This window comes from Promicromonospora sukumoe 327MFSha3.1, from assembly GCF_000385135.1.
GTDB classification, from domain to species: domain Bacteria; phylum Actinomycetota; class Actinomycetes; order Actinomycetales; family Cellulomonadaceae; genus Promicromonospora; species Promicromonospora sukumoe_B.
The window spans coordinates 1-56,584 of sequence record NZ_ARQM01000018.1 but is presented as its reverse complement, the minus strand read 5'-3'; the positions used below and the strand labels follow the sequence as shown (position 1 = coordinate 56,584).

52 protein-coding genes and 1 tRNA gene (1 of these 53 cut by a window edge) are annotated in these 56,584 nt (G+C 73.2%); 26 read left to right on the top strand and 27 right to left on the bottom strand.

The window, feature by feature from the left end; all coding sequences use genetic code 11:
- Nucleotides 1-522, top strand: the 3' portion of a protein-coding gene (locus H291_RS0127370) for a glycerophosphodiester phosphodiesterase family protein (protein ID WP_198012603.1). The gene continues 957 nt to the left of window position 1, outside the view; the window shows 522 of its 1,479 coding nt (coding positions 958-1,479); its start codon lies beyond the left edge, outside the window; its stop codon occupies nt 520-522.
- 152 nt (nt 523-674) lie between these two features.
- A complete protein-coding gene (locus H291_RS0127365) occupies nt 675-1,622 on the top strand; it encodes a DUF808 domain-containing protein (RefSeq protein WP_020018224.1) in 948 nt (315 codons plus the stop codon).
- A 65-nt stretch (nt 1,623-1,687) separates the two neighbouring features.
- Here the strand turns inward: H291_RS0127365 and H291_RS0127360 are convergent, their stop codons facing one another.
- The gene (locus tag H291_RS0127360) at nt 1,688-2,428 is read right to left on the bottom strand and encodes a GNAT family N-acetyltransferase (RefSeq protein WP_020018223.1); all 741 of its coding nucleotides are present in this window, start codon (nt 2,426-2,428) and stop codon (nt 1,688-1,690) included.
- Between the two features lie 476 nt (nt 2,429-2,904).
- Between H291_RS0127360 and H291_RS0127355 the strand changes: the two genes are divergently transcribed.
- Nucleotides 2,905-3,441 (top strand): MarR family winged helix-turn-helix transcriptional regulator, encoded by a 537-nt coding sequence (locus H291_RS0127355; RefSeq protein WP_026366188.1) that lies wholly within the window; start codon nt 2,905-2,907, stop codon nt 3,439-3,441.
- Nucleotides 3,442-3,491: 50 nt separating this feature from the next.
- Nucleotides 3,492-4,361 (top strand): EamA family transporter, encoded by an 870-nt coding sequence (locus tag H291_RS0127350; RefSeq protein WP_020018221.1) that lies wholly within the window; start codon nt 3,492-3,494, stop codon nt 4,359-4,361.
- 236 nt (nt 4,362-4,597) lie between these two features.
- Here H291_RS0127350 and H291_RS33070 read toward each other — a convergent pair whose 3' ends face one another.
- On the bottom strand, nt 4,598-5,194 hold the full coding sequence (locus H291_RS33070; protein WP_020018220.1) for a DoxX family protein: 597 nt from the start codon (nt 5,192-5,194) through the stop codon (nt 4,598-4,600).
- A gap of 122 nt (nt 5,195-5,316) precedes the next feature.
- Complete coding sequence (locus H291_RS0127340; RefSeq protein WP_020018219.1) at nt 5,317-5,613, bottom strand: hypothetical protein; 297 nt, start codon at nt 5,611-5,613, stop codon at nt 5,317-5,319.
- On the opposite strand from H291_RS0127340, the gene H291_RS31875 reads away from it, so the two are divergent.
- Nucleotides 5,602-6,555, top strand: a complete 954-nt coding sequence (locus tag H291_RS31875; protein ID WP_020018218.1) for a sigma-70 family RNA polymerase sigma factor — start codon at nt 5,602-5,604, stop codon at nt 6,553-6,555. The genes H291_RS0127340 and H291_RS31875 overlap by 12 nt on opposite strands.
- A 395-nt stretch (nt 6,556-6,950) precedes the next feature.
- Here the strand turns inward: H291_RS31875 and H291_RS0127330 are convergent, their stop codons facing one another.
- The gene (locus H291_RS0127330) at nt 6,951-7,997 is read right to left on the bottom strand and encodes a LacI family DNA-binding transcriptional regulator (RefSeq protein ID WP_020018217.1); all 1,047 of its coding nucleotides are present in this window, start codon (nt 7,995-7,997) and stop codon (nt 6,951-6,953) included.
- Between the two features lie 143 nt (nt 7,998-8,140).
- Between H291_RS0127330 and H291_RS0127325 the strand changes: the two genes are divergently transcribed.
- The 4 genes from H291_RS0127325 to H291_RS0127310 are packed head-to-tail and all read left to right on the top strand — an operon-like array spanning nt 8,141 to nt 14,053.
- On the top strand, nt 8,141-9,457 hold the full coding sequence (locus tag H291_RS0127325; protein WP_020018216.1) for an ABC transporter substrate-binding protein: 1,317 nt from the start codon (nt 8,141-8,143) through the stop codon (nt 9,455-9,457).
- Nucleotides 9,458-9,476: 19 nt separating this feature from the next.
- Nucleotides 9,477-10,388: a carbohydrate ABC transporter permease gene (locus tag H291_RS0127320; RefSeq protein ID WP_051109654.1), complete on the top strand. Its 912-nt coding sequence runs from the start codon at nt 9,477-9,479 to the stop codon at nt 10,386-10,388.
- A complete protein-coding gene (locus tag H291_RS0127315; protein WP_020018214.1) occupies nt 10,385-11,212 on the top strand; it encodes a carbohydrate ABC transporter permease in 828 nt (275 codons plus the stop codon). The genes H291_RS0127320 and H291_RS0127315 overlap by 4 nt, the downstream gene beginning before the upstream one ends.
- A 12-nt stretch (nt 11,213-11,224) precedes the next feature.
- Entirely contained in the window at nt 11,225-14,053 is a 2,829-nt protein-coding gene (locus H291_RS0127310) for an alpha-L-rhamnosidase (protein WP_020018213.1), read from the top strand.
- 137 nt (nt 14,054-14,190) lie between these two features.
- Here the strand turns inward: H291_RS0127310 and H291_RS0127305 are convergent, their stop codons facing one another.
- From H291_RS0127305 to H291_RS0127295, 3 genes are read right to left on the bottom strand one after another with little or no spacing between them, the layout of a single operon-like run.
- Nucleotides 14,191-14,628 (bottom strand): VOC family protein, encoded by a 438-nt coding sequence (locus H291_RS0127305; protein ID WP_026366187.1) that lies wholly within the window; start codon nt 14,626-14,628, stop codon nt 14,191-14,193.
- 32 nt (nt 14,629-14,660) lie between these two features.
- A complete protein-coding gene (locus H291_RS0127300) occupies nt 14,661-15,422 on the bottom strand; it encodes an SDR family NAD(P)-dependent oxidoreductase (RefSeq protein ID WP_020018211.1) in 762 nt (253 codons plus the stop codon).
- A 43-nt stretch (nt 15,423-15,465) separates the two neighbouring features.
- Complete coding sequence (locus H291_RS0127295) at nt 15,466-16,941, bottom strand: aldehyde dehydrogenase family protein (protein ID WP_020018210.1); 1,476 nt, start codon at nt 16,939-16,941, stop codon at nt 15,466-15,468.
- A 209-nt stretch (nt 16,942-17,150) separates the two neighbouring features.
- On the opposite strand from H291_RS0127295, the gene H291_RS0127290 reads away from it, so the two are divergent.
- From H291_RS0127290 to H291_RS0127265, 6 genes are all read left to right on the top strand, one after another.
- The gene (locus H291_RS0127290; RefSeq protein ID WP_020018209.1) at nt 17,151-18,506 is read left to right on the top strand and encodes a glycoside hydrolase family 125 protein; all 1,356 of its coding nucleotides are present in this window, start codon (nt 17,151-17,153) and stop codon (nt 18,504-18,506) included.
- On the top strand, nt 18,503-19,390 hold the full coding sequence (locus H291_RS0127285) for a carbohydrate ABC transporter permease (RefSeq protein ID WP_020018208.1): 888 nt from the start codon (nt 18,503-18,505) through the stop codon (nt 19,388-19,390). Before H291_RS0127290 ends, H291_RS0127285 begins: the two co-directional genes overlap by 4 nt.
- Nucleotides 19,387-20,334 (top strand): carbohydrate ABC transporter permease, encoded by a 948-nt coding sequence (locus H291_RS0127280; RefSeq protein WP_020018207.1) that lies wholly within the window; start codon nt 19,387-19,389, stop codon nt 20,332-20,334. The genes H291_RS0127285 and H291_RS0127280 overlap by 4 nt, the downstream gene beginning before the upstream one ends.
- A 23-nt stretch (nt 20,335-20,357) precedes the next feature.
- Entirely contained in the window at nt 20,358-21,608 is a 1,251-nt protein-coding gene (locus H291_RS0127275; protein ID WP_026366185.1) for an ABC transporter substrate-binding protein, read from the top strand.
- An 86-nt stretch (nt 21,609-21,694) separates the two neighbouring features.
- Nucleotides 21,695-22,741, top strand: a complete 1,047-nt coding sequence (locus tag H291_RS0127270) for a glycoside hydrolase family 76 protein (RefSeq protein WP_020018205.1) — start codon at nt 21,695-21,697, stop codon at nt 22,739-22,741.
- Nucleotides 22,742-22,793: 52 nt separating this feature from the next.
- Nucleotides 22,794-23,888, top strand: coding sequence for a GntR family transcriptional regulator (locus H291_RS0127265; RefSeq protein ID WP_020018204.1), 1,095 nt, complete (start codon nt 22,794-22,796; stop codon nt 23,886-23,888).
- Nucleotides 23,889-23,923: 35 nt separating this feature from the next.
- Here the strand turns inward: H291_RS0127265 and H291_RS0127260 are convergent, their stop codons facing one another.
- Nucleotides 23,924-24,862: a VOC family protein gene (locus H291_RS0127260; RefSeq protein ID WP_020018203.1), complete on the bottom strand. Its 939-nt coding sequence runs from the start codon at nt 24,860-24,862 to the stop codon at nt 23,924-23,926.
- 100 nt (nt 24,863-24,962) lie between these two features.
- On the bottom strand, nt 24,963-25,541 hold the full coding sequence (locus H291_RS0127255) for an NADPH-dependent F420 reductase (protein ID WP_020018202.1): 579 nt from the start codon (nt 25,539-25,541) through the stop codon (nt 24,963-24,965).
- Nucleotides 25,542-25,652: 111 nt separating this feature from the next.
- Between H291_RS0127255 and H291_RS31870 the strand changes: the two genes are divergently transcribed.
- The 3 genes from H291_RS31870 to H291_RS0127240 all read left to right on the top strand — a co-directional run bounded on the left by H291_RS31870 (nt 25,653) and on the right by H291_RS0127240 (nt 29,412).
- Entirely contained in the window at nt 25,653-26,408 is a 756-nt protein-coding gene (locus H291_RS31870; RefSeq protein WP_020018201.1) for a MarR family winged helix-turn-helix transcriptional regulator, read from the top strand.
- A gap of 268 nt (nt 26,409-26,676) precedes the next feature.
- On the top strand, nt 26,677-28,611 hold the full coding sequence (locus H291_RS0127245; protein ID WP_020018200.1) for a glycoside hydrolase family 76 protein: 1,935 nt from the start codon (nt 26,677-26,679) through the stop codon (nt 28,609-28,611).
- 312 nt (nt 28,612-28,923) lie between these two features.
- Entirely contained in the window at nt 28,924-29,412 is a 489-nt protein-coding gene (locus H291_RS0127240) for a heme-degrading domain-containing protein (RefSeq protein WP_020018199.1), read from the top strand.
- Here the strand turns inward: H291_RS0127240 and H291_RS0127235 are convergent.
- Both H291_RS0127235 and H291_RS0127230 read right to left on the bottom strand, forming a co-directional pair.
- Nucleotides 29,397-29,837: a nuclear transport factor 2 family protein gene (locus H291_RS0127235; protein WP_020018198.1), complete on the bottom strand. Its 441-nt coding sequence runs from the start codon at nt 29,835-29,837 to the stop codon at nt 29,397-29,399. The two genes, H291_RS0127240 and H291_RS0127235, sit on opposite strands and share 16 nt — an antisense overlap.
- An 81-nt stretch (nt 29,838-29,918) precedes the next feature.
- Complete coding sequence (locus H291_RS0127230) at nt 29,919-30,563, bottom strand: RICIN domain-containing protein (protein WP_020018197.1); 645 nt, start codon at nt 30,561-30,563, stop codon at nt 29,919-29,921.
- A gap of 170 nt (nt 30,564-30,733) precedes the next feature.
- Between H291_RS0127230 and H291_RS0127225 the strand changes: the two genes are divergently transcribed.
- The gene (locus H291_RS0127225) at nt 30,734-31,540 is read left to right on the top strand and encodes an SDR family NAD(P)-dependent oxidoreductase (protein WP_020018196.1); all 807 of its coding nucleotides are present in this window, start codon (nt 30,734-30,736) and stop codon (nt 31,538-31,540) included.
- Between the two features lie 17 nt (nt 31,541-31,557).
- Here the strand turns inward: H291_RS0127225 and H291_RS33065 are convergent, their stop codons facing one another.
- Nucleotides 31,558-35,229, bottom strand: coding sequence for a glycoside hydrolase family 97 catalytic domain-containing protein (locus H291_RS33065; RefSeq protein ID WP_084468485.1), 3,672 nt, complete (start codon nt 35,227-35,229; stop codon nt 31,558-31,560).
- A gap of 214 nt (nt 35,230-35,443) precedes the next feature.
- On the opposite strand from H291_RS33065, the gene H291_RS31860 reads away from it, so the two are divergent.
- Nucleotides 35,444-36,427: a bacteriocin fulvocin C-related protein gene (locus H291_RS31860; protein WP_020018194.1), complete on the top strand. Its 984-nt coding sequence runs from the start codon at nt 35,444-35,446 to the stop codon at nt 36,425-36,427.
- A gap of 4 nt (nt 36,428-36,431) precedes the next feature.
- Here the strand turns inward: H291_RS31860 and H291_RS0127210 are convergent, their stop codons facing one another.
- The 3 genes from H291_RS0127210 to H291_RS0127200 all read right to left on the bottom strand — a co-directional run bounded on the left by H291_RS0127210 (nt 36,432) and on the right by H291_RS0127200 (nt 38,579).
- Entirely contained in the window at nt 36,432-37,061 is a 630-nt protein-coding gene (locus tag H291_RS0127210; RefSeq protein WP_020018193.1) for a hypothetical protein, read from the bottom strand.
- A 141-nt stretch (nt 37,062-37,202) separates the two neighbouring features.
- Entirely contained in the window at nt 37,203-37,505 is a 303-nt protein-coding gene (locus H291_RS0127205; protein WP_020018192.1) for a hypothetical protein, read from the bottom strand.
- A 126-nt stretch (nt 37,506-37,631) separates the two neighbouring features.
- Nucleotides 37,632-38,579, bottom strand: coding sequence for a hypothetical protein (locus tag H291_RS0127200; RefSeq protein WP_157237392.1), 948 nt, complete (start codon nt 38,577-38,579; stop codon nt 37,632-37,634).
- On the opposite strand from H291_RS0127200, the gene H291_RS34720 reads away from it, so the two are divergent.
- Nucleotides 38,563-39,009, top strand: a complete 447-nt coding sequence (locus H291_RS34720; protein ID WP_020018190.1) for a hypothetical protein — start codon at nt 38,563-38,565, stop codon at nt 39,007-39,009. The two genes, H291_RS0127200 and H291_RS34720, sit on opposite strands and share 17 nt — an antisense overlap.
- Nucleotides 39,010-39,515: 506 nt before the next feature.
- On the opposite strand, the gene H291_RS0127190 is transcribed toward H291_RS34720, so the two are convergent.
- From H291_RS0127190 to H291_RS0127170, 5 genes are all read right to left on the bottom strand, one after another.
- Nucleotides 39,516-41,042 carry an aldehyde dehydrogenase family protein gene (locus tag H291_RS0127190; protein ID WP_033328218.1) on the bottom strand — a complete coding sequence of 509 codons (1,527 nt, stop codon included), beginning with the start codon at nt 41,040-41,042 and terminating at the stop codon, nt 39,516-39,518.
- Nucleotides 41,033-42,181: a mandelate racemase/muconate lactonizing enzyme family protein gene (locus H291_RS0127185; RefSeq protein WP_020018188.1), complete on the bottom strand. Its 1,149-nt coding sequence runs from the start codon at nt 42,179-42,181 to the stop codon at nt 41,033-41,035. The genes H291_RS0127190 and H291_RS0127185 overlap by 10 nt, the downstream gene beginning before the upstream one ends.
- A complete protein-coding gene (locus H291_RS0127180) occupies nt 42,178-43,086 on the bottom strand; it encodes a dihydrodipicolinate synthase family protein (protein ID WP_020018187.1) in 909 nt (302 codons plus the stop codon). Before H291_RS0127180 ends, H291_RS0127185 begins: the two co-directional genes overlap by 4 nt.
- Nucleotides 43,083-44,462 (bottom strand): MFS transporter, encoded by a 1,380-nt coding sequence (locus H291_RS31855; RefSeq protein WP_084468483.1) that lies wholly within the window; start codon nt 44,460-44,462, stop codon nt 43,083-43,085. The genes H291_RS0127180 and H291_RS31855 overlap by 4 nt, the downstream gene beginning before the upstream one ends.
- 147 nt (nt 44,463-44,609) lie before the next feature.
- Nucleotides 44,610-45,272 carry a GntR family transcriptional regulator gene (locus H291_RS0127170; RefSeq protein WP_026366184.1) on the bottom strand — a complete coding sequence of 221 codons (663 nt, stop codon included), beginning with the start codon at nt 45,270-45,272 and terminating at the stop codon, nt 44,610-44,612.
- 69 nt (nt 45,273-45,341) lie between these two features.
- Here H291_RS0127170 and H291_RS0127165 point away from each other — a divergent pair, with 69 nt between their 5' ends.
- Nucleotides 45,342-46,169, top strand: a complete 828-nt coding sequence (locus tag H291_RS0127165) for a GNAT family N-acetyltransferase (protein WP_020018184.1) — start codon at nt 45,342-45,344, stop codon at nt 46,167-46,169.
- Between the two features lie 79 nt (nt 46,170-46,248).
- On the top strand, nt 46,249-47,499 hold the full coding sequence (gene dinB, locus H291_RS0127160; RefSeq protein ID WP_020018183.1) for a DNA polymerase IV: 1,251 nt from the start codon (nt 46,249-46,251) through the stop codon (nt 47,497-47,499).
- Between the two features lie 22 nt (nt 47,500-47,521).
- Here dinB and recQ read toward each other — a convergent pair whose 3' ends face one another.
- From recQ to H291_RS0127140, 4 genes are all read right to left on the bottom strand, one after another.
- Nucleotides 47,522-49,405, bottom strand: coding sequence for a DNA helicase RecQ (recQ, locus tag H291_RS0127155; protein WP_020018182.1), 1,884 nt, complete (start codon nt 49,403-49,405; stop codon nt 47,522-47,524).
- Between the two features lie 64 nt (nt 49,406-49,469).
- Nucleotides 49,470-50,633: an aminotransferase class I/II-fold pyridoxal phosphate-dependent enzyme gene (locus H291_RS0127150; protein WP_020018181.1), complete on the bottom strand. Its 1,164-nt coding sequence runs from the start codon at nt 50,631-50,633 to the stop codon at nt 49,470-49,472.
- An 89-nt stretch (nt 50,634-50,722) separates the two neighbouring features.
- On the bottom strand, nt 50,723-51,169 hold the full coding sequence (locus H291_RS0127145; protein ID WP_020018180.1) for a hypothetical protein: 447 nt from the start codon (nt 51,167-51,169) through the stop codon (nt 50,723-50,725).
- Between the two features lie 44 nt (nt 51,170-51,213).
- Nucleotides 51,214-51,678 carry a hypothetical protein gene (locus tag H291_RS0127140; protein WP_020018179.1) on the bottom strand — a complete coding sequence of 155 codons (465 nt, stop codon included), beginning with the start codon at nt 51,676-51,678 and terminating at the stop codon, nt 51,214-51,216.
- A 99-nt stretch (nt 51,679-51,777) separates the two neighbouring features.
- On the opposite strand from H291_RS0127140, the gene H291_RS0127135 reads away from it, so the two are divergent.
- Nucleotides 51,778-52,572 carry a DUF427 domain-containing protein gene (locus H291_RS0127135; protein ID WP_020018178.1) on the top strand — a complete coding sequence of 265 codons (795 nt, stop codon included), beginning with the start codon at nt 51,778-51,780 and terminating at the stop codon, nt 52,570-52,572.
- A gap of 19 nt (nt 52,573-52,591) precedes the next feature.
- On the opposite strand, the gene H291_RS0127130 is transcribed toward H291_RS0127135, so the two are convergent.
- Complete coding sequence (locus tag H291_RS0127130; RefSeq protein ID WP_020018177.1) at nt 52,592-53,449, bottom strand: helix-turn-helix transcriptional regulator; 858 nt, start codon at nt 53,447-53,449, stop codon at nt 52,592-52,594.
- 103 nt (nt 53,450-53,552) lie between these two features.
- Here H291_RS0127130 and H291_RS0127125 point away from each other — a divergent pair, with 103 nt between their 5' ends.
- Complete coding sequence (locus H291_RS0127125; protein ID WP_020018176.1) at nt 53,553-54,479, top strand: SDR family NAD(P)-dependent oxidoreductase; 927 nt, start codon at nt 53,553-53,555, stop codon at nt 54,477-54,479.
- A gap of 189 nt (nt 54,480-54,668) precedes the next feature.
- Nucleotides 54,669-54,753, top strand: a tRNA-Leu gene (locus H291_RS0127120).
- Between the two features lie 236 nt (nt 54,754-54,989).
- Here the strand turns inward: H291_RS0127120 and H291_RS0127115 are convergent.
- A complete protein-coding gene (locus H291_RS0127115) occupies nt 54,990-55,478 on the bottom strand; it encodes a hypothetical protein (protein ID WP_020018175.1) in 489 nt (162 codons plus the stop codon).
- Between the two features lie 126 nt (nt 55,479-55,604).
- Nucleotides 55,605-56,584: ABC transporter ATP-binding protein (locus H291_RS0127110; RefSeq protein ID WP_020018174.1), on the bottom strand; the 980-nt coding region annotated here is incomplete at its 5' end.

Genomic DNA, 56,584 nt, shown 5'->3' with positions numbered 1-56,584 from the left:
CAGACCGACGACGTCGAGAAGATCGAGCGCTGGCTGCGCACCGGCGAGGGCGACCCGCTGCCGCGCGGCGCCGTCCGGGTCCAGGCCGAGGACTTCCTGCCCGGCGAGGGCGTGGGCTACCACGACCTGGAGCCGGCCAACCGCAGCAACCTGCAGATGCGCCCGGGGGAGGGCGTGGACATCCAGGACCTGGACGGCGCCGTCAGCCTCGGCTGGATGCGCGGCGGTGAGTGGCTGACCTACGAGGTGGAGGTGCCGCGGACCGGCACGTACGAGGTCGCGGTGCGCGCCTCCTCGCCGTACTCGCTCGCCGGCGCGTACACGGTCTCGTTCGACGACGGCGCGCCGAGCGGCCGGGTCGACGTCCGGAACACGACCAGCCACGCCAAGCAGGTGCTGCAGCCGAGCGGCGTCACGCAGCGCCTGACCAAGGGCACGCACACGCTCCGGATCAGCCTGCCCGAGGACGCGTACCAGAACTGGAACCTGGACCGCATCGAGCTCACCCCGGTCCCGCGCTGACACCAAGCCCCCGCACGTGTCAGACGTACAGGTCACTCCGGTGATCTGTACGTCTGACACGTGGGGCTGATGCCCGGGCGGGCGGGCGGATTGAATAGGCTGCGGGACATGACGACACATCGACCGGAGCGGGGTGCGCCGTGGGTGGCCTGATGGGACTGCTGGACGACATCGCCGCGCTGGCCAAGCTCGCGGCCGCGTCCATCGACGACGTCGGCGCCGCGACGGGCCGGGCGACCGCCAAGGCGGCAGGTGTCGTCGTGGACGACACCGCCGTGACGCCCCAGTACCTGCGCAGCGTCGCCGCGCAGCGCGAGCTGCCCATCGTGAAGAAGATCGCGATCGGGTCGATCCGCAACAAGCTGGTCTTCATCCTCCCGGCCGCGCTGCTGCTCAGCCAGTTCCTGCCGTGGCTGCTGCCGATCGTCCTGATGATCGGCGGCACCTACCTCGCCTACGAGGGCGCCGAGAAGATCTGGCACAAGATCTCGGGCCACGGCGAGCAGACGCTGGTGGCCGCCGAGGTCAGCCCCGAGGCCGAGAAGAAGCTGGTCGCCGGCGCCATCCGCACCGACCTGATCCTGTCCGCCGAGATCATGGTGATCGCCCTGGACGAGGTGGCCGACGAGACGTTCTGGTCGCGGCTCGCGATCCTCGTCGTGGTGGCGTTCGTCATCACGATCATCGTCTACGGCATCGTCGCCGCCATCGTGAAGATGGACGACGTCGGGCTGCGGCTCGCCGAGCGCGACTCCGGCTTCTCCAAGACCCTGGGCCGCGGCCTGGTCAAGGCGATGCCGCGCGTGCTCGCCGTCATCTCCGTGGTCGGCACCGTCGCGATGCTCTGGGTGGGCGGGCACATCCTGCTCGTCAACCTCGGCGCCGACGGCACGGGCTGGATCCCCGCGCCCTACGAGTGGGTGCACCACCTCGAGGTGGTCATCCACGACGGCGCCGGCGCGCTCGGCGGCACCCTCGGCTGGCTGTTCAACACGCTGTGCTCCGCCGTCGTCGGCCTCGTGGTCGGCGCGATCGTGGTGGCCGTGCTGCACCTGCTGCCGTCCCGGAAGAAGAAGTCCGCGGAGGCGGCCGCGCACTGACCCGCTCACGCGAACGGCCCCCGGCGCACAGCGCGCCGGGGGCCGTTCTGTGTCCGCGCCCGTGGTCAGGCGCCGGCCGGCGTGTGCACCATCCCGAACGCGTTGCGGCGGCGGATCTCGAACCCGAGGCTCTCGTAGAGCCGGATGGCGTTCGTGTTGCTCGCCGCGGCGTGCATCATGGCCCGGGCGCCGCGCTCGCGGACGTGGTGCACGACGTCGAGCACGAGGCGCGAGGCCAGCCCCTGGCCGCGGAAGCGCTCGTCGGTGGCGACGGCGCTGATCTCGGTCCAGCCGGCCGGCCGCAGCCGCTCGCCCGCCATGGCCGCGAGCACGCCGTCGCGCCGGATGCCCACGTACCGGCCCATCTCGTAGGTCCGGGGCAGGAACGGGCCGGGCTTGGCGCGGGCCACGAGGTCCATCATCTCGGGCACGTCGGCGGCACCCAGCACGACCGCCTCGTCGTCGGGCCGGCCGACCAGCCGCTCGGTCTCGACGAGCTGCACGCCGCCGAACACCTCGCCGCGGGTCCAGCCGGCCGGCAGCGCGACGGACTCGGGCGGGGCGGGGAAGTCGGCGTCGTACCCGACCAGGTCGATGATCGCGGCCCAGACGCGGGGGTCGTCCCACGTGCGGACGGCGGCGAACGGCGAGACGTCCACGGGGTAGCGGCGCACGAGGTCGCCGCCCTCGGCGAAGTGGGCGTGCTCCCCGCTGAGCGACGACCAGGCGGCGTCGTCGAGCACGGTGTGGTCGGGGGCTGTGGTGCGTGCCGCGTCGTCGGGCGTCGCGTCGGTCAGGAGGCTCACGTCATCACCAACTTTCCGGGGGCGACGGGCATTCCGTCGGTGCTGCCCAAGTCGGCAGTTTGCCCGGCAGGTTCGGCAGTTTGCCTGGCGGACTCGGCAGTTTGCCCGGTCGACTCGGCAGTTTGCCTGGCGGACTCAGCAGTCTGCCCGGAGCTTCGGCAGTTTGCCCGGCGGACTCGGCAGTTGGCATCGAGGTCGGCTCAGCCCTGTGCCGACCTCGATGCCAACTGCCGAAGCTCCGGGCGAACTGCCGAAGGTCCAGGCCAACTGCCGAACCTCAGAGCGGCCCCCTCGTCACCTTCGAGGCCTAAGTTTCTTCGCTTTCCGCCGACCCAAAGCGAAGAAACTTAGGCCTCGAAGGGGGCGGCGGCCCCGGCCCCTCCCGCATGCGGACGCCGTCGGTGGTCTGTCGGCCGGTTCGGCGTCCGCCGCGAGGTGCCGTTGTGGTGACGTGGATCACGTGATATGCATGAGTCATGCATGATAGGACGGCAAACCTGTTGGGTGCGGCGTCCCTGGCGGTGACCGACCTGCTGCTGGGGGCGACCACCGCCGCGGCCGCCACCGGGCCGAGCGGGATGGCGGCGCTGATCGCGCTGTCGCGAGCCCCGGGTCTCTCGGCGACGGAGCTCGGGCGGCGCATCGGCCTGACCCAGTCGGCCTCGACCCGCATGGTCGACTCCCTGGAGACCCGCGGGCTGGTCGAGCGGCGCGAGTCGATCGGCAAGTGGGTCGCCGTCCATCCGACCGAGGAGGGGCGACGGGTGGCCTGGGCCGTCCTGACGACCCGGGACGACCGGGTGGCCGGCCTGCTCTCGTCGCTCGACGACGACGAGCGGGACACGCTCGCCGGACTCCTGGAGAAGCTGCTGGTCGCGGCCTACGACGAGAAGCCGGACACGTTCTACCTCTGCCGGCTCTGCGACCGCGACTCGTGCGGCGACGGCAAGGCCACGCACTGCCCGGTCGGCGCGGCAGACCTGGAGGCACGGGCGAACGCGGACGACGTCTAGGCCGACCCGACGACGCGTCATGAGCGGCGCGCAGACGGAGGTGTGACCCGATGGCCGAGACCCTCGCACTGCTGTCCGCGCTGTGCTTCGGCCTGACGCACTTCGTCAGCGGCGTCCTCTCCCGGAGCTGGAACGGGGTGACCGTGGCGGGCGTGGCGCAGGTCGGCGGTACGGCGCTGAGCGTGGTCATCGCCGTCTGCGTGCCGGCGGGCCAACCGGCGCTGGCTCCGCTGCTCTGGGGAGTGCTGTCGGGCGTGGGGACCGGCGTCGGCGTCGCGTACCTGTACCGGGCGATGAGCCGCGGGCCGATGAGCGTCGTCGCGCCCGTCAGCGACGTCGCGGGACTCGCCCTGCCGGTCCTGGTGGGCGTGCTGCTGCTCGGCGAGCGGCCGTCGGCGGCTGCGTACGCCGGCTCCGCCGTCGCCGTGGTGGCGATCTGGCTGGTCTCCCGGGGGCAGCCGGCCGACGGCGTCGGCGCGGGCCCTGCGGGGGGCGGCCGGCGCGGGCGGCGCATGGTCGCGGGGGTGCCCGACGCGCTCGTCGCGGGCCTGGGGATCGCGGCCCACTTCGTGGCCGTCGCGCGGATCCCGCCCGAGGCCGGCATGTGGCCGATCGTGCTGAGCCGCGGGGTCTCCGTCGTCGTGATCGTCGCTCTGGCGGCCGCCCTGGGCGCACCCCTCCGGCTGCCCCGGAAGGCGACCTGGGCGGCACTGGCCGCGGGCGGTGTCGGCACGGTGGCGACGATCCTGTACTGGGTCGCCGTCAACCAGGGCCTCCTGGCGACGACGACGGTCCTGGCCGCGATGTACCCGGCCATCCCCGTGGTGCTGGCGATCGCCTTCCTCCGCGAGCGGCTGGTGCGCAGCCAGGTCCTAGGCCTGCTCGGTGCGGGCGTGGCGATCGCGCTGGTCTCGGCGTAGTCCCTTTCGAGGCCTAAGTTTCTTCGCTTTCAGGCGCCCCAAAGCGAAGAAACTTAGGCCTCGAAGGTGACGACGGATCGGGGCTGGTCGCGGACGCGGACGCCGTCGTCGGCAACCGGCTGAGGCGGTCGGTCGGACCGCCGCCGTTGCGGTTCTGACCATCCCTTTCGAGGCCTAAGTTTCTTCGCTTTGGACGGCGTCAAAGAGGAGAAACTTAGGCTTCGAAGGGGATGGGTTCAGCGCGGTCCAGATTCCACGGGCTGCGCCGGCTGGGCCGACGTCGGCTGCGCCGGTTGCGTCGGCTGCGCCGACGTCGGCCGAGCCGGAGACGCGGGGGTCGGGGCCGGCCTATGTGCGGCCGCTGCGCGGGACGGCGCCGGGGCCCGGAAGATCAGGAAGAGGTTGACCGCCAGCGCGGCCGTGACCAGGCCGATCACGGGAACCAGCAGGTCGGCGCCCAGGTGCGGCCCGGTCGCCAGCAGGTCCCAGCGCCCGACGGCGACGGACCCGGCGAGCGCGGCCCACAGCGCCGTCTCCAGGGCGGGCAGCCACTCGCCGGCCCGCACGTGGAACCCGCTGGCCATCAGGGTCACGACGGCGAGTCCGGCGGCGGCGAGCGGCGTCGTCCACTCGAGGGTGCCGAGCAGCATCGGCAGGACGAGCGCGAACGGGGCCACGAGCTCCGCGACGCCGGTCACGACGACGATCGAGCGGGGCAGGTCGTCGAACCCCGCCCAGCGGTCGATGCCGCGGCCGGCGATCTTGGGCAGGGCCGCGAACAGGAAGAACAGGGCGAGGACGGCCTGCGCCGCCCACAGCGTGGTGGTGAGCATGATGCTCCTTCGGGTCCGTCGGACGGCGGGCTGCCGGCCGGTGCGGACAGGACGAACGGTCGCCCGCGAGTGTGACGCCGTCACATCGCGGGGCGGCCGATCGTCGTGCAGGCATGAGCGAACTAGGACGTGACCCCGGGCAGGGCGCCGACGAGTGCGCGGGGAAGACGGCGGGAGCCGACGACGCCCGCCTCGCGGCGGCCGAGCGCGCCGGCGCCGAGCGAGTCGCCGCCGAACATGCCGACGTCGAGCACGCGGACGCCGGGCAGGCTGAGGCCGGAGATGCCGACGTCGAGCAGGCTGAGGCCGGAGATGCCGACGTCGAGCAGGCTGAGGCCGGAGATGCCGACGTCGAGCAGGCTGAGGCCGGAGACGCCGCCGTCGAGCACGCCGACGTCGAGCGGAACGTGGGCGAACACGCCGCCGCCGCCGAACCTGCCGACGCCGACGCCGACGCCGCCGCCGAACCTGCCGACGCCGCCCGAGTCACCGCCGCGTCTCGCGCCGACCGCGCCTACCTGCTGGCCGTCGCGCGCCGCATCCTGGCCGACCCGGCCGAGGCCGAGGACGTCGTGCAGGACGCCTTCGCCCGCCTCGCGACCCAGGACGTCGCCGCGATCCGGGACCTGCGCGGCTGGCTCGTCGTGGCCGTGCGGCGGCTCGCGTTGGACCGGATCGGCTCGGCGCACCGCCGCCTGTCCGCGCCGCAGGACCCGACGGCGTGGGACTTCGGTGTCGCGGGCAGCCCCGGCCCGGGTCCGGCGTCGTCCCCGGACCCGGCGGACCGCGTGACCCTGGACGACGAGATCCGGGGCGCGCTGTCCGTCGTGCTCGACCGGCTGACGGCGGGGGAGCGCGCCGCGTTCCTGCTGCACGACGTCTTCGGGATCCCCTTCGAGAGCGTCGCGGAGACGGTCGGCCGCACCCCGGCCGCGTGCCGCCAGCTCGCCAGCCGGGCCCGGCGGGCGATCCGCGCATCGGGGCCGACGACGGCGTCCGCTCCCTCACCGACCGCACCGCCCGGACCACGCGCCGACCCCCAGCTGCAGCGCGTCACGGACGCCTTCATCGCGGCGTGCGCCGGGGGAGACCTCGGGGCCCTGGTGCGGATCCTGCACCCCGAGGTCTCGGGCTGGGCGACGCTCCGCGGCGTGCGCGTCGGGTTCGACGTCGGCGCCGAGCGGGTCGCTGCCGGATCCCTGCGCTACCTGGGTCCGACGTCGGGCTGGACCCTCGCCCCGCTGCTCCTGGACGACGGGATGGCGCTCGTCGCCACGCACGACGGCGCGCCTGTCGCACTGATCCGGGTGCTCGTCGCGGACGGCCTGATCACCGCGATCCGCACGGTCCTGCTGCCCTGACGACAACCAGCCGCGGGGACGAGACGTCGCGCTCGGCCAGGATCCGGGGCGTCGTCGTCCCACCCCCTTGAGGCCTAAGTTTCTTCGCTTTGCGATCCCTCAAAGCGAAGAAACTTAGGCCTCAAAGGAGCGATGGGCTAAGCGCTACTGCCCTGACCCGAGGCCGGTCGGCAGTCTGCCTCGCGGACTCGGCAGTTTGCCCCACAGACTCGGCAGTTGGCATTGAGATCGGCACAGGCCTGGACCGATCTCAGTGCCAACTGCCGAAGCTCCGGGCAACGTGCCGAATGCCGCGCGGCGGCCTGCCGAAACCAGCGCTACCCGCCCCCGCCCCCGCTCCTGGCCCCGCACCCGCCCCCGCCCCCGGCTCCACCCCAGCACTCAGCACTCAGCCCTCACCCCTCCCGCCCCACCCCGCTCGACCTTCGCACCCGCAGCACCGCCTCCGCCTCGTACCGCAATGCCTCCGTGCGCCCCTCCAGGCGTTCCAGCAGCAGTCGCACCGCCTCGCGCCCCAGCGTGATGCCGCTCTGGTCCACGCTGCTGAGCCCGACGAGCGGGTGCCGGGCGATCGGCACGTCGTCGTACCCGACCACCGACACGTCGCGCGCGTCCAGCCCGGCCTCGGCGACGGCGCTGAGCACACCGATCGCCAGGGTGTCGTTGCCCGCGAAGATCGCCGTCGGGCGGTCGGGGGAGGCCAGCAGACCAAGCGTGGCCGCGTGCGCCTCGGAGCCGTCGAACAGCGTGTGCACCACCTGCGGCGACAGCCCGGCCGCCGTCATGCGCTCGCGGTAGACGGCGGTGCGCAGCACGTGCGGCTCGGCGCCCGCCTGCCCCGCCCACGGCGGCTCCGGCCGCGACGGGTGGATCGTCAGGTGCGTGATGCGGCGGTGGCCGAGGCCGAGCAGGTGCGACATGACCTGCTCGGCGCCGGAGCGGTCGTCGCCGGTGATCGTGTCGTAGCGGTCGGAGCGGTCGTGCCGTCCGATCATCACCAGCGGCGTGCGCTCGGCGACGCGTTCGAGCCAGGCTGGGTCCACGCGCGGCGAGATGGCGACGATGCCGTCGACCTGGCGGTCGGCGAGGCTGTTGATCGCGACGTCGCCCTTCTGGTCCCGCCCGAGCGGCGCGATGATCATCTGGTACGGCGTGCTCATGAGCGCCTCCGTGGCGCCGTCGACGATCATCGTCAGGAAGTCGTTGCCCACCTGCGGGATCTCGAACCCGAGCGTGAAGCTCGCCCCGCGCATGGCGCGGGCGGCCACGCGCGGCCGGTACTCCAGGCGCTCGATCGCGGCGGTGACCTGGGCCCGCATGTGGTCGCTGACGCCGTAGGCGTTGCGGATCACCTTGGACACCGCGGCCCGGGAGACGCCGGCCTCACGGGCCACGTCCTGGATGGTCGAGGGCCGCGGGCGGCGCGTCGGTTCGGTGCTCATCGTGGTGCCATCCTGCCCGTGTAGATCGGTTGACACCAGAAATGGCGCCCCGCTAGCGTGCTCCCACTGAAAGGATTCATCGGTGCGAGTGTAGATCGCTCTACACGCCATCGTCCCATCCGTCTCTACAAGGAGGTAGAGAGATGTCCCGTGCATTTTCGACCCACCGCAAGGTCCTCGCGGCCGCAGCCGTCCTCACCGTGACCGGCGGAGCCCTGACCGGCTGCGCCGCGTCCGGCGGAGGTGACGGCACCACCGAGATCACCTTCCTCACCTCGAACGACGCCCCCAACCCGGAGACCGCGGAGGCCCTGGCCGCCGCCTTCGAGGAAGAGCACCCCGACGTCAAGGTCAGCGTCGAGATCCGCCCCGGCGGCACCGAGGGCGACAACCTGGTCAAGACCCGGCTGTCCACCGGCGAGATGGCCGACGTCTTCTACTACAACTCGGGCTCGCTGCTCCAGGCCCTCAACCCGGACTCGACCCTCGTGGATCTGAGCGACCAGGAGTGGGTCGGCTCCCTCACCGAGGAGTTCACCCCCGTCGTCAGCACCGACAACGGGCTGTACGGCGCGCCGCTGGGCGCCTCGTTCGCGGGCGGCATCGTCTACAACAAGCCGCTCTACGAGGAGCTCGGCCTGGAGATCCCGCAGACCTGGGACGAGTTCATGGCGAACAACGCGACGATCGCCGCCGAGGCCGACGGCGTCGCCCCGGTCATCCAGACCTACGGCGAGACGTGGACCAGCCAGCTCTTCGTCCTGGGCGACTTCGCCAACGTCGCGGCCGTCGACCCCGAGTGGGCCGACCAGTACACGGCGCACCAGCGCTCGTACGCCGAGGAGCCGGCCCTGCTGGGCTTCCAGCACCAGCAGGAGGTCGCCGAGGCCGGCTACTTCAACGAGGACTTCCCGTCCGCAGCGTTCCAGGACGGCGCCCGCATGGTCGCCGAGGGCGAGGGCGCGCACTACCCGATGCTCTCCAACGTCATCCAGACGATCCTGCAGAACACCCCGGACGCCGTCGACGACATCGGCTTCTTCGCGCTGCCCGCCGAGGATGCCGCCAACACCCAGGCGACGATCTGGCAGCCCAACGCGCTCTACGTGCCGAGGTCGACCGAGGGCGCCGAGCTGGAGGCCGCCAAGGAGCTCGTCGCGTTCGCGAACAGCGAGGCCGGCTGCGAGATCCAGAACGAGCTGCTGCCGCCCGCCGGCCCCTACGCGGGCACGTGCGAGGCGCTGGACACCGCCCCGCCGCTCCTGGACGACATCCAGGCGTACTTCGACGAGGGCAAGGCCGCGAACGCCCTGGAGTTCAGCTCCCCGGTCAAGGGCCCGAACCTGGAGAAGGTCACCGTCGAGGTCGGCTCCGGCATCAAGACCGCCGAGGAGGCGGCCGAGTTCTACGACCAGGACGTCGAGAACCAGGCCCGCCAGCTCGGCCTCGAGGGCTGGTAGGTCGCCGATGGTGGCGACCATGACCGAGGTGCGGCCCGCCCGCCGCCGTCGGACGGCGGGCTCCACCTCGGCCACCCAGCGCAGCGTCTACCCCTCGTGGTTCTACCTGCCGGCCGGAGTGCTCTACCTGGTCTTCTTCGCGGTGCCCACGTTCGCGTCGTTCTGGTTCAGCCTCACGCGCTGGACCCTGTTCGACACCGAGTTCATCGGCCTGGACAACTTCGTCCAGTTCTTCTCCGAGCCCCAGCTCTCGCAGGGATTCGTGAACACGCTGATCTACGGGTTCGTGACCTCGGCCGCCAAGGTGGTGCTCGGGCTGGCGCTCGCGGTGCTGCTCACCTCACAGCTCGTGGGCCGCGGGTACCTGCGGTCGGTGGTGTTCTTCCCGGTGCTCGTCTCGACCATCGGCGTCGGCATCACGTTCAAGGCGCTGCTCGACCCGTTCGACGGCGTGGTCAACACGATGCTCGCCACGTTCGGGATCGAGGGGCCGGGCTGGTTCACCGATCCGAACCAGGCGCTCCTGACCATCGCGGCCGTCGACGTCTGGAAGGGGCTCGGCATCGCGACACTCATCTACATCGCGGGCATCGTCGCGATCCCGCAGGAGTACTACGAGGCGGCGAGGGTCGACGGCGCGGGCCGGTGGCAGCAGTTCCGCTCCATCACGCTGCCGCTGGTCCAGCCCGCGACGGCCACCGTGGTCATCCTGTCCCTGATCGGCGGCCTGCGGTCGTTCGACCTCATCTGGGCCACCACGGGCGGCGGCCCCGGGTTCACCAGCGACGTCATCGGGTCCGTCATCTACAAGCAGTACCAGGCCGGGTTCTACGGGCTGTCCACCGCGGGCAACGTGATCCTGTTCCTCGTGGTCACGGCGATCATGGTGCCGGTCTCCCTGCTGCTGAACCGCAAGGAGGTCGACCGATGAGGCGCGCCGGTTCCTGGGCCACGGGCATCGTGGCCATCGCCGTGTCGGTGGTGGTGTTCCTGGTGCCGTTCGGGTTCATCTTCGTGACGGCGTCCAAGGACGCGTCGGAGGCGTCGCGGCTGGAGTTCTCCTGGCCCACCCAGTGGGCCTTCGTCGAGAACCTGACGGAGGTGCTCACCACCCGCGACGGCATCGTGGTGCGGGCCTTCCTCAACTCGACCGTGCTCACGGTCGTGAGCGTGACCGTGATGGTCGTGCTCGCGGCCATGGTCGGGTACCTGCTCCAGCGGCGGCGCTCGCGGTTCAACCCGGTGGTGAACTTCTTCGTGCTGGCGGGGCTCATCGTGCCGCCCGCCGTCGTGCCGACCATCTGGGTGCTGCAGCAGACCGGGCTGTTCAAGACCATGCCCGGCCTGATCCTCATCGAGGCGACGTTCGGGCTCTCGTTCTGCGTCCTGCTGTTCCGGGCGTTCGTGGCGACCATCCCGCGCGAGCTCGACGAGGCCGCGATCATCGACGGCGCCGGGCCCCTGCGGCTGTTCTTCGCCGTCATCCTGCCGCTGCTGCGGCCGGTGATCATCACGATCGTCGTGGTGCAGGCCGTCAACGTGTTCAACGACTTCACCAACCCGCTGTACTTCCTGCCCGGCGACGAGAACGCGACCGTGCAGCTCACGCTCTACAACTTCCAGAGCCAGATGGTCAGCCAGTTCAACCTGCTGTTCATGGACATCCTCCTGATCACGGTGCCGCCGCTGGTCATGTACATCTTCTTCAACCGCCAGATCGTGGCCGGCATGACGTCCGGCGCGGTCAAGGGCTGAAAGGGGCCACCGATGGAGAACAACCCCACCCGCGTCCGCGAGGTGCGCGTGGAGCGCCGCACCGACGGCGCCTTCGCCGACGTCCCCGACCCCCGCCTGAGCTGGACCGTCGAGTCCGACGCGCCCGGCTGGTGGCAGGCCGCCGCCGAGCTGCGGCTCGACGGCGGGCCCGCGCTCCGCCTGGACACCGACGAGTCCCGGTTCGTGCCCTGGCCGTTCGAACCGCTCACGCCGCACGCCCGGCACACGCTGGAGGTGCGGGTCACGGGCACCGACGGCGGCACCTCGCCCTGGAGCGAGCCCGTCACCGTGCGCAGCACCTTCCTGGCCGACGGCGAGTGGGCGGCCGCCTTCGTGGGCCTCTCCGACCCCGCCGAGCCCGCGACGCCGGGCCTGCTGCGCGCCGAGGTCGACCTGCCCGGCGACGTCGTCCACGCCACCCTCTACGCCTCCGCGCACGGCGTCTACCAGGTCGAGATCAACGGGCAGGACGTCGACGACGCCGTGCTCAAGCCCGGCTGGACCGCCTACCAGCACCGGCTCGTGCACGAGGCCACCGACGTGACCGCGCTGCTGCGCACAGGTGCCAACGCCGTGGGTGTGCGACTGGCCGGCGGGTGGTGGACCGAGAGGTACGGGTTCCACGGCGCCGCCCGGCCCTTCTACGGCGAGCAGCCCGCCGCGGCCGTGCAGCTCCACGTCGAGCTCGCCGACGGCAGCACCCGGGTGCTCACCACCGGGCCGGACTGGCGCGGGGCTGCCACCGGCGTCGTCGTCGCCAGCGGCATCTACGCGGGCGAGCGGGTCGACGCCGGTCGGGCCGCGCCGGGCTGGAGCCTGCCCGGCTTCGACGACTCGGCGTGGGCGCCCGTGCGGGTCGACGCCGCCGACGTCGTCCCGGAACCCGCGATCGCCGAGCCCGTGCGCCGGGTCGACGAGGTCGCGGTGCGCGAGGTGCTCACCACGCCGTCGGGCCGCACGGTGCTCGACTTCGGGCAGAACCTCGTGGGCCGGCTGCGGCTGCGGGTGACGGGGGAGCGCGGGCACGTGATCACGCTGCGGCACGCCGAGGTGCTGGAGCACGGGGAGCTCGGCGTGCGGCCGCTGCGCCACGCGGCGGCGACCGACCACCTGGTTCTCTCGGGCGGCGACGACACGTTCGAGCCCGAGTTCACGTTCCACGGGTTCCGGTACGCCGAGGTGGACGGCTGGCCCGGCGAGCTCGACCTGGAGGCGGCCCGCGCGGCCGTGACCGCCGTCGTCATCAGCAGCGACATGCGGCGCACCGGGTGGTTCGAGAGCTCGGACGAGCTGGTCAACCGTCTGCACGAGAACGTCGTGTGGGGCATGCGCGGCAACTTCGTCTCCCTGCCGACCGACTGCCCGCAGCGCGACGAGCGCCTCGGCTGGACCGGCGACATCCAGGTCTTCGGCCCCACCGCGAGCTACCTCTACGACAGCGACGCCTTCCTCGCGTCCTGGCTGCGCGACGTCGCCGCCGAGCAGGCCGACCGGGGCGGCGTCTGCCCCGTGGTGGTGCCGTTCGTGCTGCCCTTCGGGGCCAAACCGGCGGCCGCGTGGGGCGACGCCGCCACCGTGGTGCCGACCACGCTGCTCGAACGGTTCGCCGACCGGCGGGCGCTCGCGGAGCAGTACCCGAGCATGCGCTCCTGGGCCGACGCCCTGCTGGACCTCGCGGGGGACCGGCTGCTGTGGGAGGGCATGTTCCAGTTCGGCGACTGGCTCGACCCCGACGCGCCGCCGGACGACCCCGCCGGCGCCAAGGCGGACCCCGACATCGTGGCCAGCGCCTACCTGGTGCGCTCGCTGCAGCTCGTCACGCGGGCGGCCCGCGAGGTGGGCGACGCCGAGGGCGTGGAGCGGTACGGCGACCTCGCCGAACGCGCCCGGCGGGCGTGGGTGGCGGAGTACACGACGCCGGCGGGGCGCATCGTCTCCGACGCGCAGACCGCGTACGCGCTGGCCATCACGTTCGACCTGGTGGACGACGCGACCCGCGCCGTGATGGGGGACCGGCTGGCCTGGCTCGTGCGCCGCGCCGGGTACCGCATCGGCACCGGGTTCGTGGGCACGCCGATCATCCAGGACGCGCTCACGAGCACGGGCCACGCCGACGTCGCCGCGCGGCTGCTGCTCCAGACAGGCGTGCCGTCCTGGCTGTACGCCGTGACGATGGGCGCGACCACGGTCTGGGAGCGGTGGGACAGCATGCTGCCGGACGGCAGCATCAACCCCGGGGAGATGACGTCGTTCAACCACTACGCCTTCGGGGCCGTCGCCGACTGGCTGCACCGCACCGTGGCCGGGCTCGCCCCTGGAACACACGGGTACCGGCGGCTGCGGGTCGCGCCCGTGCCGATCGCGGGGCTGGACCACGCGACGGCCAAGTTCGAGACGCCGTACGGGTCGGCGGAGGCGGGCTGGGCGGCGCGGGACGGGCAGATCGTGGTGCACGCGGTGGTGCCGCCCAACGCGACGGCCGTGGTGGTGCTGCCGGGAGATGCCCGTGAGACGGAGGTGGGCGCCGGCCGGCACGAGTGGACCGTGCCCGACCCGCGCGACGGGTCCGTCCCGCCGCCGGTCACGCTTGACAGCACGCTGGGCGCCGTCGCCGACGACCCGGAGGCGTTCGCGACGGTGCTGGCCGCCGTCGAGGCCGCGGACACGGGGGAGACCGGCGCCCTGCGCTCGCTGAAGGAGTGGACCGACCAGCGCACCCTGGCCGAGGAGCTGGTGCGGCTCCCGGCGGGCGCCCCGGACCAGGTGCGGGCGGCGCTGGACGCCCTCAACGCCCGCCGCGGGGCGGTGGTGGCGGGGTAGGGGGGGCGCGGCCGGCTCGTCCCCTTTGAGGCCTAAGTTTCTTCGCTTTGCGGCGCCGCAAAGCGAAGAAACTTAGGCCTCAAAGGAGGGGGTTCAGCGGTGGTCGGCAGTTTGCGCCGGCCAGGGAGCCTCGGGCGTCAGTCCAGGCAGAACTCGTTGCCCTCGACGTCCTGCATGTTCTGGCAGGACTCGTTCTCGCCGTCGGCCAGCAGCAGCACCCCGCGCGTCGCGCCGATCGCCTCCAGGCGGACGGCGTGGGACTCCAGGGCGGCCAGGCGCTCGTCGCCCACCAGGCCCCGGCCGACCTTGACGTCGAGGTGCACCCGGTTCTTGACGACCTTGCCCTCGGGCACGCGCTGGAAGAACAGCCGCGGGCCCACCCCGTTCGGGTCGCTCGCGCCGAACCACGAGTCCCGCTTCTCCTCGGGCAGCGAGAGGGTGTACTCCTCCCACGTGGCGAAGCCGTCCTCCGTCGGGTCCGGCGGGACGTACCCCAGCGCCTCGCACCAGAACCGGCCCACGCGCTCGGGGCTGGCACAGTCGAAGGTGATCTGGACCGGCTGCACTGTCGTCATCGGCACACCATAGGACGCCGACAGCTCCGGGATCACACTGATTCCTTGGTGACGCTCCAGCCGCCGTCGACGTTGAGCTCCACGCCCGTGATGAACGACGCGCGGTCGGAACAGAGGTAGACGATCGCGTCGGCCACCTCCGACGACTCACCCAGCCGTCCCAGCGCCGTCGCCGCGGCCGCGCCGGCCCGCTCGGCCTCGCCGACGCCGTCCCAGTGCGGCGTGAGCACCGGCCCCGGCAGCACGCTGTTCACGCGCACCGCCGGGCCGTACTCGGCCGCGAGCTGGCGGGCCAGGCCCGTCATCCCCGCCTTGGCCGACGCGTACGCGGCCCGGCCCGGCAGCCCGAAGTGCGCGTGCACCGAGGACACCATCACCACCGCACCGTTGCCCGACGCCGACAGGTCGGGCAGCAGCGCGCGCGTCGCCAGGTAGGCGCCCGTGAGCGTCACCCGGATCTGGCGGTCCCAGCTCTCCGGCGGGGTGTCCTCCAGCGTGGCGATGCGGCCCGCATAGGCGTTGTTCACCAGGATCTGCGGCCGGCCCAGCTCCGCGCGGCAGGCAGCGACGGCATCGGCCCAGGCAGCCTCGTCGGCAACGTCCATCACCGAGGCGGACGCCCGGAACCCGGCGGCGCGCAGCTCGTCCCGCAGGTCCAGCACGGTGGGGGAGACGTCCACGAGGAAGACGCCGGCGCCGTCCTCGGCGAGCCGCCGGGCCGTGGCCTCGCCGATGCCCCGGGCGGCGCCGGTGACGACGGCGGTCCGGCCGTCCAGGGGAAGCTCACGCGTCATGACCAGGGCCTTTCGTCGGGGACGTACCGCCGCAGGCTACCCGTCAGATCGGGTATGCCCGCGACCCCGCCTGGACCGTGATCCAGCGCAGCTCCGTGAACTCCTCGACCGCGGCCCGTGAGCCGAACCGCCCCCACCCGCTGGCACCCACGCCGCCGAACGGCATCTGCGGCTCGTCGTGCACCGTCGCGCCGTTGACGTGACAGATCCCGGAGCGGATGCGGCGCGCGACGTCGAGCGCGGCGGTCACGTCCCGACCGAACACCGCCGCCGAGAGCCCGTACTCGGTGTCGTTGGCGATCCGGACGGCGTCGTCGGCGCCGTCGGCCTCGGTGATCGACACGACCGGCCCGAACGACTCCTCGGAGTAGAGCCGCATGCCGGGGCGCACCCCGCGGACCACGGTGGGCCGCAGGTAGAGCTCGTCGGCCGTGCCGCCGGCGATCACCTCGGCGCCCTGCTGCTGGGCGTCGGCGACCAGGTCGAGCACGTGGTCGCGCGCCGCGGCGTGCACCATCGGCCCCACCTGCGACTCGGGGTCGTCCGGCGCGCCCACGGCCAGGCCGGCGGCGCGGGCCGCGAGCCGCGCGGAGAGGTCGTCGGCCACGGACCGGTCCACGATCACGCGCTCGGTCGACATACAGATCTGCCCCTGGTTCATGAAGGCGCCGAAGCTCGCGGCGGCGGCCGCCTCGGCCAGGTCGGCGTCGGGCAGCACCACGAACGGGGCCTTGCCGCCCAGCTCCAGCAGCACCCGGGTCAGGTGCCGGCCGCCGAGCTCGCCGATCACCCGGCCCACCCGCGTGGACCCGGTGAAGTTGACCCGCCGCACCGCGCGGTGCGCCACGAGCGCCTCGACCACGGCGGGTGCGTCCTGGGGCGCGTTGCTGATCAGGTTGACCACCCCGGCGGGCGCCCCCGCCTCGCGCAGGACGTCGACGATCGCGGCCTGCGTGCGCGGCGTCTGCTCGGAGGCCTTGAGCACCACGGTGTTGCCCAGCGCGAGCGGCATCGCCACGGCGCGCACGCCCAGGATCAGCGGGGCGTTCCAGGGCGCGATGCCCACCACCACGCCGGCGGGCTGCCGCACGCCGTACGCGGTCAGGCCCGGCACGTCGGACGGGATGATCTCGCCGACGGCGGAGTAGGCCTGGGCCGCCGCCTCGGCCAGCATGCCCGTGGCCACGTGCACGTTGAACTCGCACCACGGCCGCGTCGCGCCCATCTCCTGGCCCATCACCGCGGCGACCTCGGCGGCGCGCTGCCCGAGCAGGTCGGCGGCGCGCTGCAGCACCTCGCGCCGCGCGGCCGGGGGCAGGCCCGACCACGCGGGCAGGGCGGCGGCCGCGGCGTCGGCGGCGCGGTTGGCGTCCGCGACCGACGCGGCGGCCACCCGGGCGACGGTCCTGCCGGTCAGGGCCTGCACGAAGTCGGTGTAGCGCCCGCCCTCCGCGGGGACGTACCGCCCGTCGACGAACAGGTCGGCGGTGGGGACGGGGGAGGTCTCGCGTTCTGACATGGATGCTCCTCGTCGAGGCGGCCGCCCTCGTCGTCGAGGGGGCACCACCGAGTATTCCGCGAGCGCCCCACCGACGTCTTCTCCTATTACCCCTATTGCCAACGTTGACATAGGAGTTATTCGCTCCTACTGTTCACACAGGCCGGACCAGCGTGGGTCCGGCCGGCAGCACTCGTGAAGCAGGAGCAGGAACGAACGATGGGGTTCGAATGAGCTACGTGACAGGCAGCGCGGCACCGGCCTCCGGTACGGCCGCGCTCTACGACCCGGACGTCCTGGCGGACCTGGTCGCGCGGGTGGGCGAACGGCTGGGCGGCGAGGTGGCGGACGCCGTCGAGCGCTGCATGGCCGACACGCTCGCGCGGACGATCACGCCGCACCCGGACGGCACCGCCTTCGTGATCACCGGCGACATCCCGGCCATGTGGCTGCGAGACTCGACGACGCAGCTCGCGCCGTTCCTGCACCTCGTCGCCGACGACGAGCGCCTGGCGGACACGATCGCGGCCGTCTCGCGGCGGCAGCAGGCCTCGATCCTGCGCGACCCGTACGCCAACGCGTTCAACGACGGCCCCACCGGGGCCGGGCACCGGGACCGCACGGGCGACCCGGCCACGGGCCAGTCGCCGTGGGTGTGGGAGCGCAAGTACGAGATCGACTCGCTGGCCTACCCGGTCCAGCTCGCCCACGACCTGTGGAAGGCAACGGGCCGTACGGACCACCTCGCGGAGATCGGCCAGGTGGGCCGCGCGATCGTCGAGCTGTGGACCACCGAGCAGCGGCACGCGGAGGCGTCGTCGTACACCTTCGAGCGCACCGACTGCCCGCCCACCGACACCCTGGTGCGCGACGGCCGCGGCCCCGAGGTCGGCCACACGGGCATGACCTGGGCGGGCTTCCGGCCCAGTGACGACGCCTGCCGGTACGGCTACAACGTGCCGGGCAACGCGCTCGCGGCGACGGCGCTGCGGCAGCTCGCGGAGCTCGCCACCGCGGTGCTGGACGACGCCGGCCTGGCCGCCCGGGCGGACGACCTGCGCGCGGAGATCGAGCGCGGCATCCGCGAGCACGGCGTGGTGCCCGGCCCGGCCGGTGCGCTCGTGTACGCGTACGAGGTGGATGGCCTGGGCGGCGTGCTCCTGGCCGACGACGCGAACACCCCGAGCCTGCTGTCCCTGCCGCTGACCGGCTGGTGCACCCCCGACGACCCGCTGTACGCCGCGACCCGCGACCTGGTGCTCAGCGACGCCAACCCTTACTACTACCGCGGCACGGCGGCCTCCGGCATCGGCAGCCCGCACACGCCCGAGGGGCACGTGTGGCCCATCGCGCTGGCGATCCAGGGCCTGACCAGCACCGACCCGGCCGAGCAGCGGGCCCTGCTGGACCTGATCCTGGCCACCGACGACGGCACGGGCGCCGTGCACGAGTCGTTCCACGCGGACGACCCGGGCACCTGGACCCGCGAGTGGTTCTCGTGGGCCAACTCGATGTTCTGCGAGCTGGCCCTGGAGGTCGCGGGGCTGCGCACACACCGCCGTCCGGCCCCTGAGAGCAGACCGTGAGCGCCGCCGTCAGCGCCACCCGGCGGCAGCAGACCGTCAGCGCCTGGATCTTCCTGGCCGTGCCGGTCGCGCTGTTCGCGGTGTTCCTGCTGCTGCCGGTCGTCATGGCGGTCGGGCTGAGCCTGACCGACTACGCCGTCATCGGCGACTTCGAGTGGGTGGGCCTGGACAACTACGCGCGCATCGCGGGCGACCCGATCTTCTGGGTGGCCGTGCGCAACACCGCGCTCTACACGGTGCTGTACGTCCCGGCCGGCCTGGTGGTAGCACTGGGCACCGCGCTGCTGCTCAACCGCAGCACGCGCACCGCCCGGGTTTTCCGCACCCTGTTCTACATCCCGGTGGTGTCCTCGACCGTCGCCACGGCCGCCATCTGGTTCTGGCTGCTCAACCCGCAGTACGGGCTGCTCAACGCGGCGCTCGGCTGGGTGGGCATCGACGGCCCGGCCTGGCTGTACGAGTCGCGGTGGGCCATGGTCGCCATCGTCATGATGAGCGTCTGGGCCGGGTTCGGCGCCAACATGATCATCTACCTGGGCGCCCTCCAGGGCGTGCCGGGGGAGCTGGTCGACGCCGCCCGCGTCGACGGCGCGGGGGCCTTCCGGGTGTTCTGGCACGTGACCCGGCCCTCGATCTCGCGGGCCACGTTCCTTATCCTGACGCTGCTGCTGATCGCCGCGTTCCAGGTGTTCGACCAGGCGTACGTGCTGACCAAGGGCGGCCCGGGCAACTCGACGCTCACCCTCGTCTACTACATCTACGACCGGGGCTTCGGGCGGCTGGAGATGGGCTACGCCTCGGCGCTGTCCTTCGTGCTGTTCCTGGTCATCCTCGTCTTCTCCGTGGCCAACGCCCGGATCACCGGACGGGAGAACGACCGGTGAGCGCCGTGACGGCCGGCCCCGTCCAGGCCGGGCCCGCCCTCGCGACCAGGCCCGCGCCGACGTCGGACAAGCGGCCCCCGAGCGCACGGAGCGTCGTCGGCAAGGTGGTCTGGACGATCGCCGTCGTGCTGATCAGCGTGACCACCGTGCTGCCGCTGGTCTGGACCCTGTCCACGTCCCTCAAGCCGGAGGGCGAGATCCTCTCGTCCTACCTCCAGGTGGTGCCCGACAACCCCACCCTGGCCAACTACGTGGCGCTGTTCACGGACGGCCCGTTCGGGCGGTACCTGGCCAACTCGGCGGTCATCGCGCTCGGCGGGGTGGCCACCAACCTGTTCTTCGGCGGCCTGGCCGGGTACGCGCTGGCCAAGCTGCGCTTCCGCGGCCGCGGCGTCGTCTTCTCGCTGTTCCTGGGCTCCATGATGGTGCCCGGCATCATCACGATGGTCCCCACCTTCCTGGTGCTGCGCCGCTTCCCGCTGGTGGGCGGCAACGACCTGTTCGGCGAGGGCGGGGCGGGCTTCATCAACAGCTACGGCGCCGTGCTCATCCCGTTCGCCGCCGGCCCGTTCGCCGTGTTCTTCATGCGCCAGTTCTTCCAGGCGCTGCCCGACGAGCTGGGCGACGCCGCCCGTATCGACGGCGCGAGCGAGTTCCGCATCTTCTGGAACATCTACCTGCCGCTGGCCCGCGCGGGCCTCGCGGTCCTGGGCGTGCTGACCTTCCAGGCGGGCTGGAACAGCTTCCTGTGGCCGCTCATCGCCCTCAACGACCCCGAGATGCTCACCGTCCAGGTGGGCCTGGCGGGATACGTCAACGAGTACCAGACGCAGTACGGGCCGCTGCTGGCGGGCACGATCCTGGCGAGCCTGCCGGTCCTGCTCGTCTTCGTGGTCGCCCAGCGCTACATCATCGAGAACTTCGCCCACTCGGGTACGAAGTGAGCACCCTGCAAAGGAGCAGAGTCATGAGGTCAGCAACACGGATCGCCGGGGCCCTCGTCGCGGCGGCAGTCATGGCCGGGGCGCTGAGCGCCTGCGGATCGGCCGACGGCGGCTCGGGCGGCGGCCCCGAGGAGGTCACCTTCTGGGGCTCCTGGTCGGGCGCCCAGGCCAAGCAGCTCCAGGCTCAGGCCGACGCCTTCAACGAGTCGCAGGACGAGTACGAGGTCAAGTACGTGGCCCAGGAGCTCGTCGAGGAGAAGCTGCTGACGGCGCTCGCGTCGGGCAGCGTGCCCGACGTCGTCCTCTGGGACCGGTACAACACCCCGCTGTACGTGCCGAAGAACGCGCTCTCGCCGCTCGACGAGTACATCGAGGCCGACGGCGTGGACACCACACAGTTCTACGACCAGGCCATGGGCGAGCTCGTCGTCGAGGGGGAGACCTACGGGCTGCCGCTGCTCGTCGACAACCGCTCGCTCTTCTACAACACCGAGCTCCTGGCCGACGCCGGCGTCGAGCCGCCGACCGACTGGGACTCGCTGAAGGACGCCGCCGAGGCCGTCACCGAGCGCGACGGCGGCAAGCTGAGCGTGGCCGGCTTCGCCCTGGACGACCCGGGCCTGTTCAACATCTGGCTCCGGCAGGCCGGCGGGCAGATGTTCGCCGACGACGGCGCCACCACGGCGTTCAACAGCCCCGAGGGCCTGGAGGTCCTCGAGTTCTGGCAGGGGCTGCTCGACGCCGGCGTCTACGAGCCCGGCTTCGGCGAGGGCGTCGACTCCTTCGCGGAGGGCTCCACCGCCATCAAGTACGACGGGCCGTGGGCCCTGACCGCGCTGGACGAGGCCGAGGTGGACTACGGCATCGTGCAGCCGCCCGTCGGCCCCGACGGCGACCAGGGCGCCGGGATGGGCGGGTTCGGCCTGGTCATCCCGTCCGGCGCGCAGCAGCCCGACGGCGCCTGGGAGTTCATCAAGTGGTGGACCACCCAGCCGGAGAACGGCGTCGACTTCGCGAAGATCTCCGGTTGGATCCCCGCGAACGTCGAGGCCGCCAACGACCCGTACTTCACCGAGGACGACCGGTACCAGGCGTTCATCGAGACCATGGAGTACGCCCAGGTGCGCTCCAGCATTCCCGGCGCGTCCGACGTCGAGGGCAAGGCCCTGATCCCCGCCCTGGAGAAGTTCCTGGGCGGCGAGACCGACGCGGCCACGGCGCTGAAGGAGGCCCAGGAGCTCGGCGACCGGATCCTGGCCGACAACGCGCAGTGACCCCGCCGTGTGCCGCGCGCCCCGCCCGGGGCGCGCGGCACACGCCCATCCCGCACCACGACCGCGCACGACCACCGAGGAGTCCCGTGACCGACCCCAACCCCTGGCCCGACCGTGCCGACCTGGCCCAGCGCGGCCTGGACCACTTCTTCGGCGCGCCGGAGCCGCAGCTGTTCGACAACACCTACCCGGTCGGGGACAACTCGACGTTCAACTACTGGTGGCTCGCGCACGTCATCGACGCCCGGGTCGACGCGTACGAGCGCACGGGGCAGCAGGAGTGGCTGACGGCGGCCGAGGCGACCAGCGCCAACCTGCGTTCGCGCAACGAGGGCTCGCTGTTCAACGACTACTTCGACGACATGCTCTGGTACGCGCTGGCTCTGGAGCGCCTCGCGCGGGCCACCGGCCGGCAGGAGCCGCTGGACGACGCCCGGGCCATCTGGGCGCACGTCGTCGAGCACGGGTGGAACGACACCCACGGGGCGAGCGTCGCGTGGCGCAAGCAGCAGCTCTACTACAAGAACACGCCCGCCAACGGGCCGTTCGCCATCTTGTCCGCGCGGCTGCACGGGCACGACCCGGACCCGCGGTACCTGGACCACGGCACCGTCGCGTTCGACTGGATCACCGCCACGCTGGTGGGGCCCGACGGGTTCGTCGAGGACGGCATCAACCGCGAGGGCGACGGCCGCATCGACACACAGTGGCGGTTCACCTACAACCAGGGCCTGTACGTGGGGGCCGCGGTGGCGCTCGACGCGGTGCTGCACCGGCCGGAGCTCGTCGCCACGGCCGTGCGGACCGCGACGACGGCTATCCGCGAGCTCGCGCCGGACGGCGTCGTCGGCAGCGAGGGCTCCGGCGGCGACGAGGGCCTGTTCAAGGGCGTGCTGTACCGCTACCTCGGCACGCTCCTGGGGAGGATCGGCCTCGACTCCCCCGACGCCGCGCCGCTCGTGGGCTTCGTCCGCACGAGCACCGACGCGCTGTGGGCCACGGGGCAGCGCGACGGGTCGCTGCTCGCCGGGGACGACTGGCGGCTGCCCGCGCGGCCGCCCGTGCACTACTCGACGCAGGTCAGCGCGATGATGGCGCTGGAGCTGCGGGCCGCGATCGAGGCCGCGCGGTGACCTGGCCAGGGTAGATTCCGCTGTCATATATCGATTCGGTGAAAGGGCACCCGTGAGCCAGCCGCTCTACCTCGAGGTGTACGAGAAGCTCCGTGACGCGATCCACGCGGGCACGTACCGCGTCGGCGACCGGATGCCCGCCGAGGCCGAGCTCACCAAGCAGCTCGGGGTCAGCGCGATCACGCTCAAGCGCGCCATGGACCTGCTGCGCGACGACGGCTACATCACCCGCCGCCCGCGGCTCGGCACCGTCGTGGTCAGCGAGACCGCCACGAACGACGCCGGCCCGGGCGGCGGGCCCAGCCCGCTGATCGGGTGCGTCCTGACCGACTTCGACGACACCTTCGGCACCCGGGTGCTGGCGGGGCTGCTCGACGCGTCGGGCACCACGGCCAACCTCGTGGTCAAGCGCAGCCTGGGGGACGGGCAGGCCGAGGGCGACCTGGTGCGCTCGCTGGTGGCGGACGGCGTCCAGGGGCTGATCCTGGAGCCGAGCTCGTCGCAGTACGTGCCCCCGGCGGTCCTGGAGCTGATCACCCAGCAGTTCCCGGTGACCATCCTGGACCGCGTGTTCGACGGCGTCCCGGTCTCGTCGGTCTGCTCCGACAACGTCTCGGCGGGCCGCCAGGCGGCCGAGACGCTGTTCGCCGCCGGGTACGACCACGTGGGCCTGGTCTCGGCGGCCAGCACGGTCTCGACCGTGCAGGACCGGCTCGACGGCGTCGTGGACGCCCACGCCACCCGGCACGTGCCGTTCGACCCGGCGCACCAGTTCCGGCAGGTGCGCTCCACGGTGCCGGGCAGCGGCGTCGCGCCCGAGGAGGACATCGCCGAGCTGGAGAAGTTCCTCGCCGCGAACCCGGGCCTGACCGGGGTGGTCGCCACGGAGTACAACATCGCGGTGCTGCTGCGGGAGGCCGCGCAGCGGGCCGGCCGTGACGTCCCGGGTGACCTCGGCATCGTGTGCTTCGACCACCCGGACGCCTTCTACGACCAGGCCCGCTACCGGTTCACGCACGTCCGCCAGGACGAGGCGCGCATGGGCGCCGACGCCGTGCGGCTCGTACTGGCGCAGCTGCGCGACGCCGGGCAGGTCACCAAGGTGACGCTGCCCACCGAGCTGATGCCGGGGAGCTCGACGCGCTGATTCTCCGGGCTGGGCTGGCCGGGGCCCGGCGTCCGTCAGGGCGTGGGGCGGGCGAGCAGGTCCTCGACGGACGTGCCGGGTACCGACACGGTGACCTGGGTGTCCCACGGGTCGGCGACGGTCACCGACCGGCCGTCGTCGGCGAAGGGGAGGGCCGCCGCCCGCAGGCGGGCGGTCAGGGCGTCGAGGTCCTCGCGGCCCGGCACCGTGATCGCGACGTCGCCCAGCCCGAGGCTGGCCGCGCGCGGCCCGGCGCCCGCGCTGTTCCAGGTGTTCATGGCGATGTGGTGGTGGTACCCGCCCGCCGACGCGAACAGCGCGCCGGGGAAGTCCGCGAGCGTCGCCTCCAGGCCGAGCGCGTCGACGTAGAACGCCCGCGCCGTCGGGATGTCGCCCACCTGCAGGTGCACGTGGCCGACCTGGCCCGACCGGCTGGGCGCCGCCGCCAGCTCGGCCTCGGTCAGGTGCGAGCGCAGGTACGCGTTCGGGTCCAGCCACGCGCTGCCCATCTTGATCTGGCCGCGCTCCCGGACCCACTGGTCGCGCGGCCGGTCGACGTACAGCTCGACGCCGTTGCCCTCGGGGTCGGTGAAGTAGAACGCCTCGCTGACCAGGTGGTCGCTGGAGCCCGTGAACGTGCCCCGGGGATCCTGCACCGCGCGGTAGACGGTGGCGGCCAGGGCTGCGGCGTCGTCGAACAGGAGGGCCGTGTGGAACAGCCCGGCCTGCCGCTGGTCGCCCGCGGGCAGGCCGGGGGTGTGCACCAGGCGCAGCATCGGCGTGCTGCCCCGCCCCAGGACGCGGTGCACCTCGCGGCCGTGGCTGCGCTCCTGCAGCGGCTCGAGCGCGAACGCCGAGCCGTAGTAGGTGGACATCACGTCCAGGTCGCCGACCCGCAGGGTGACGGCGTCCATGGCCATGGCCGGTGTGATGACCCGCTCGTGCACGGCGGGCGGTTCGGTCGGGCGGTCCATCGTGTGCTCCAGTCCGGGTCGGTGGCTTGGCTTGGGGGGCGAGGCTTGGTGGGGCCGGCTCAGCGGGCGAGGCTCAGCGGGGAGGTTCGCCGAGCGAGGCTCAGCGGGCGACGGCGAGGCCGCCGGTCCAGGGGAGCTGCTCGCCGACGGCGAGGGTGAGCTGCAGGAACCCGATGGCCTCCAGCTCGTGCGCGCGCTCCAGCGAGCCGGCGTCGATCGCGGCGAGGCCGGAGGACGTGACGGCCGAGATCAGCGCCTGCTTGGCGGCGGCGTCGTCCCCGGCGACCAGCACCGTGGTGGGCAGGTCGCCCACGCGCTTGGCGCCGAGCGTCGCGGCGAACGTGGTGTTGAACGCCTTGACCACGTGGCTGGCGGGCAGCTTGGCCTGGAGCTCGGCGGCGGCCGAGGATCCCGCGGGCACGACCAGCGAGTCGAAGGTCTCGAAGTTCAGCGGGTTGGTGATGTCCACGACGACCTTGCCGGCGAGCTGCTCGGCATAGGCGGACGCGATGGAGTCCAGCGCGGGGTAGGGGACGGCGAGGACCACGATGTCGCCCGTGACCGGCGCGGTGCCGACCTCGCCCTTGGCGATGTGGGCGACGTCGTGCCCGCCGCCGGCGAGGACGCCGCCGATCGCGTTCGCCATCGCGCCGGTGCCGATGATCGTGATGCTGGCCATGTGCTGCTCCTTCGGACGCGGTCCGGGGTGCCCGGACCAGATTGTTGTACCTACAAGCACCGACCATAGACCCATTTAGTTGTAGGTGCAACCACCTGGTAGAGTGAGGGCATGAGCGAACGGCAGCTGCGGTACCCCGAACGGGTGGCCGTCGCGCGCCTGCACGCACTCCTGGAGCTGCTGCCCACCGCGCTGGACAAGCGCATGCAGCCCGCCGGCCTCACGTCGTTCGAGTTCACGCTGCTGGAGGCGCTCGCGGAGGCCGACGGCGGCAAGCTGCGGCTCAGTGCCCTCGCCTCGCGCACCAACGCCACGCTCGCCCGGCTGTCGCGCGTGGTCACGGGCCTGGAGCGCAAGGGCCTCGTGCGGCGCGCGCCCTGCCCCGAGGACGCGCGGGCGACCAACGCGGTGCTCACCGACCAGGGTCGCCAGGTCTACCGGGACGGCACTGGCCTCTACGCGGACGCGGTGTCCAGCATGATCCTCGACGGGCTGTCCGAGGGCGACGTCGACGACCTGGCCCGCCTCGCGTTCGCGATCCTCACGCGGCTCGACCCGGACCGCCGGCTGGCTGTGACGGCGGCGACGTCCGGCGCGACGGCGTCGGGTGCGCCGGTGGCCGGGCTGTCGGCGGCGGGCGACGACTGCCCGGCCGACCCGGCGGCGCCGGACGAGGAGCCATGCGCGGCGGACCCGGTGGCACCGGACGCCGTGGTGCGCGAGCTCGACCCGGCCGACCTGGCCGCCCCCGCGGCCCTGGCCGGGCTCGTGCCGAACGGCGCCTCGGCGGACCCGGCCGCCGTCGTCGACCCGGAGCAGCTCGCCGCCGAGGCGTGCCCAGCCGGCCCACCCCGCCCGCGCCCGTAACGAGAGCGCGCTTCTACCCAGTCATTAGGCCCGAAATCACGCCGATCCCCGGCCTAATGGCTGGGTAGAAGCGCACTTCGCGCGCCGGCCCCGCGGCGGGCCGCGCGCGGACCCCCGCGGCGCGCAGGACCGGCGCGGGCACCCGCATCCCGACGTGACCCGGTTGGTCTGCGTCGAATAGGTGTATTGCTGCCATTTCTCCGGTAGGTTTTGGGTGAAATCACGAGCGCCTGGGGGCAACGCCGCGCCCAGGGGGAGGAGCCCATCGATGTCGATGTTCCGTCGTACCCGACGTGTCCTGCTGGCCGTTGCCGTGATCGCCGGCCTGCAACCGGTCGCCCTGGCGCACGCCGGGCCACCACCCACCGAACCCGCCGCTTCCGTACCGGTGTCCGCGGCGACACCGGCGGACGACGTCGACGCGGCCACCGCCGTGGCCGACGCCCGGGTGTCCGCCGACGTGCTGATGGACTCCTACGACCCGGAGAAGGCGTGGTTCGCGTCGAGCTGGTGGAACTCCGCCGTCGCGCTGCAGACCATCGGCGACTACATGAAGCGCACGGGCGACCAGCGCTACCTCGACGAGCTGGACCACAGCTTCGAGACGAACAAGGGCCCGTTCCCGGCGGGGGAGCGGTCCACCGACGAGATCTACGGCAACTTCACCAGCCGCGCCATCGACGACTCGGGCTGGTGGGGGCTCAACTGGGTCACCGCGTACGACCTGACCGGCGATCAGAAGTACCTCGACATGGCCGTCACCATCGGCGAGTTCATGAACGAGTTCTGGGACACCAGCACCTGCGGCGGCGGCATCTGGTGGAACGAGGAGCGCACCTACAAGAACGCCGTCACCAACGGGCAGTGGATCCGGCTGACCGCAGAGCTGCACAACCGGCTGCCCGGTGACACCCTCTGGCTGGACCGTTCCCAGGAGGCGTGGGACTGGTACGTGGCCAGCGGCATGATCAACTCCGACGGGCTGGTCCACGACGGGCTCCGCGACGACTGCTCCAGCAACAACGACACCGTGTGGACCTACAACCAGGGCCTCGGCATCGGCGCGGCGCTGGAGCTGTGGCGGGCCACCGGCGACCCGGAGCTCCTGGAGCAGGCCCGGTACCTGGCCGACTCCGCGCTGGAGTCCGACGTGCTCGTCAAGGACGGCGTGCTGACCGAGTGGTGCGAGGCCGCCGGCCGCAGCTGCGACGACAACCAGAAGCAGTTCAAGGGCATCTTCGCGCGCTACCTGATGGAGCTGGCCGACACGACGGGCGAGCCCGCCTACCAGCAGTTTGTCGCCGACCAGGCGGACTCCATCTGGGCGAACGACCGCGACGTCGTCGGCCGGCTCGGCCTGCGCTGGGCCGGAGCGACCGACACCCAGCCCAACGTGTTCGACTGGCGCACCCAGGCCAGCGCCCTGAGCGCGCTGATCGCCGACGTGCCGCAGGAGCAGCCGCGTCGCACCCTCTCGGCGGCCGCCGCCCCGGCGGTGGTGGCGGTGCTGCCCGCCTCCGGCACGGCCACGCGGGTCGGCCTGGAGGTCACGGTGGCGGCGACGTCGGCCCGCCCGGAGAAACTGCCCGTGACCGTACGGACCTCCGGCCCGCGCGGCTGGAAGGTGACGGCGGACCGGGCGTTGCGGCTGAGCCCGACCGGGCACGCCGACCCGGCGCGGGCGACCGTGCCCGTGGACGTACAGGTCCCCGTCGGCACCGCCGACGGCAGCTACCCGGTGAGCGTCACCGTCACCGCCCGCTCGGGCCTGACCTACACCGCGCGCGCCGAGGTGCTGGTCGCGGGCGTCGTCGACTTCGCGGCCGGCTCGCCCGAGGAGATCCCGTGGCTCTGGGACGCCGGCGGGTCCGGTTTCAGCGGCGGCGGTAGCCGCTACGCCGACGGCGAGAGCGCGTTCGTCTACCGGTTCCCGTTCCCCGAGGGGACGACGTCGGCCCAGGCGACCCTGGAGATCGACAACCAGTACGTCGTCGAGGTGGGGCCGGACGGCGAGTCCTGGACCACGGTGCTCACGGAGGACGAGCAGATCCGGGACGGCTCCAACCGGGCCGAGCACACGCTCGACCTGACCGAGCACCTCGGCGACGACAACGCCGCGTACATCCGCGTCTCGGACGCGTTCCCGGCCGACGGCTGGGGCGGCGGCGTCTACCACGTGACGGCGACGTACGAGACGTCCTGACCGGCCAGCCTGTCGGTCCAGCCTGACCTCTCGGCCTGACCTCTCGGTCTGACCGTTTTGCCCGACTGGTCCGCCCGACCGATCGGGGCGATCTCTTTCGAGGCCTAAGTTTCTCGTCTTTGGACCTGTCCAAAGACGAGAAACTTAGGCCTCAAAGGTGAGGGTCGACGACGAGGCTGTCGGCGGGGGTCGACGACGAGGCCGACGACGGATGCCCACGACGGATGCCGACGACCGGGTCGCCGGCAGGGCACGGCGCGGCGGGGCAGGCGAGGGTCCCAGCGGTAGCCGACGGCAGGGCAGGATGGCCCCATGAGCGAATCCGATGTCTCCGCGATCATCAGCGAGGTCGAGGCCCAGGAGGCCGAGCTCGTGCTGCCCTCCTTCACGCACGACCAGGCCTGGCGCCTCGGCAGCCTGCTCGTCGAGCTCGCGGTCGAGCGGGACCTGCCCGTGACGATCGACGTCCGCAAGGGCACCCAGCAGGTGTTCCACGCGGCCCGGCCGGGCACCACGCCCGACAACGACTCGTGGGTCCAGCGCAAGGTGGCGGTGGTCTACCGGTTCGGCGCGTCGTCCTACCTCGTGGGCCTGCGGGCCAAGGCCAAGGGCACCGACTTCAACGCCACGCACGGCCTGCCGTTCCAGGAGTACTCGGCGCACGGCGGCGCGTTCCCGGTCCGCGTGACGGACGTCGGCATCGTCGGCGTCGTGACCGTGTCCGGGCTGGCGCAGCAGGACGACCACGCCCTCGTGGTCGAGGCGCTGCGCGAGCTGGTCGAGGCTCAGCCGCTGGTCTGAGGCCCGAGCGGTGCGACGTCCGCCGGCCTGGAGAACGGAGCGCGCCAGGCCGGCGGCTCGTCGTCGCCCACACCGATCCAGTACTCCTGCGACATCGCGATCAGCCCGGCGCGCACCGTGGCGAACGCGGCCACCCGGAACACGCCGACGCCGTCCATCGGTACCTCGACGTCGCTGACCACGCGCTCGCCGTCGGCCACGATGCCGCGCACCCGGACGGACCAGCCCTCCGGGTAGGCCCGGTTGACGCCGACGACGGCGTCCGGGCCCACGAACTGCTCGTTGCTCGCCGTCCACTCGACGACGACGTCGGGCGCGAGCAACCTGTGCACCGCGGCCCAGTCGCGTGCCTGCATGCCCTCCCAGTACGCGCGGACGACAGCGGCAGGGTCGGCGGCGGGTTCAGGGACGGCGGGCTCGGTCATGGCGGCGAAGTTACCCGCGGCCACTGACATCCCCCGGCCGCCCGGCCAACGGACAGACCGACCGGCAGGCAAACCGACAGCTCAGCCGACCGTCCACCGCTGGTTGTCCCCGGCGTGGCAGCCGTACACGATCGCGGGCGTGCCGTTGTCGACGGCCCCGCCGGACACGTCCAGGCACAGGCCCGTCGCGACGTTGCGCACCGTGCCGTCGCCCCGCGGCGTCCACTGCTGGTTCGCCCCGCCGGAACAGGTCCGGATCTGGGCCGGGGTGCCCTGCGCCCCGCCGCTCGGGTCGTCCAGGCACATGGTGTCCAGCACGCGCAGCTCGCCGGCGGCGGACGCCGTCCAGAGCTGCGCCGCCGACCCGTTGCAGTCGTAGATCTGGAGCGCCGCGCCGTCCGTGGCAACACCGCCGGGAACGTCCAGGCACCGGCCGGAGGCGACGCTCTGCAGCGTCACGGGCGTCGGCGCCGGCGGGGGAGTCGGGGTGGGCGACGGCTCCGGGCTCGCCGGGTCACTGACCGGCTCGGCGCCGGTCGGCTCGCTCGGGCTCGGCACCGCGGTGCTCGGCGACGCCGAGGCCTGCCCGGCCGCGTCCGCGGCGGACACGTCCCGCGTCATCACCCACACCGTGCCCCCTACCGCGCCGAGCGCGAGCACGACGGCGAGCACCCACGCGAGCAGGCCGAACGGAGTACGGCGCGGCGCCGTGACCTGGTCGTACACCCTCGTGCTCCCTTCGCTGCCCGACGGCGCCCGCGCGCCGCCCGTCGCTCTGCCCGCCCTCGACCCGGCACCGTGCCCCTCGTGCGGACCGTGCCGTGCCCGGATTGTCCCCGGGGCTCCGCGCCGCACCCTACTCGGTCCCGGACGCCCGTCGGGTGCAGGATCGGAGGATGGCCGCGTACCCGAAGCACACCAGCCGGCACCCGATCAGCCCGAGCGGGCCCCGACCAGCCGATCCCGCCGCCCCACGCTCGTATGTCGTCACCGGTGGCGCCCAGGGCGTGGGCCGGGCCGTCGCCGAGCGGCTCGCCCGACAGGGCCCCGTCGTCGTCCTCGACGTCGCCACGACACTGGACCGGGAGCACCCGGGCGTGACGCTGGTCAGCGGCGACGCGGCCGACCCCGCCGTCGCCCGCCGGGCCGCCGACGCCGCAGAGTCGCTGGCCCCGCTGGCCGGCTGGGTCAACAACGCCGCGATCTTCCGGGACGCGCCGATCACCGCGCCGCCGTCCGACGTGCTCGGCCTGATCACCGCGAACCTCGCGCTCGCGCTGACGGGCTGCCACACCGCCGTCGGGCACCTGCTGGCGTACGGGCGGCCGGGGGCGATCGTGAACGTCTCGTCCCACCAGGCGCAGCGGCCGGTGCGCGGCGCCCTGCCCTACGCCACGGCCAAGGGTGCGGTCGAGGCGCTGACCCGGGCTCTCGCCGTCGACCACGGTCCGCAGGGCATCCGGACCAACGCGGTGGCGCTCGGGTCGATCGCGACCGACCGCTACGCGGCCTACCGGAGCGAGCACCCCGGCGTGGACGCGCAGATGGCCGCCCTGCACCCGCTGGGCCGGGTCGGCACGGGCGCGGAGGTCGCGGAGGCGGTCGCCTTCCTGCTCTCGGACGCCGCCGCCTTCGTCAACGGCGCCGTGCTGCCCGTCGACGGCGGACGCGCGGCGCAGGGGGCCGATCCGGAGGCCACCTGACGCCGCGCGCGGGAGGGTCAGCCGATCGCCCGCCACGGTCCGTGCTTGTCGCCCGGCGCCTGGTTGCGGGTCCACCACTTCGCCTCGTACACCGTGCCGTCGTGCGTCACGAAGTCGCCCGTGTCGAAGATCCGCGACGCCGTCCAGAGCGCGGTGCCGTCCCAGTCCTCGGCGATCTGCTGCCACGGCCCGTACGCCGACGCGCCGGGCTTCTGGTTCTGCGTCCACCACGAGGCCCGCCACAGCGAGCCGTCGTAGGAGACCTGGTCACCTGCCGTGTAGATGGCCTTGGCGCCCCACTCGTCGGCCGCGGGCTCGGTCAGCACGCCCGGCTGCGCCGTGACGCGCAGGTGGTCCAGGTTGACGTTGCCCGTGTCGGTGGCGGTGTGGTGCAGCAGGATCTCGTGCCGCCCTGCCGCCAGCGTGAACCGCACGCCGGGGGAGTAGTCCCAGATGCGCCACCGGTCGGCGCCCTGGCCCAGGTTCGGGAACGAGACCGGCTGCGCCTTGCCGCCGTCGACGGCGACGGAGAGCTGCCGGTCGAGCGGCGCGACGACCATGCCGTTGGCGTACCGGAACGACACCTCGACCGTGGTGGGCGCCGCGGCCTCGTAGGTGAACCGCACGCCCGCACCGGCCTTGGACAGGTCCCGGACGAACCCCGTGCCCGTGTAGCCGGGGTGCTCGGCGTTGGTGCGCGCCCCGCCCAGCAGCGTCGCGGTCTCGGCCTCGGACACCTGCTCGGCGTGCTGCGCCTCCACCGCCGCGAGCAGGCGGGCCAGGGTGGGCCCGTCGCCGTCGGCCGCCTCGATCTGTTCCGCCAGCTCGCCCAGCGACTCGTCCATGGCCGCGGAGTCGCCGGCCCGTGCGTGCGCCACCGCCTCGGCGGCCGGCTCGCGCAGATCCGCGGCGGTCGGCCCGTCGACGGCGTCCGCGTGCTCGGCGTCGCGGATCAGCGCGAGGATGCCGAACAGCCCCGCCGCGCCGCCGAGGTACGGCGCCACCACCGCGTCGATCCGGCCCGCCACGTCCGGCCCGACGGCGTCCGTGCCGGAGGTCAGCACCGCGTGCCGCACCCCCTGCATGGCCCGGCGCACGGCGTAGAAGTCGTTCGCGGCGGCCGCGTCCAGCGCGGCCTCGGCCCGCTGGTGCAGCAGCGCGGCCCGCGCCGGTGCCAGGTTCTGGGCCTCGTCGTCCAGCAGTTCCGTCAACGTGCCGTCCGGCCGCGGCAGGAGCGCCACGGACACCGGCTTGCCGGCGGTCCCGTCGGGCCCGACGACGCTCAGCGAGTTCGCCGTGCGGTAGGCGACGTCGTCGGCCGCGACGTCGAACGTGAACGTCCGGGACGCGCCCCCGCCCACGCGGCCGGCGGCCGCGGCGACGGTCTCGCCGTCGACGGCGATCCGGGCCTGCGCCGCCGTGGTGCCGTCGTTGCGCACGGTCGCGGTGACCGTCACGGTCCCGGCCGTCGGGTCGTAGTCGACCTCCGGCGCCGCCTCCAGCGTGAACGCCGGCGGCGCGTACTCGGACAGCTCCGCGAGGTCCTCGGGCGTGGCCGGCCGCAGCTTCACGGCGTGCCCGCCGCCGCCCACCATGGAGGCCGCGATCGTGTCGGTCGAGTCCACCAGCGAGTGCGTCACCTCGACGGCGGTCGGGTTGCCCTTCCAGGACGCGTCCCCGGCGTCGGCGTAGACGTCGGCCACGTAGGTGGTGCCCTCGTCGAGGAACTCCAGCGGCACCTGGACGGTGCGGTCCTTCTCGTCGGTGACCGACCCGAGGTACCAGGTCGTGCCGCTGCGCCGCGCCGTCACGGTGTGGTCGCCGAGGACGGCGTCGAGCACGTGGGACTCGTCCCAGACCGTCGGCATGTCCTTGAGGTAGGCGAAGGCGCCTGCGTGCTCCGCGTAGTTCTCCGGGGTGTCGGCCAGCATCTGCAGCGGGCTGGAGAACGTCGGGTAGAGCGCGAGCTGCGCCGTCGTCGTGGTCTGCACGCGGGTCTTCAGGTTCGCCGGGTCCCACGTGACGGCCAGCACGCCGGGCGTGTAGTCCGCGGGCCCGCCCATCCAGCGGGTGAACGGCAGGATCGTGGCCTGCTCGGGCGGGTTGCCGCTCGCGCCCATGTAGTTGTGCTGCTCCATGCCCGCCACGCCCTCGCCCGTCATCATGTTGGGGTAGGTGCGCGACAGCCCGGTCGGCTTGATCGCCTCGTGCGCGTTGATCGAGATCTCGTGCCGCGCCGCGGACTCGATGACCCGCTGGTAGTGCTTGACCGCCTCCTGGTCGTAGTGGCTGCGGTTCACGCCGCCGAGCTCGAACCGCGTGGCGTACCCGGTCTTCAGGGCGTGGACGCCCCACTCCTGGTACTGGTCGAAGATCTCGTCCATGTGCGCGTCGTAGTAGTCGACGTAGCCGCGCGTCTCGTTGTGCGCCATGAAGCCGACGCCGTTCTCCTTCGCGTACGCCAGCACCTCGTCGATGTCGACGTCGGCCTGGGGCGTGACGAAGTCCTGCCCCTTCCACTCGCCGCCCGCGTTCTGGTTCCAGCCCTCGGCCAGCACGTACTTGGCACCGGCCTGCACGGCCAGGTCCACGTACTCCTTGATGCGCTCCGTGGTGGCGCCGTGCCTGGGCCCGGCGTTCCAGGTGGTGTCGCGCCGCTGCAGCTCCCACCACACCCCGACGTACGTGCCGGGGTCGATCCAGTCGGTGGTGTCCGCCGCGCCGTCGTCGTCCGAGTCGACGTCGCAGATGGCGCACGGGGCGTTCAGGTTCTCGATGAGGTGCGACGCCGCGAGGTCGCCGGCGCTCCGGCCCACGGTGAGCGTGCGCCACGGCGTGCCGAAGCCGTCCGAGTCCACGTCGATGACCGCCTTGTCGCCGTTCGGCAGCGCGATCAGGTCCGAGACGAGCGTGCCGGGCGTGCTGCCGCGCACCACCGTCATGCTCGGGAAGTCGATCAGGGCCGCCTCGTGCAGGGCCAGGAACAGACCGTCGTCCCGGGACATCGTGATCGGCGTCTGCGCCGAGGCGACGTCGGGCAGCGGCTGCGTGCGGTAGTGCTGCTCGTCCGCGCTCCAGCGCGTGCCCGCCGGGATGGAGTACGCCGTCAGGTCGGCGGGCAGCGCGAACTGGGTGGTCTCGCCGGACACGACGACGCCGTCGCCGAGCGCGCCCTGCTCGGGGAAGACGTACCGGAAGCCGACGCCGTCGTCGAACACCCGGAAGACCACGTCCAGCTCGACGCCCGAGGCCTCGTGCACGGCGTGCACCGTGAGCTCGTTCGCGTGGTTGCGTACCCGGGCGTCGTTGCCCCAGGCCGGCGTCCAGGTCTCGTCGACGACGTCGCGCTCGGTGGAGGTGACGGTCAGGCCCTCGGTCAGGTCCACCGCGGGCTCGCGCAGCGTGAGCCCCAGGCCCGACGGCGCGACGACGGTGGTGGTCCCGTCGCGCACGACCTCGTACGTGAGGGTGCCGTCGACGACGTCGACGGCCGCCTCGATCGAGCGGTCCGGCGAGGACACGGTGTATCCGTCGAGCGCCGCGGCCGCAGGGGCGGCGGTGGCGGTGGCCGCGGTGGCGGCGGTCGCCGGGACGAGCAGGGCGACCACCGTCGCGGCCGCGGTCAGCGCCGACCCGCCTGCTCGTCGGTGGTGCGGCCGTTCGGCCTGGGCGCGCGTGCGTGGTCTCACAGTTCTCTCCCGGACGTCGGTGTCGGTGCCGGCTCGGCGTTTGCCTCGATGCAGACGGAGCCTGCCGTGAGTTTTTCGGCGCGGAGGTCAGGTGTCAAGGTGCCGTCCGGCGCCCGACTTTCGGCACAGGGCGAAACCGGTGGGTCCAGGGGTGCTTTTCACCTACCGTCGAGCACCCCGGGGCACGGGGCCCCGGTCCGATGGAGGACTGATCGTGCACACCACCACATGGATCCTCGCGTTCGACGCCTCGTGCTGCCAGTGCCGGCAGGTGGCCGACCAGGTCGAGCGCGCCGGCGAGGGCCGCCTCGACGTCCGGCCCCTGGAACGCCCGGAGGTCCGCGCCTGGCGCGAGCAGGCGTTCGGTGCCGAGCCCCCGCACGCCCCCACCCTCATCAAGGTGTCCGACGATGGCGCCGTGCGCGCCTGGACCGGGCCCGCCATGGTGGCCCGCACCGCCGCCCGGCTCGGCCCCCGCCTGAGCCTGCGCCTGCTCGGCGCCCTCGGCGCCCTGCGCCGGGGCGGGGAGGCCCCCGAGCGTGACGGGCTCGGCCGCGCGCAGTTCCTGCGCCTGGCCCTCGTCGGCGCCGGGGCCCTCGTGCTCGGCGGCGGGCAGCCCGCCGTCGCGGCGGTGCCCAGCGCGGCCCAACGCTGGGTCCAGGCCAACCGGCACGCCCTGCCCACGGACTACACCGCCTTCGCCGCGCACGACGTCGCCCACCGCCGCGCCATCTATGCCGAGTCCACGGCCGCCACGCGCAGCGAGCTGTGGACCACGCAGCTCGTGCGGTACCGCGACGCCCACGGCGACCTGTCCGCCGCGCGCCGCTCCGTCGTCGACCGCGCCATCCGGATCGCGGGCGACCAGGACGTCTTCACCGGACGGGTGCGGCCCGGCACCGCGCTCGCCCAGGAGCTCACCACCCTGACCGACGACGCCGTCGCCGCGTTCGGCGTCGACGAGGGCCGCGCACTGCTCGCCTCGCTCGGCCCCGAGCCGGGCGCCGGCTCGGGCGCGGGCTCGGGCTCCGGCGAGCAGGGCGCGGCCGCCGTCGACTGCGGGTGCAACCTCTACTACGGCGTGTGGTGCAGCAACTACTGCTACGGCTGCACCGAGTGCCCCTGCCCGGAGTGCACCTGCTCCGACTCGGGCTGCGGCACCTTCTGGGTCCACGAGTGCAACGGCGTCTGCCGGTAGGACCTCAGGCGACCTCCCGCACCCACGTGTCGCCCTCCGGGCGGAAGCCCACGCCGCGCAGGTACGCGTGCTCGCCCTGCGCGGCGTGCGGCACCACGACCCGGTCGAACCCCTTGGCCGCGAAGATCCCGCTGCGCCGGTACACGAACTCGCCCGGCGTCAGGTCGCGGAACCGCTTGGACACCCAGTCGAGCTCGACGACGCCCGCGCCGTCCCCGGCGTCGCGCACCTCCACCACGCCCACCGTCTCGTCGCCGCGCTGCACCAGGAACGCCGACCGCGCCTCACCCGGCTCCGGCTGCGCCACGAACCCCGGCGCGAAGCCCGCGATGTCCGCCGCGTGCGTGCGCAGCACGTGCAGCAGGTACGCGTCGTCCGGCGCCACCTCCACCACCTCGTAGACGGCGGCGTCGTGGCGCTCGCGGGTCAGGCGGCGCAGCCAGTAGATGTTGATGAGGCTGATCGCGGCGTTCATCGCGAAGAACGGCCAGATCCCGAGGATCGCGTTGTACGTGGTCGCGATCAGGGAGCCGGTCAGGTTGAGCCAGCGGAAGCGGAACACCCGCGCCTGCGTCAGCGACAGGACGACGAGCCCGGAGCCGACCCAGCCGGCGATCTCTAGCCAGGGGAACATGCCCTGACTCTAGGCTCTGCGGTTCCCGCCGGCCGACTACCGAGCTTGTGTTCGAGCCACGAGGTTGCAACGTTTCAAGCTCGATTCCGCGGGCAGGAGCTCGTGGTCTGAACAGAACCTCAGGTGCGGACGGTGAAGCGTTCACCACGACCAGCCGCGGGAGCTGAGCTCCAGCTCCTCCCGCAGCCGTTCGTCGGCCGCGGAGCGTTCGTCCGCGCGCAGCGGGTCGGCGTCGGTGGGCAGCTCGGCGAGGCGGCACGCCTCGCGCAGCAGCGCGTCGTACGCGCCCTGCACCGCGAACCAGTGGTGGGCGCGGGCGTACAGGCCGGGGTCCTCCTCGACCTTGCGCAGCTCGGCCGCCAGCTGCCCGAGGCGAGCCTGCAGCCGCAGGGTCACCAGCGGGTCGGGCGCGGGCTTCGGGCGCGTCAGGAACGACCAGACCATGAGTGGCACCGCCACGTCGTCGTCGCGGAAGGGGTACCCCTCCAGCGTAGGTCCGCGGGACGGTCACGGCCATACCGGTGGGCAGGGTCGCCCGCCGTCGTGGTGCGGCGGCGGGCGACCCCGGTGTCAGTCGGAGTAGCAGAGGTCGCCCTCGCACCCCGCCCGCACGTCCGAGCCGTGCACGCCCATCACGACGGCGCCCCCGGTGTCGCTGTCGCCGATCTGGGTGTTGACGGGGCCGGAGCCCCCGATCACGACGTTCGAGTCGTCGTAGGTGACGACGTTGCGCTGGCCGCGGCTGCGGATCGACACGTCGTCGAACCCGTCGGCCCCGACCACGACCGCGCCCGGGCCCGTGGCCGACGACGCGCCCTCGTCGGTCACCGTGGCGTAGCCGGACGCCGCGGCCCCGGTGGGCGGGCCGGTGGACGGCAGGGGAGGACCGGCCGGCTCGTCCTCGTCGGCCTCCTCGGAGTCGCCGTCCGCCTGCTCGCCCTCCTCCTCGTCCTCCTCGTCCTCCTCGCCCTCCTCGTCCTCGGCGTCGCCCGAGTTGCCCGACCGGACCACCGACCCCGTGACGTCGACCGTGTTGAGGCCGCTGGAGTCGGTGTCGCCCGTGTTCGCGTTGATCTGGCCGTCCCGGCCCAGGAACACGTTCGAGTCGTCGTAGGTGACCACCTGGTCGTCGCCGACGACGCTGACCGAGTGGTCCTCGAAGCCGCTGATCGCCATCGAGCGCCCGGCCCCGGACCCCGGACCCGATCCCAGGAACATGCCGCCGAACGTGTCGTTCTGGTGCGCACCCGACTCGGACCGCGGCGTCTCGGTGGCCCACCCGGACGCCGGCTCACCGGCCGACGCCGGGGCCGACCCGGACGCCGACCGTCCGGACCGCAGCTCGGACTCCGAGGACCCGAGCGCCAGCACGCCGCTCGACGAGACCGCGCCCGTGTTCGCCACCAGCTGCCCGTCGGCGCCGACGTAGACGATCGAGCCGTCCGCGGCGAGCACCTGGTAGCTGACACGCCGACCCTGCACGACCACCGGCACGACGGCCGTGCCTGGTCCCGTCACCCGGGGCGCCGACGACGACGGGGACGCGCCCGGCGTCGGCGACGGCGCGGACCCGCCACCAGCGCTGCCGGTGCCGCCCACGCTGCCTGTGCTGTCTGCCGACGACGGCCGGGCCGACAACGGCCGGGCCGACGACGGCTGGACCGACCCCGGTCCGTTCGACGGCGTGCCGCCCGGCCTCGCGGCGCTCTGCGCCGTACCTGCGTCGGGTGCAGTACCGGACACCGCTCCCGCGGACACCGTCCCGTCCGGCGCGACCATGAGCACGACCGGTGGCGCGGCCGCCTGTGGCGCCGTCACGTACACGTCGCCCGCCTGCGCGGGGGTGGCCGGCGCCGCGGCGGGCGTCGGCGTCGTGGTGCCCGCCAGGAAGTCGTGCGCCACCCAGGCGCACATCCCGGCGACGGCGATGATCACCGCGCAGGCCTGATAGCTCAGGCCGCTGCTCCGTTGGTTCCTGCTCCGGCGGTTCGAGGTCATCCCGATCTCCTTCCAGCCGCGCGAGGAGGCGCCGCCGGTGGGACCTGGTCGGTGGCGGGTCGGTGGGCCGAGCGCCGCTCGCTTCGTCCTGCGTGACGCCCGGGCACGAGGCACGCGGGCGGTCCACGGAGCCCACCGCACGGCCGGCGGACTGCGGCCGGCCGCGGAGCCTCCCGCGGGAACGGACCGGGCTGCGCGGGGCGGGCCGACCGCGGCGAGGCCGCGGGACGGGCTCGGCCACGCTGTCCGGTGCTGTGGCACCTGCGACGATACGTGGCCGTATCCGGAGCCGCCCCGTGAACGCGCCGATTCACCCGCCCCCGCGAGGACGAGTGAATCGGCTAGACTCTCCGCAGACTTCCGGCGCGAGAGCGCCGGCGGGATCCGAATGAGACAGCGGATCGAGCGGCCCCGCGGCCTCCACAGCCGCGGGGCCGCTTGTTGTCTCCGGGCCGGTCAGCCCCGCGCCGCCTCCGGCAGCACCAGCTCGCCGTCGACCCGCACCGGCACCAGCCCGGCACCGTCCCGCAGCTCCGGCGGCAGGGCGTGCTCCGGCGCCTGCTGCCACGCGAGCGGCCGCAGGAACCGGCGGATCGCCGTCGCGCCCACCGACGTGTGCAGCGTGTTGGTCGACGGCCACGGCCCGCCGTGGTGCTGCGCCCAGGCGACGGCGACCCCGGTCGGGTACCCGTCGTACAGCACCCGCCCGGCCCGCGCCGCGAGCGCCGCCCGCGCGGCGGGCAGGTCGGCGTCGTCGGCGCCGCCGGTCAGGATGCTCGCCGTGAGCGACCCCTCTACGTGCCCGACGACGGCCACGGCCTCGGCCTCGTCCGTGTACCGCACGACGACGGCGAGCGGCCCGAAGCACTCCTCGACGAGCCGCGCGGTCAGGGCGGCGGCGTCGACCTCGAGCAGGGCCGGCCGGGTGCGGCCCGGGCCGGCGGCCTCGCCCTGGGCGCGCACGACGGCGTCGTCGGCCCGGGCCGTGCGGCCCTGCTCGTACGCGGAGGCCATGCCCGCCGTGAGGGCGGGCAGCGCGGGCGCCCGGCCGATCGACTCGGCGAGAGCGGAGACCACCCGGTCGCCGTCGGCCCCCGCGGGGACCAGCACGAGCCCCGGCTTGGTGCAGAACTGCCCGCCGCCCTGGAGCACGGAGCCGGCGAGCCCGGCGCCGTACTCGTCGGCCTTGTCCCGGGCGGCGGACGGCGTGACCAGCACGGGGTTGATGCTGCTCAGCTCGCCGTAGAACGGGATGGGCGCGGGCCGCGCGGCGGCGGCGTCGGCCAGGGCGCGCCCGCCGGCGAGCGACCCGGTGAACCCGGCCGCGCGGATCGCGGGGTGCGACACCAGGGCGACGCCGGCCTCGAACCCGTGGACCAGGGCGAACGTGCCCGCGGGCGCCCCTACCGCGGCGACGGCGCGCTCGGCGAGCCGCGCGACGCGCTCCGACGTCGCGGGGTGCCCGGGGTGGGCCTTGACGACGACGGGGTTGCCCGCCGCCAGCGCCGAGGCGGTGTCGCCGCCCAGCACGGAGAAGGCGAACGGGAAGTTGCTCGCCGCGTACACGGCCACGGGCCCGAGCGGCACCAGCATGCGGCGCAGGTCGGGGCGCGGGCCCATGGGGGTGTCGCCCGCGTGGTCGATGGTCGCCTCGAGGTAGCCGCCGTCGAGCACCACGCGCGCGAACGTGCGCAGCTGGTAGGCCGTGCGGGTGAGCTCGCCGCCGAGCCGGGCGGGGCCCAGGGCCGTCTCCCGGTCGGCCTCGGCGACCAGCGCGTCGCGGTCGGCGTCCAGGGCGTCGGCGAGCGCGCCCAGGAGCTCGGCACGCCGGGCGCGGGGCCAGGCGGCCAGCTCGGCGGCCGCCGAGGCGGCGCGCCGGGCGACGTCGTCGAGGGCGGCCGGTGCGGTCTCCCGCACGGGCAGCTCCCGGACCTCGCCCGTCCGGGCGTCCCGGGAGGTCACGGGGCTCGTCGTCACATCCATGCCGTCGACCCGTCCCGGCGCACGGGCACCTTGCGCTCCCAGTGCAACCAGTCGTCCTTAGCCAGCGCGGACTCGTCGATCTCGATGCCCCAGCCGGGCCGGTCGGGCCGCAGCTCCAGGTGGCCGTCGACCGGTACGTAGGGGTCGTGGCACCAGGCGACGTCGTCCGGCTTGTACTCCAGGATCGAGAAGTTCCACGTGGCCGCCGCGAAGTGCACGTTCGCCGCGGTGGCGAGCGGCCCCAGCGGGTTGTGGGGTGCCACGGGCACGTCGTGGGCCTCGGCCAGCGTCGCGATCTTGCGCATCTGGGTGAGCCCGCCCACCACGGCGATGTCGGGCTGGACGATGTCGGCGCCCTGCACGGTGAGCAGGCCCAGGAACTCGTTCGGCGAGTACAGCGACTCGCCCGTGGCGAGCGGCACCGTCATCTCGGCGCGGATCCGGCCCCAGGCGGGCAGGTACTCCGGGCGGATCGGCTCCTCGAGGAACAGCGGCTCGTTCGGCGCGAGCGCCGCCGCGAGGTCCACGGCCTGGCGCGGCTCCCAGAGGCAGCCGTGGGCGTCGAACGCGAACTCCCACTCCTCGGGGTGGCTCTCGCGGATCTGCCCGAACCAGTCGCCGAGCTCCCGGGCGACCAGCCCGAACCGTGACCGGTGCAGGTCGCGGCGGTAGGGGCTGAGCTTGAACGCGTCCACGCCGTGGTGCTCGTGCAACGCGGCCGTGCGCTCGACCAGCTGCGGCACGTCGGGCGCGTCGTACAGGCCCGCGTAGACCCGCACCCGGTCGCGGACGGCGCCGCCCAGGAGCTGGTACACGGGCACTCCGGCGGCCTTCGCCGCGATGTCCCACAGGGCGTGGTCCACCGCGGCGATGGCGGCCAGGCCCAGCGCCCCCTGCGGGAACCGCGCCGACTGGTGCAGGAGCTGGTTCACGTAGGCGACGCGTGTGGCGTCGATGCCCGCTATCTGGTCGGCGAGGTACTCGATGATCGCGGGGTAGGCCAGGTCCGGGCCGTGGTTGTAGATCTCGGCCCAGCCGTCGATGCCGCCGTCGGTGGTGATCCGCAGCAGCACGCGCGGGCGGTTGCCCACGCGCTGGAGGTAGGTGGTCAGCCGGGCGATCTTCGTTCCGGTGGTCATGCCGAGGCCTTCCAGTCGTCGAGGATGCGCGTGATCGCGGCGCGGTCGGGCTCGCCCAGGACCGTGCTGGGCGGCCGCACGGAGCGGTCGCACAGGCCCATCTGGTGCATGGCCTCCTTGACCACCGACACGTTGTCGGCCGACCGGTCCCGGGCCCGGAGCTGCTCGAACTCCCGGATGCGGCGCCATACCGCGGACGCGCGGGCGGCGTCGTCCTGCCGCAGGGCGTCCAGGAGGCCGAACGAGACGTCGGGCGCCACGTTGACCAGGCCCGACGTGAACGCACGTGCGCCCGCCTGCCACGCCGACGGCGCGTAGGACTCGGCCAGCCCGGCGATCCACAGCAGGTCGGCGTCGGTGTCCTGCACCGTCTCGGCGAACGCGACGGGGTCCGGCACGGAGTACTTGATGCCCACCACGTTGTCCGCGGCCTGCGCGAGCGCCGCGATGTCCGTGCCCCGGATGACGGGGGAGCTCACGTAGGGCAGCACGGCGAGGCCGGGCGCGGCGTGGGCGACGGCGGCCGTGTACTCGACCCAGCCCTGCCGCGACATGTACGGCAGCACCGGCTGGTGCACCATGACGGCGTGCGCGCCCAGCTCGGCGGCCGCGCGCGCCTCGGCCTGCGCGGTGGCCGGGTCCAGCCCCACGCCGACGACGACGACGGCCCGGTCGCCCGCCGCGTCGGTGACCGTGCGGGCGACGTCGGCCCGCTCCCGCGGCGTCAGGGCGTAGAACTCGCCGGTGTTGCCGTTGGGCGTGATCGCGCCGAGCCCGGCGTCGACGAGGCGGCCGGCGAGCCGCCCGGTCAGGGCGAGGTCGACGGCGCCGTCGGGCGCGTAGGGGACGACGGGGATGCCGACGACCGTCCGGAGGCGTTCGACGATGTCGTGGTACCCGGTCATGATTCTCCGTTCTGAGGGGTGCCGGTCCGCGGGGATCTGGCGGGGTCCTGCGGGTCGGCGTCGGGCCGGCCGTCCTGCTGCTCGACGGGCTTGATGCGCACCCAGAGGCCGTAGATGGCGGCGCTGACCAGGCAGCTGATCGCGGCGAAGACGAGCGGCCACAGGTAGGAGCCGTTCGACGCCGTCAGGGCCAGGCCGATGGCGATCGGGCTGATCAGGTTGCCGAGCTGCGAGCCGAAGTTCTGGAAGCCGGCCAGCGAGCCGACGCGGTCGGGGCTGGGGGAGACCTCGGCGGGGAGGCTGAGGATCGCGGCGCCCGCGAAGGAGTGCGCGGCGCTGGAGACCGTGAGGACCACCATGAGCACCACGTTGCTCTCCACGAACGGGCTGAACCCGATGCACGCGCTGAGCACGAGGCCCGAGATGATCGGCACCTTGCGCGCCACGTTCGGGGACAGGCCGCTCGCGAGCATGCGGTCCGAGACGATGCCGCCCAGCACCGTGGACCCGATGCCGATCACGGCGGGCAGCGCACCGACCATGCCGAACTCGGCCTCGGTGAACCCGCGCTCGTTGAGCAGGTAGCTGGGGTACCAGGTCAGGAAGAACGCGCCGGCGAGCGAGCGGAAGACGTAGCCGAGCATCAGCGCCCAGGTCTGGTTGTCGCGCAGCAGCGTGCTCCAGCGCACCTCCTCGCCGCTGTGCCGCACCATCTCGGCCTGGTCGGAGCGGATGTGCTCGAGCTCGGCGGCGTTGACGCGCTTGTGGTTCTGCGGGGCGCGGTAGATGGCGAGCCAGCCCAGGATCCAGAGCAGGCCGACGGCGCCGATCACCACGAACGTCCAGCGCCAGCCCGCGAAGACCGCGATCGACGTGACGATCGGGATCGAGAGGGCCGAGCCGATCTGCTGGCCCATGTCGAACAGGCTGGAGGCGAAGGCCCGCTCCCGGCGCGGGAACCAGGTGGAGACCACCTTGATGTTCGCCGGCTGCACCGGCGCCTCACCGATACCGAGGCCGAGCCGGAAGACGATCAGGCTCGTGACGCCCGTCGCGAACGCGGTCAGCGCCGTCCAGACCGACCACCAGCCGACGGCGATCGGGTAGATGACGCGCGGCCCGAACTTGTCCAGGAGCCAGCCCGACGGCACCTGGAACAGGGCGTATGTCCAGAAGAACGACGACAGCAGCACGCCCTGGACGGCCGGGCTGATGTGGAAGTCCTCCGAGATGAACGGCAGCGCGACGCTGAGGGCGGCGCGGTCGAGGTAGGCGATGGTCAGGCCGAGCGCCGAGAACGCGACGATCGTCCAGCGCATCTGGCTGCGCCGCGCACGGGCCGCGACAGCCACGGGCTGCTTTGTACTATTGAGCATCGTTGCTCCTTCATCGAGTGACGTGCGTGCTCCGCCATGGAGCACTCGTTCCAGAGGTGCGGCCCGGGAACTTGGCGGTGAACGGGCTGCACCTCGTCTGCTGGGACCCTGATCTGGTCGGGTCCTGTCTTGCTCGGGTCCTGCGGGTCAGGCGGTCGCACCTCCCTGGTGGAGCCGGTCGAGGAAGCCGGCGATGTGCCGGCGGGTCAGGTCCGCGGCGAGGTCGGCGTCGCCGGCCTCGGCAGCGGCAAGGATCTGCTCGTGCTCGCGCGCCTCGTCCCGCCAGCTCGGCTCCTTGGCCCACGTGGTGACGGCGGCCAGCGCCGTCTGGTCCCGCAGGCCCTCCAGCATGCCGGTCAGGATCGTGTTGTCCGCCGCGCCCCAGAGCGCCGCGTGGAAGGCCCGGTTGGCGAGGCTGCGCTGCGCCGGCTCCGTGACCTCGGCCGCGCGCTCCAGCGCCGCCCGCGCCCCGGCGGTGTCCATACCGCGCAGCACGCTGCGCCGGGTCGCCTCGGGCTCCAGCAGCAGCCGGGTCTCGTAGATGGCGACGGCGTCCGCCTGCGTCAGCTCGCGCACGCGCACGCCGACGTAGGGGCGCACCACGACGAGCCCGCTCATCTCCAGGGTCTTGAGCGCCTCGCGGACCGGCGTCTTGGACATCGCCAGCTCCTGCGCGAGCTCCGCTTCGACGAGCGCCTGACCGGCGGCGAGCCGGCCGCTGAGGATGCCCTCCTTGATGGTCGCGAGGGCGTGCTCCGTCCGGGAGGGCAGAGCGGTGGGGATGGGAGGCGTCGTCGGCACGTCGTACATCATATATGACGGCCGGGAGTGGTCGGGAAATCGCTGGGTTCCGCCGGCCCGACCTGGAACTCTCGGGGCATGGACCTCGACGACACGACCGACCGCGTGCTGCCCGGACCCGCGGCGGACGGCGACCTGCTGGACCGGGTGCGCGACTTCCTGCGCGGCTTCGAGCGGCGGCAGGCGCAGCGGGTCGTCGAGCTCCCGGGCGGGTTCGCGGTGCTCAGCCCCCGGTCCGCGGCGTCCCACGACCACAACAAGCTGTGCTTCAGGGATGGGGTCGAGGCGCCGGAGGCGCTCCGGCTCGCAGACGACGTCCTGGGCGGTGCGGGTCTGAGCCACCGCCTCGTGGTCGTGGACGACGACGAGGTCGGCGCCACCTTCGCCGAGCCGTTCCGGCGGGCGGGGTACACACACGACGTCGAGCTGATCATGGTGGAGCGCGGAAGCGGGACCGCGGGCGAGCTTCGCCGGCCGGTCGTGGTCGAGCCGGTCACGGCCGACGACCTGGCCGACATGGAACGCGACGGGTGGCGCGGGGCGCTCCCGGACGCGTCGCCGGAGGCGGTGGAGCAGCTCGTGGGTCGGCGTCGGGCGCGGACGGGTGCCGCCGACGGCGTCGTGTTCCTGGCGGTGCGGGACGGCGCCGAGGTCGTCGCCCGCGCCGATCTCTACCTCGACCCGGCCGTCGGCCTGGCGCAGATCGAGGACGTCCTGACCGACGAGGCCCACCGCAACCGCGGCTACGCGCAGGCGCTGCTCGGCGACGCGACCCGCCGCGCCCACGAGGCCGGCTGCGCGACCCGGTTCCTGCTCGCGGCGGCCGACGACTGGCCGCAGGTGCTCTACGGGCGCCTCGGCTACACGGTGATCGGGAGCCGGCACCTGTTCTCCCGCGCGGATTGAACCGGCTGGTGGGAGAGCTGTGGCACCGGTCGGCGCCACGAGCGAAAGAGTAGAACACATGTTCGAGTAAGATGGTGGCATGTCCGGCGCCACCATCCTGCACGCCGACCTGGACGCGTTCTACGCGTCGGTCGAGCAGCTGCTGGACCCCGCCCTGCGCGGCCGGCCGATCGCCGTCGGCGGCGGGCCGCGCGGGGGAGTGGTGCTCGCGGCCTCGTACGAGGCCAAGGCCCACGGGGTGCAGGGCGGGATGCCCGGCTGGCGGGCGGCCCGGCTCTGCCCCGACCTCGTGTTCGTCCGGGGTCACTTCGGGGAGTACCAGCGGCTGGCCGACGCCGTGATGGCCGTCCTCGGTGACGTCACGCCGACCGTCGAACGGATCTCGATCGACGAGGCGTTCCTCGACGTGTCCGGCGCGACGCACCTGTTCGGCCCGCCCGCGGCGATCGGGGCGCTGATCCGCGAGCGCGTGCGGGCCGAGGTGGGGCTGCCCATCTCGGTCGGCGCCGCGCGGACCAAGCACCTGGCGAAGATCGCGTCCCAGGTGGCCAAGCCGGACGGCCTGGTCGTCGTCGACCCCGGCGCCGAACGGGCGTTCCTCGACCCGCTGCCGGTCAGCCTGATCTGGGGCGTGGGCCCCGTCAACGAGCAGCGCCTGGCCGACCTCGGCATCCGGACGATCGGCGAGCTGGCGCGCACCCCGTCGTCCGCGGTCGAGCACATCCTCGGGCACGCCGTCGGGCACAAGCTCAGTGCCATGGCGCAGGACGAGGACCCGCGCAAGGTCGTCACCAGCCGCCGCGCCCGCTCCGTGGGCGCGCAGTCGGCCCTGAGCCGACGCCGGCCCGAGCCCGACGACGTCCGGGCGGTCCTGGCGCACCTGTCCGACCGGGTCTCGCGCCGGTTGCGGGCCAAGGGCCGCGCGGGCCGCACCGTCACTGTCGCGGTGCGGTTCGCGGGCATGCAGCGGGCCACGCGGTCCCTCACGCTGCCGGTGCCGATGTCCGCGACGCTCACCCTCACCGAGGTCGCGGTGCGTCTGGCCTGGTCCGCGATCGACGACGCCGCGCCGTGCGAGATCACGCTGCTCGGCGTCTCCGTCTCGAACATCGCGGACCAGTCGGCGGTCCAGCTCGAGCTCGACCTCCAGCCGCCGGACCCGTGGCGTCCCGGCTCCGCGCCGGGCGCCGCGCGCAGCGCCGTGGACGAGTCGATGGACGCGATCCGCACCCGGTTCGGCGGCGGCGCCGTCGGCTACCTGCCCGTGGTGCTGCGCCGCGGCGGCGCCGTGCCCGACGAGTTCCGCGAGCTGGCCGAGCACGACCTCTGAGCCCGGCCGGCCACGGGGCGGGTCACTCGGGGGAGTGCAGCGCCCCTAGGATGCCCTCGCCGTAGCGCTCCAGCTTGGCCTGCCCGACCCCGCTGATCCCGCTCAGCGCGTCCAGGTCGCCCGGCCGCTCGGTCGCCACCGTGCGCAGCGTCGCGTCGTGGAAGACCACGTAGGCGGGCACACCCTGCTCCTTCGCGGCGGCCGCCCGCCAGGCGCGCAGCCGCTCGAAGACCTCCTGGTCGGCGTCGGACAGCGCCACGGCCTCCGCCTTGGCGCCCCCGGGCCGGGCCTGGCGCCGGGCGCCCGCCGCCGGGGCCGGGTCGCGCCGCATCCGCACCTCGCGGCGCCGGCCCAGCACCTCGCCGCTGTCCTCGGTGAGCAGCAGCGTGCCGTGGTTCGAGTCGACCTCCAGCAGGCCCTGCGCCAGGAGCTGGCGCGCCACGGACCGCCACTCGCCGTCCGACAGGTCCTCGCCCACGCCGAACACGGTGAGCTCGTCGTGGCTCCACTGCGTGATCTTGGGCGTGGCCTTGCCCCGCAGGATGTCCACCACGTGCCCGACGCCGAACCGCTGGTTGCGCTCGCGGTCCAGCCGGAACACCGCGGACAGGAGCTTCTGGGCGGCGACCGTGCCGTCCCAGGCCTCCGGCGGGTTCTGGCAGGTGTCGCACGCGCCGCAGGCGCCCGGGTGCTCCTGCCCGAAGTAGCGCAGGAGCTGCGCGCGGCGGCACTCGACGGTCTCGCACAGGGCCAGCATCGCGTCGAGGTGGGACGAGAGCCGGCGCCGGTGCGCCAGGTCGCCCTCGGACTCGGCGATCATCTTGCGCTGCTGCACGACGTCGGCCAGGCCGTAGGCGAGCCATGCCGTGGACGGCAGGCCGTCGCGCCCCGCGCGGCCGGTCTCCTGGTAGTAGCCCTCGACGGACTTGGGCAGGTCGAGGTGCGCCACGAACCGGACGTCGGGCTTGTCGATGCCCATGCCGAACGCGATGGTCGCGACCATGACCACGCCGTCCTCCCGCAGGAAGGTGGCCTGGTTGGCCGCGCGCACCTGGGCGGGCAGGCCCGCGTGGTACGGCAGGGCGCGGATGCCCTGCTCGGTGAGCTGCTGCGCGGTCTTCTCGACCGACGCGCGCGACAGGCAGTACACGATCCCGGCGTCGCCCTCGTGCTCCGTGCGCAGCAGGTTCAGCAGCTGCTTGAACGGGCTGTCCTTGGGGGCCACCCGGTAGGTGATGTTGGGCCGGTCGAAGCTCGCCACGAAGTGCCGCGCCTGGACCAGGCCCAGGCGCTCCGCGATCTCCTCGCGGGTGTGCTGGGTGGCCGTCGCGGTCAGCGCGATGCGCGGCACCCCGGGCCAGCGCTCGGCCAGCGCGCCGAGGCGCAGGTAGTCGGGCCGGAAGTCGTGCCCCCACTGGGACACGCAGTGCGCCTCGTCGATGGCGAACAGCGCGATCGTGCCCTGGTCGAGCAGCCGCGCCGTGGACTCGACGCCCAGCCGCTCCGGGGCCAGGTACAGCAGGTCCAGCTCGCCCGAGCGGTAGGCCTGTTCGACCTGTCGGCGCTGGTCGGCGTCCTGCGTGGAGTTGAGGAACCCGGCGCGCACCCCGAGGGCCTCCAGGGCGTCCACCTGGTCCTGCATGAGGGCGATCAGCGGCGAGATGACCACGCCCGTGCCCTGCCGCACCAGCGCCGGGATCTGGTAGCACAGCGACTTGCCGCCGCCCGTCGGCATCAGCACCAGGGCGTCGTTCCCGCCCGCGACCGTCTCGATGATGTCCTGCTGGTCGCCGCGGAACGAGTCGTAGCCGAACACGTCGCGCAGCACGTCGAGCGGCGTCGGCGCCAGGTCGAGCGCGGAGGCGCTCCCGTCGAGCTCGGGTGCGGCGGTGTCCGGGTGAGTCATGGCGGCCAGTGTGCCAGCCGACACCGACACCCGCGACGCCCGCGCCGCCCCGGGGGCCGGACCGCTAGCCGGCGAGCTCGCGCAGCGCCGGCAGCGCGCGCTCCAGCATGTCCCCGGTGGCGGTCAGGCTGATCCGGAAGTGCCCCGGGCGGTCGAACACCGTGCCCGGCAGCACGTACACGCCGCGCTCGGCGAGCGCCCCCGCGAACGCCACGGCGTCGCCGCCGGGCGCCACGCTCCACAGGTAGAACGTGCCCTCGGGGACGGTCAGGTCGTATCCGGCCGCGCCCAACGCGCCCACCATCAGGTCCCGCCGCCGTGCGAGCTCGGGCACGTCGATCGACACCTTCTCCAGGGCCGGCACCGAGTACTGCATCACCGCGTCGGGGAAGCCCCAGCCCAGGCCCATCTGCAGCGGCACCAGGGCCGCGCGCAGCTCGGCGCGATCGGCCACGGGGATCCGCGGCGACAGCGCGAGGTAGCCGAGCCGCTGGCCCGGCGCGAGCAGGACCTTGCCGTAGCTGTAGTCCACCAGGGTCCACGGGTAGCACTCGGCGGGGCTCGTGAAGCCGATCCCGTCGAACCGGATCCGGCGGTACGGCTCGTCCGACAGCAGCCAGATGCGGCGGCCCGTGCGCGCCGACGCCGCCTCCAGTACCGTGGCGAGCTCGTCCAGCCGGTCCCGGCCGTACACCCGGCCGGTCGGGTTGGCGGGCGAGTTCACGACGACGACGCGCGTGCGCGGCGTGATCGCCCGCGCGACCGCCTCGACGTCCAGGTCGAAGCTGCCCGCCGCCAGCGGCGCCCGGACCGGCACCAGGTCGGCGGCCCGGAGCATCGGGGCGTAGAACCAGCCGGGCTCGGGGATCACCACCTCCTCGCCGGCGTCGGCCACCAGCCGGAACGCGACCGCGATGGCGCCGAACGCGCCCTGCGTCATCGCGATGTCCTCCGGCGCGAACGGCACGCCCAGCTCCGCGTCCAGGCCGGCCGCGATCGTCTCGCGCGCCGGCGCGAGGCTCGTCTTGTAGGCGAACCAGTCCTCGGTCCGCGGCTCCACGTTGGCCCGCAGCGCGTCGACGAGCCCGGGCAGGGGCATCTCGTGCGGGTCGCCGAACGTCAGGTCCACGACGCCGGGCTGGCCGTCCAGCGCCCGCAGCGACAGGAAGAACGACGTGACGGGCTCGATCGCCTCCTGCGCCGCGCGAGCCCTCTGGGACAGGGACATGCCGTGCTCCTCCCGCGAGAATCCGGCGGCCCCCTGTGCTCCTCATGATGCCCCCGAACCGCGGTGCGCGACATCGCGCGGCGGGGTGGTCAGCGCCCCAGCTCGGCCGGCAGCAGCGCGAACGTGCGCTCGTGGGCCGTGCGGGCCTGCCGGGTCATGTACCCGGCCACGGGCCAGGGCGCGGTGACCTCGGTGGTCTCGGTCAGCACGGCGCCGTCGGGGGCCGAGGTCGCCCGGGTCACCGTGCGCAGCGTGCAGCCCGGTGCGGCGCGGACCGACGACGTCATGACGTCGTCCGCCGACCGCTCCACGCGGGCCGGGAAGCGCAGGGTGTAGCGCAGCGGGCCGAGCCGGGGCCGCTCGACGACCCGCCAGTCCTGCCAGGGCGCGTCGGGGCCCGTGCCGCTCGCGACGATCTCGGCGGACACCAGGTAGGGGTGCAGGCCGCGGTGCCGCGTGAGGTCGGCCAGGAAGTCGATCGCCGCGCGCGGGCCGACCGGGACGGTGGTGGTGAGCTCGAAGCTGCGGGTCGTCACGCGAGAAGTGTGGCGTACCGCGTCCCAGGTCAGGGCAGACGGGGTCAGGCCCGCCGCAGGTCGTCGTACGTGGCCAGCGGCACCAGCCCGGCCGCGGCCTCCGCGATGTGGTGGTCCCCGGCGACCAGGACGTCGGCCTGCAGGGTGGCCACCGCGAGGTACTCGGCCTGGGCGGTGTCCTCCCAGCCGAGCTGGCGCGCGACCTTCCACGCGGTCGCGCGCGAGACCCGGTCGCCCAGCAGGCGGATCTTGAGCGTGGCGAGCCGGTCGAGCAGCCGTCGCGCCGCCCGGTCGTCCAGCAGGCCGGCGGCCGCGTCGTGGTAGAGCATCGACATGGCGTGGCTGCGCAGCACCACCGGCGCGACCAGCGGCACGTGCGCCCCGGCGCCCGGGTCCTCGCGCACCAGCCGCAGCGCGGTGACCGCGTCGATCGCGAACCGGGTCGGCGTCGTCCGCGTCTTTCGCGCCGTGCCCGGGACGCCCGTGGGTTCGTCCTTTGGTCCGTCCATGGGACAAGGGAACACCCGACCACTGACACTCGTCGTCACGGATCGCCGTCCCGGCCGGTCAGAGGGACGAGAGGACGAACGACGAGAGGGACGGACGAGATGAGCGACATCGCGGAGCGGGAGAGCACGGGCGCCCTGGCGGCGCCTGCGGCGGCCGGGCACCGGGCGGTCACGGCGCCGGGGACGGTCGAGGCCGGGTCGGTGCGGATCCGGGCCTACAGCGCGGGCGTGCTGGTGGCCGACGCCGACCCGCCGTTGCTGGCCTGGGAGCACAGCTTCTACCCCCAGTACTTCTTCGCGCCCGACGCCCTGTGGGCCGGCCTGCGCCCGGCGGGTCCGGGACCGAGGTCGCGCAGCCTCGGCGTCTGCGAGCTGTTCGACGTCGTCATGGGTGACACCGTGCTGCCGGGCGCCGCCCGGCGCTACCCGGAGGCGCCCGTCGAGGCCCTGCGCGACGCGGTGACGCTCGACTGGGCGGCCCTGGACACCTGGCTCGCCGAGGAGGAGGTGATCCACACGCACGCGCGCGACCCGTACGTCCGGGTCGACGCGATGCCGTCCGCCCGGCACGTGCGCGTCGTGGTGGGCGGCGAGGTCGTCGCCGAGTCGCGCCGCCCCGTCGTCCTGGTCCAGACCGGGCAGCCGCCCAGGTACTACCTGCCCCGGGTCGACGTGCGGATGGACCTGCTGCGGCCGACCGAGACCGTGAGCTACTGCGCCTACAAGGGCACGGCCGCGTACTGGAGCGTCGCCGCCGGCGGCAAGGTGCTGCGCGACGTCGTCTGGGGTTACGACACCCCGCTGCGCGAGGGGCTGCGGGTCGCCGGCATGGTCTGCTTCTGGCCGGAGAGGAACGCGGATCTGGAGGTCTACGTCGACGGGGACCCGGCGTAGCGCACCGGCGGCCTCGCGCTCACCCGCGTGCCGGGGGACCGACCTCGTCCATCGCCTGGGTGCCCAGCACGATGGCCAGGGCGAGCCGTTCGGCGTCCTGCGTGCCGGGCTCGCAGGTGTAGACCATGATCCGCAGGTCGTCACCGGCCACCACGAGGGTGTCGCAGTCGGTGCGGATGCGCCCCACCTCGGGGTGGTCCACCACCTTCAGCCGCGTCGGTGACTCCTGCGGGCTCACGTCGATCGCCTCCCACAGCCGCGTGAACTCGGCACTCTGCGCGCGCAGCTCCGACACCAGCCGACGCAGGCGCGGGTCCGCCGGGTACCGCGTGGCCGTCAGCCGCAGGTCGGCGACCAGGCCCGCCACCAGCTCGGCCTCCTCCTGCTCGGTGTGCACCACGCGGGAGGCGGGCCCGAGCAGGTGCCGCCAGACGGCGTTGCGTTCCAGTCCCTGCCACGCCGTGGTCCGGCCCATCAGGGCGTCGTAGGCGGCGTTGGCCGTCACCAGGTTCCACATCGCGTCGTAGACCACCGCGGGGTGCCCGTCGAACCGGTCGAGCAGCCGCTGCACGCTCGCCGGGATGCGCCCGGGGACCATGCCACGCCCCGGCGCCGTCAGCCCCGCGAGGCGGAACAGCAGCTCCCGCTCGGGGTCGCTCAGTCGGAGCCCCCGCGCGAGCGCCTCCACCACCTGGTCCGACGGCGCCGTGGCCCGCCCCTGCTCCAGGCGCGTCAGGTAGTCGACCGAGATGCCGGCGAGCTGGGCCAGCTCCTCACGCCGTAACCCCGTGGCGCGCCGTCGGGCACCGACGGGTACCCCCGCCGAGGCGGGGGAGACCCGGTCGCGCCAGTGTCGTATCGCCGGTCCGAGCTCCATGACCCCAGTCTGCGCCCCGGCCGCGGGGCTTGTGGTGGCCCTGCCAGTCCTACGACAGGGCGACGACTGCCTCCGGCCGCCAAGGGCGCCCCACGATGGCCGTATGACGACCTCAGACACCGGAACCGTGCTCATCACCGGACCGACCGGCGGCCTCGGCCGCTCCGCCGTCCTGGCCATGGCCCGCCGCAGCCCCGAACGCCGGCCCGACCTGCTCCTGGTCGGCCGCCCCGGACCCCGCCTGGACGCGATCACCGCGCAGGCCAGGGCGGAGGGCGCCACCGCTCACGCCGTCGGCGCAGACCTGGGCAGCCTCGCCGACGTCCGCGCGGCCGCGAAGGAGGCCCGGCGCCTGCTGGACGACGGCGCCGTCCGGCCGCTGCGCGCGATCATCGGCAACGCCGGGGTGTCCGTGGCCGACACCCACGCGGCCTCCGCGGACGGGCACGAGCTCACCTTCGCGATCAACCACCTCGCGCACGCCCAGCTCGTGCGCGACCTGGCCGGGGCGCTCGCGGCGCCGGCCCGGATCGTGCTGCTCGGCTCCAACACCTACTACCTGAACACCCCGCGTCGCCTGCTCGGCGTACCGCCGGCCGTCTGGCGCGACCCGCTGGACCTCGTGCGCCCGACGCCGGCCGGTTCGCCGTCCGGCACCAAGGACGCCGGGATCGCCTACTCGAACTCGAAGCTCGCGATCCTGTACTACGCCCACGAGCTCCAGCGCCGGCTGCCCGACGGCGTCGCGGTGTCGGTCTTCGAGCCGGGCTTCATGCCGGGCAGCGGGCTGTCCCGGGAGCACGGTCCCGCGATGCAGCGCATCGGACGCGTCGTCGGCCGCATCCCTGGCGTCTCGACGCCGGAGCGGTCGGGCCCGCTGCTCGCGGCCGTGGCGCTGGACGACCGGTGGGCGCACCTGCGCGACGGCGCCTTCGTGGTCAAGACCAAGGAGCGCGAGGTGGAACCGTTCGCGCACGACCGGGACCGTGAGGCGCGGCTCTGGGCGGTGACGGAGCAGCTCCTGGGCTGACGCGAAGCGCCTGGTGGGGCCGGTCGCCGGGCCTGGCCGGGGCCGCGGTCGCCGGGGTCCGGGCGTCGTCCGGGCGGCCGGCTGAGAGAGCGGTCCAGGTCACACGCTTTTCGATTCGGACCCGACCCGTTCTGCGTGCTATGTTTTTCCACGCACCGGGAAGGCGGAAACGCCGAGAACGGGTCACCTGTCCGGGTGGCGGAATGGCAGACGCGCTAGCTTGAGGTGCTAGTGTCCTTTATCGGACGTGGGGGTTCAAGTCCCCCTCCGGACACACAAATGGGGCGGCACAGCCGTCTACGGGAGCGGGCCCACCTGATGGTGGGTCCGTTTTTTGTACTGGTGGGGGTCGAGCGCAAGTTCGACCACGTGCTCGCACAAGGCTGCGTGAGCCTAACGGCGTCGGGCCTCGAGCCCTGGTCCGGGCTGCTGCAGTATTTGGGTCGTCTTTGTCGAGAGCCTGGCGCGGTTTCAGGACAGCGAGCGATCCTGGCCTCGGGCCAGCAACTGTCACCGAGCGCTGGCGGCGGCCTCTGTGCCGGCCACCTCATGGGCCGACCGGCCAGGGTGGGTGAGCGCAGCCCAGCCTCCGAACTCCGGCCGATCGACCCAATAGGCCTCGGAGGCTCTGGCTGAGAACTGGCTGACGAGCCAGGTCCCGGGCTTGCACTTGGTCTTGTCGAGGATCGTCAGAGATCCGGTGCCGTCAGGGTGGACCACGGACTCCACTTCGGACATGAGCTCGGAGGGCTCCCACAGCCTTGAGCCATCGGGGTAGGTGTAGTCAGAGACGCGCTGACGCCAGAGACGACCGTCGATCGTGCGGTAGTCGACCTGGCGCCAGACCGCCCCGTGTCGATCGAGGAATCGGACCCGGGCGTCGCATCCCGAGAACTCGATCGTCCAACGTGGCCGGGGCGTCCCGGCGGCATCGACGTCAGCGGCATCGACTACCTCCATGGCGCCACGACTTTCGTAGAGCTGCTCGGCAGCAGCCATGGGGAGCCATGCTCGGTCCTGGTCGGGACGTCGGGCGTCACCGCTGCACGGCCTCGTGTAGAACACGTCGGGATCCTTCGTAGAACAGTCGCGATGCCTCACCCGGGCCTGTTGTCAGGCGTCGGTTCAGCCGAGGCGCTCACCCGTGGTCGCGGAGAACACGTGCGAGTGGCCGGCCTGGATGGCGACGGAGATGACGTCACCCTTGTCCGGCACACCGCGCGGGTCGATGCGCACGATGACCTGGTTGGTGTCGCCGGCGGAGAGGTCGACGTCGGCGGCGTCGCCCTTGAGCGAGCCGTAGACGAAGGCGTCGGAGCCGAGCTCCTCGACCAGGTTGACCTCGACCTCGAACGAGCCGGAGGTGCCGGACGGGACGACGTCGAGGGCCTCGGGGCGGAAGCCCAGGGTGACCTTGCCGCCGTCGGCCTCGCTGATGGTGGAGGCGATCGAGCGCTCCAGGGGGACGCTGGCCGAACCGACCTTGACGTTGCCCTCCTTGACGTCGAACGTACCGATGTTCATGGCCGGGGAGCCGATGAAGCCGGCGACGAAGACGTTGCTCGGGCGGTCGTACATCTCACGCGGGGTGCCGACCTGCTGCAGGATGCCACCGTTGAGGACCGCGATGCGGTCGCCCATGGTGAGGGCCTCGGTCTGGTCGTGGGTCACGTAGACCGTGGTGACGCCCAGGCGGCGCTGCAGCGACGCGATCTGGGTACGGGTCTGGACGCGGAGCTTGGCGTCGAGGTTCGACAGCGGCTCGTCCATGAGGAACACCTGCGGCTGACGCACGATGGCGCGGCCCATGGCGACACGCTGACGCTGGCCACCCGAGAGGGCCTTCGGCTTGCGGTCGAGGTACTCGGTGAGGTCGAGGATCTTCGCGGCCTCCTCGACCCGCTGGCGGATCTCCGCCTTCGGGGTGCCCGCGATCTTCAGGGCGAAGCCCATGTTGTCCGCCACCGACATGTGCGGGTACAGCGCGTAGTTCTGGAACACCATCGCGATGTCGCGGTCCTTGGGCTGCACGTCGGTGACGTCCCGGTCACCGATGAAGATGTGCCCGCCGTTGACGTCCTCGAGACCCGCGAGCATGCGCAGGG

Coding starts and splice junctions, on each gene's coding strand:
- H291_RS0127330 (WP_020018217.1), bottom strand. CDS start 7,997: ATGAGCACCGAACCGACGCGCCGCCCGCGGCCCTCGACCATCCAGGAC.
- H291_RS0127225 (WP_020018196.1), top strand. CDS start 30,734: ATGGCCGCGTACCCGAAGCACACCAGCCGGCACCCGATCAGCCCGAGC.
- H291_RS0127115 (WP_020018175.1), bottom strand. CDS start 55,478: ATGGCTGCTGCCGAGCAGCTCTACGAAAGTCGTGGCGCCATGGAGGTA.
- H291_RS0127350 (WP_020018221.1), top strand. CDS start 3,492: ATGGCCGAGACCCTCGCACTGCTGTCCGCGCTGTGCTTCGGCCTGACG.
- H291_RS0127185 (WP_020018188.1), bottom strand. CDS start 42,181: ATGACCACCGGAACGAAGATCGCCCGGCTGACCACCTACCTCCAGCGC.
- H291_RS0127165 (WP_020018184.1), top strand. CDS start 45,342: ATGGACCTCGACGACACGACCGACCGCGTGCTGCCCGGACCCGCGGCG.
- H291_RS0127125 (WP_020018176.1), top strand. CDS start 53,553: ATGACGACCTCAGACACCGGAACCGTGCTCATCACCGGACCGACCGGC.
- H291_RS0127320 (WP_051109654.1), top strand. CDS start 9,477: ATGACCGAGGTGCGGCCCGCCCGCCGCCGTCGGACGGCGGGCTCCACC.
- H291_RS0127300 (WP_020018211.1), bottom strand. CDS start 15,422: ATGACGCGTGAGCTTCCCCTGGACGGCCGGACCGCCGTCGTCACCGGC.
- H291_RS0127190 (WP_033328218.1), bottom strand. CDS start 41,042: ATGGATGTGACGACGAGCCCCGTGACCTCCCGGGACGCCCGGACGGGC.
- H291_RS31855 (WP_084468483.1), bottom strand. CDS start 44,462: ATGCTCAATAGTACAAAGCAGCCCGTGGCTGTCGCGGCCCGTGCGCGG.
- H291_RS0127180 (WP_020018187.1), bottom strand. CDS start 43,086: ATGACCGGGTACCACGACATCGTCGAACGCCTCCGGACGGTCGTCGGC.
- H291_RS0127205 (WP_020018192.1), bottom strand. CDS start 37,505: ATGGTCTGGTCGTTCCTGACGCGCCCGAAGCCCGCGCCCGACCCGCTG.
- H291_RS0127140 (WP_020018179.1), bottom strand. CDS start 51,678: ATGGACGGACCAAAGGACGAACCCACGGGCGTCCCGGGCACGGCGCGA.
- H291_RS31870 (WP_020018201.1), top strand. CDS start 25,653: ATGAGCGAACGGCAGCTGCGGTACCCCGAACGGGTGGCCGTCGCGCGC.
- H291_RS0127315 (WP_020018214.1), top strand. CDS start 10,385: ATGAGGCGCGCCGGTTCCTGGGCCACGGGCATCGTGGCCATCGCCGTG.
- H291_RS0127310 (WP_020018213.1), top strand. CDS start 11,225: ATGGAGAACAACCCCACCCGCGTCCGCGAGGTGCGCGTGGAGCGCCGC.
- H291_RS0127170 (WP_026366184.1), bottom strand. CDS start 45,272: ATGTACGACGTGCCGACGACGCCTCCCATCCCCACCGCTCTGCCCTCC.
- H291_RS0127290 (WP_020018209.1), top strand. CDS start 17,151: ATGAGCTACGTGACAGGCAGCGCGGCACCGGCCTCCGGTACGGCCGCG.
- recQ (WP_020018182.1), bottom strand. CDS start 49,405: ATGACTCACCCGGACACCGCCGCACCCGAGCTCGACGGGAGCGCCTCC.
- H291_RS0127275 (WP_026366185.1), top strand. CDS start 20,358: ATGAGGTCAGCAACACGGATCGCCGGGGCCCTCGTCGCGGCGGCAGTC.
- H291_RS0127325 (WP_020018216.1), top strand. CDS start 8,141: ATGTCCCGTGCATTTTCGACCCACCGCAAGGTCCTCGCGGCCGCAGCC.
- H291_RS0127245 (WP_020018200.1), top strand. CDS start 26,677: ATGTCGATGTTCCGTCGTACCCGACGTGTCCTGCTGGCCGTTGCCGTG.
- H291_RS0127210 (WP_020018193.1), bottom strand. CDS start 37,061: ATGTTCCCCTGGCTAGAGATCGCCGGCTGGGTCGGCTCCGGGCTCGTC.
- H291_RS0127135 (WP_020018178.1), top strand. CDS start 51,778: ATGAGCGACATCGCGGAGCGGGAGAGCACGGGCGCCCTGGCGGCGCCT.
- H291_RS0127365 (WP_020018224.1), top strand. CDS start 675: ATGGGACTGCTGGACGACATCGCCGCGCTGGCCAAGCTCGCGGCCGCG.
- dinB (WP_020018183.1), top strand. CDS start 46,249: ATGTCCGGCGCCACCATCCTGCACGCCGACCTGGACGCGTTCTACGCG.
- H291_RS0127240 (WP_020018199.1), top strand. CDS start 28,924: ATGAGCGAATCCGATGTCTCCGCGATCATCAGCGAGGTCGAGGCCCAG.
- H291_RS0127295 (WP_020018210.1), bottom strand. CDS start 16,941: ATGTCAGAACGCGAGACCTCCCCCGTCCCCACCGCCGACCTGTTCGTC.
- H291_RS0127305 (WP_026366187.1), bottom strand. CDS start 14,628: ATGACGACAGTGCAGCCGGTCCAGATCACCTTCGACTGTGCCAGCCCC.
- H291_RS0127355 (WP_026366188.1), top strand. CDS start 2,905: ATGCATGATAGGACGGCAAACCTGTTGGGTGCGGCGTCCCTGGCGGTG.
- H291_RS0127150 (WP_020018181.1), bottom strand. CDS start 50,633: ATGTCCCTGTCCCAGAGGGCTCGCGCGGCGCAGGAGGCGATCGAGCCC.
- H291_RS0127235 (WP_020018198.1), bottom strand. CDS start 29,837: ATGACCGAGCCCGCCGTCCCTGAACCCGCCGCCGACCCTGCCGCTGTC.
- H291_RS0127130 (WP_020018177.1), bottom strand. CDS start 53,449: ATGGAGCTCGGACCGGCGATACGACACTGGCGCGACCGGGTCTCCCCC.
- H291_RS33070 (WP_020018220.1), bottom strand. CDS start 5,194: ATGCTCACCACCACGCTGTGGGCGGCGCAGGCCGTCCTCGCCCTGTTC.
- H291_RS0127260 (WP_020018203.1), bottom strand. CDS start 24,862: ATGGACCGCCCGACCGAACCGCCCGCCGTGCACGAGCGGGTCATCACA.
- H291_RS0127255 (WP_020018202.1), bottom strand. CDS start 25,541: ATGGCCAGCATCACGATCATCGGCACCGGCGCGATGGCGAACGCGATC.